This window comes from Georgenia sp. 311, from assembly GCF_006151955.1.
Lineage (GTDB): Bacteria > Actinomycetota > Actinomycetes > Actinomycetales > Actinomycetaceae > Oceanitalea > Oceanitalea wutianyii.
The window spans coordinates 1-52,684 of record NZ_VDFS01000061.1; the positions used below are offsets into that span (position 1 = coordinate 1).

Annotated in this window: 47 protein-coding genes; 20 read left to right on the forward strand and 27 right to left on the reverse strand. The window is 74.3% G+C overall.

All coding sequences use genetic code 11. From position 1 onward, the window contains the following. Both FHE66_RS13150 and serC read left to right on the forward strand, forming a co-directional pair. Positions 1-845 (forward strand): citrate/2-methylcitrate synthase (locus FHE66_RS13150; RefSeq protein WP_139073432.1); only part of this gene is annotated, 845 nt, incomplete at its 5' end. Positions 846-1,102: 257 nt separating this feature from the next. Then, the gene (serC, locus tag FHE66_RS13155; RefSeq protein WP_139073433.1) at positions 1,103-2,224 is read left to right on the forward strand and encodes a phosphoserine transaminase; all 1,122 of its coding nucleotides are present in this window, start codon (positions 1,103-1,105) and stop codon (positions 2,222-2,224) included. 144 nt (positions 2,225-2,368) lie between these two features. On the opposite strand, the gene FHE66_RS13160 is transcribed toward serC, so the two are convergent. Continuing rightward, positions 2,369-3,127, reverse strand: coding sequence for a signal peptidase I (locus tag FHE66_RS13160; protein WP_176554780.1), 759 nt, complete (start codon positions 3,125-3,127; stop codon positions 2,369-2,371). A gap of 184 nt (positions 3,128-3,311) precedes the next feature. Between FHE66_RS13160 and FHE66_RS13165 the strand changes: the two genes are divergently transcribed. Together FHE66_RS13165 and thiD are read left to right on the forward strand one after the other, a co-directional pair. Then, complete coding sequence (locus FHE66_RS13165; protein ID WP_176554781.1) at positions 3,312-5,351, forward strand: metallophosphoesterase family protein; 2,040 nt, start codon at positions 3,312-3,314, stop codon at positions 5,349-5,351. A gap of 75 nt (positions 5,352-5,426) precedes the next feature. After that, positions 5,427-6,227, forward strand: a complete 801-nt coding sequence (gene thiD, locus FHE66_RS13170) for a bifunctional hydroxymethylpyrimidine kinase/phosphomethylpyrimidine kinase (RefSeq protein WP_139073435.1) — start codon at positions 5,427-5,429, stop codon at positions 6,225-6,227. A gap of 118 nt (positions 6,228-6,345) precedes the next feature. Here the strand turns inward: thiD and FHE66_RS13175 are convergent, their stop codons facing one another. Together FHE66_RS13175 and FHE66_RS13180 are read right to left on the reverse strand one after the other, a co-directional pair. Next, positions 6,346-7,677, reverse strand: a complete 1,332-nt coding sequence (locus tag FHE66_RS13175; protein ID WP_139073436.1) for an MFS transporter — start codon at positions 7,675-7,677, stop codon at positions 6,346-6,348. Further along, positions 7,674-8,135 (reverse strand): MarR family winged helix-turn-helix transcriptional regulator, encoded by a 462-nt coding sequence (locus FHE66_RS13180; RefSeq protein ID WP_139073437.1) that lies wholly within the window; start codon positions 8,133-8,135, stop codon positions 7,674-7,676. The genes FHE66_RS13175 and FHE66_RS13180 overlap by 4 nt, the downstream gene beginning before the upstream one ends. A 186-nt stretch (positions 8,136-8,321) precedes the next feature. On the opposite strand from FHE66_RS13180, the gene FHE66_RS13185 reads away from it, so the two are divergent. Then, entirely contained in the window at positions 8,322-9,533 is a 1,212-nt protein-coding gene (locus FHE66_RS13185) for a cobalamin-independent methionine synthase II family protein (RefSeq protein ID WP_139073438.1), read from the forward strand. Between the two features lie 69 nt (positions 9,534-9,602). Here the strand turns inward: FHE66_RS13185 and FHE66_RS13190 are convergent, their stop codons facing one another. Continuing rightward, positions 9,603-11,066 carry an NCS2 family permease gene (locus FHE66_RS13190; protein ID WP_139073439.1) on the reverse strand — a complete coding sequence of 488 codons (1,464 nt, stop codon included), beginning with the start codon at positions 11,064-11,066 and terminating at the stop codon, positions 9,603-9,605. A gap of 78 nt (positions 11,067-11,144) precedes the next feature. Here FHE66_RS13190 and FHE66_RS13195 point away from each other — a divergent pair, with 78 nt between their 5' ends. Next, positions 11,145-11,402: a DUF2530 domain-containing protein gene (locus FHE66_RS13195; RefSeq protein WP_139073440.1), complete on the forward strand. Its 258-nt coding sequence runs from the start codon at positions 11,145-11,147 to the stop codon at positions 11,400-11,402. Between the two features lie 51 nt (positions 11,403-11,453). Here the strand turns inward: FHE66_RS13195 and FHE66_RS13200 are convergent, their stop codons facing one another. The 3 genes from FHE66_RS13200 to FHE66_RS13210 form a co-directional block, all read right to left on the reverse strand. After that, positions 11,454-12,668: an MFS transporter gene (locus FHE66_RS13200; protein ID WP_139073441.1), complete on the reverse strand. Its 1,215-nt coding sequence runs from the start codon at positions 12,666-12,668 to the stop codon at positions 11,454-11,456. 62 nt (positions 12,669-12,730) lie between these two features. Continuing rightward, positions 12,731-13,555: a DUF3027 domain-containing protein gene (locus FHE66_RS13205; RefSeq protein ID WP_139073442.1), complete on the reverse strand. Its 825-nt coding sequence runs from the start codon at positions 13,553-13,555 to the stop codon at positions 12,731-12,733. 20 nt (positions 13,556-13,575) lie between these two features. Continuing rightward, positions 13,576-13,959 (reverse strand): cold-shock protein, encoded by a 384-nt coding sequence (locus FHE66_RS13210; protein ID WP_139073443.1) that lies wholly within the window; start codon positions 13,957-13,959, stop codon positions 13,576-13,578. A 145-nt stretch (positions 13,960-14,104) separates the two neighbouring features. Between FHE66_RS13210 and FHE66_RS13215 the strand changes: the two genes are divergently transcribed. After that, positions 14,105-15,886 (forward strand): SseB family protein, encoded by a 1,782-nt coding sequence (locus tag FHE66_RS13215; protein WP_139073444.1) that lies wholly within the window; start codon positions 14,105-14,107, stop codon positions 15,884-15,886. Then, the gene (locus FHE66_RS13220) at positions 15,883-18,117 is read left to right on the forward strand and encodes a helicase-associated domain-containing protein (protein ID WP_139073445.1); all 2,235 of its coding nucleotides are present in this window, start codon (positions 15,883-15,885) and stop codon (positions 18,115-18,117) included. The genes FHE66_RS13215 and FHE66_RS13220 overlap by 4 nt, the downstream gene beginning before the upstream one ends. Here FHE66_RS13220 and FHE66_RS13225 read toward each other — a convergent pair. Further along, positions 18,114-18,683 (reverse strand): potassium channel family protein, encoded by a 570-nt coding sequence (locus FHE66_RS13225; RefSeq protein WP_139073446.1) that lies wholly within the window; start codon positions 18,681-18,683, stop codon positions 18,114-18,116. The two genes, FHE66_RS13220 and FHE66_RS13225, sit on opposite strands and share 4 nt — an antisense overlap. Positions 18,684-18,772: 89 nt before the next feature. Between FHE66_RS13225 and FHE66_RS13230 the strand changes: the two genes are divergently transcribed. Further along, entirely contained in the window at positions 18,773-20,422 is a 1,650-nt protein-coding gene (locus FHE66_RS13230) for a DNA repair helicase XPB (protein WP_139073447.1), read from the forward strand. A 12-nt stretch (positions 20,423-20,434) separates the two neighbouring features. On the opposite strand, the gene FHE66_RS13235 is transcribed toward FHE66_RS13230, so the two are convergent. Then, entirely contained in the window at positions 20,435-21,409 is a 975-nt protein-coding gene (locus tag FHE66_RS13235) for a Gfo/Idh/MocA family protein (RefSeq protein WP_139073448.1), read from the reverse strand. A gap of 198 nt (positions 21,410-21,607) precedes the next feature. Between FHE66_RS13235 and FHE66_RS13240 the strand changes: the two genes are divergently transcribed. The 7 genes from FHE66_RS13240 to FHE66_RS13270 all read left to right on the forward strand — a co-directional run bounded on the left by FHE66_RS13240 (position 21,608) and on the right by FHE66_RS13270 (position 29,956). Then, complete coding sequence (locus tag FHE66_RS13240; protein WP_139073449.1) at positions 21,608-22,519, forward strand: hypothetical protein; 912 nt, start codon at positions 21,608-21,610, stop codon at positions 22,517-22,519. A gap of 56 nt (positions 22,520-22,575) precedes the next feature. Beyond that, a complete protein-coding gene (locus FHE66_RS13245; protein ID WP_176554782.1) occupies positions 22,576-24,609 on the forward strand; it encodes a TPM domain-containing protein in 2,034 nt (677 codons plus the stop codon). 70 nt (positions 24,610-24,679) lie between these two features. Further along, positions 24,680-25,417: a PspA/IM30 family protein gene (locus FHE66_RS13250; protein WP_139073451.1), complete on the forward strand. Its 738-nt coding sequence runs from the start codon at positions 24,680-24,682 to the stop codon at positions 25,415-25,417. Between the two features lie 154 nt (positions 25,418-25,571). Continuing rightward, on the forward strand, positions 25,572-26,138 hold the full coding sequence (locus tag FHE66_RS13255) for an NYN domain-containing protein (protein WP_139073452.1): 567 nt from the start codon (positions 25,572-25,574) through the stop codon (positions 26,136-26,138). Between the two features lies 1 nt (position 26,139). Next, a complete protein-coding gene (locus FHE66_RS13260) occupies positions 26,140-27,621 on the forward strand; it encodes an amidohydrolase (protein ID WP_139073453.1) in 1,482 nt (493 codons plus the stop codon). Positions 27,622-27,803: 182 nt separating this feature from the next. Further along, positions 27,804-28,523: a response regulator transcription factor gene (locus FHE66_RS13265; protein WP_139073454.1), complete on the forward strand. Its 720-nt coding sequence runs from the start codon at positions 27,804-27,806 to the stop codon at positions 28,521-28,523. Then, positions 28,520-29,956: a cell wall metabolism sensor histidine kinase WalK gene (locus FHE66_RS13270; RefSeq protein WP_139073455.1), complete on the forward strand. Its 1,437-nt coding sequence runs from the start codon at positions 28,520-28,522 to the stop codon at positions 29,954-29,956. The genes FHE66_RS13265 and FHE66_RS13270 overlap by 4 nt, the downstream gene beginning before the upstream one ends. Here FHE66_RS13270 and FHE66_RS13275 read toward each other — a convergent pair. The 12 genes from FHE66_RS13275 to FHE66_RS13330 all read right to left on the reverse strand — a co-directional run bounded on the left by FHE66_RS13275 (position 29,953) and on the right by FHE66_RS13330 (position 44,524). Then, positions 29,953-31,017 (reverse strand): sulfate/molybdate ABC transporter ATP-binding protein, encoded by a 1,065-nt coding sequence (locus tag FHE66_RS13275; protein WP_139073456.1) that lies wholly within the window; start codon positions 31,015-31,017, stop codon positions 29,953-29,955. The two genes, FHE66_RS13270 and FHE66_RS13275, sit on opposite strands and share 4 nt — an antisense overlap. Then, the gene (locus tag FHE66_RS13280; RefSeq protein ID WP_139073457.1) at positions 31,014-31,805 is read right to left on the reverse strand and encodes an ABC transporter permease; all 792 of its coding nucleotides are present in this window, start codon (positions 31,803-31,805) and stop codon (positions 31,014-31,016) included. The genes FHE66_RS13275 and FHE66_RS13280 overlap by 4 nt, the downstream gene beginning before the upstream one ends. Continuing rightward, a complete protein-coding gene (gene modA, locus FHE66_RS13285) occupies positions 31,802-32,575 on the reverse strand; it encodes a molybdate ABC transporter substrate-binding protein (RefSeq protein ID WP_139073458.1) in 774 nt (257 codons plus the stop codon). The genes FHE66_RS13280 and modA overlap by 4 nt, the downstream gene beginning before the upstream one ends. Beyond that, on the reverse strand, positions 32,572-32,982 hold the full coding sequence (locus FHE66_RS13290) for a molybdopterin-binding protein (RefSeq protein WP_139073459.1): 411 nt from the start codon (positions 32,980-32,982) through the stop codon (positions 32,572-32,574). The genes modA and FHE66_RS13290 overlap by 4 nt, the downstream gene beginning before the upstream one ends. Positions 32,983-33,031: 49 nt before the next feature. Beyond that, positions 33,032-33,814: a respiratory nitrate reductase subunit gamma gene (gene narI, locus FHE66_RS13295; protein WP_139073460.1), complete on the reverse strand. Its 783-nt coding sequence runs from the start codon at positions 33,812-33,814 to the stop codon at positions 33,032-33,034. Then, the gene (narJ, locus tag FHE66_RS13300; RefSeq protein WP_139073461.1) at positions 33,811-34,509 is read right to left on the reverse strand and encodes a nitrate reductase molybdenum cofactor assembly chaperone; all 699 of its coding nucleotides are present in this window, start codon (positions 34,507-34,509) and stop codon (positions 33,811-33,813) included. The genes narI and narJ overlap by 4 nt, the downstream gene beginning before the upstream one ends. Continuing rightward, positions 34,506-36,365 (reverse strand): nitrate reductase subunit beta, encoded by a 1,860-nt coding sequence (gene narH / locus FHE66_RS13305; protein WP_255303748.1) that lies wholly within the window; start codon positions 36,363-36,365, stop codon positions 34,506-34,508. Before narH ends, narJ begins: the two co-directional genes overlap by 4 nt. Continuing rightward, entirely contained in the window at positions 36,362-40,108 is a 3,747-nt protein-coding gene (locus FHE66_RS13310; RefSeq protein ID WP_139073462.1) for a nitrate reductase subunit alpha, read from the reverse strand. Before FHE66_RS13310 ends, narH begins: the two co-directional genes overlap by 4 nt. Positions 40,109-40,124: 16 nt before the next feature. After that, positions 40,125-41,279 (reverse strand): nitrate/nitrite transporter, encoded by a 1,155-nt coding sequence (locus FHE66_RS13315; protein WP_218013728.1) that lies wholly within the window; start codon positions 41,277-41,279, stop codon positions 40,125-40,127. Positions 41,280-41,424: 145 nt separating this feature from the next. Beyond that, positions 41,425-42,069, reverse strand: coding sequence for a molybdenum cofactor guanylyltransferase (locus FHE66_RS13320; RefSeq protein WP_139073464.1), 645 nt, complete (start codon positions 42,067-42,069; stop codon positions 41,425-41,427). Beyond that, the gene (gene glp / locus FHE66_RS13325) at positions 42,060-43,274 is read right to left on the reverse strand and encodes a gephyrin-like molybdotransferase Glp (protein WP_139073465.1); all 1,215 of its coding nucleotides are present in this window, start codon (positions 43,272-43,274) and stop codon (positions 42,060-42,062) included. The genes FHE66_RS13320 and glp overlap by 10 nt, the downstream gene beginning before the upstream one ends. A gap of 11 nt (positions 43,275-43,285) precedes the next feature. Beyond that, entirely contained in the window at positions 43,286-44,524 is a 1,239-nt protein-coding gene (locus tag FHE66_RS13330; protein WP_139073466.1) for a ThiF family adenylyltransferase, read from the reverse strand. Positions 44,525-44,632: 108 nt separating this feature from the next. On the opposite strand from FHE66_RS13330, the gene moaC reads away from it, so the two are divergent. Both moaC and FHE66_RS13340 read left to right on the forward strand, forming a co-directional pair. After that, positions 44,633-45,118: a cyclic pyranopterin monophosphate synthase MoaC gene (gene moaC / locus FHE66_RS13335; protein ID WP_139073467.1), complete on the forward strand. Its 486-nt coding sequence runs from the start codon at positions 44,633-44,635 to the stop codon at positions 45,116-45,118. Further along, on the forward strand, positions 45,115-45,351 hold the full coding sequence (locus FHE66_RS13340; RefSeq protein WP_139073468.1) for a MoaD/ThiS family protein: 237 nt from the start codon (positions 45,115-45,117) through the stop codon (positions 45,349-45,351). The genes moaC and FHE66_RS13340 overlap by 4 nt, the downstream gene beginning before the upstream one ends. Positions 45,352-45,364: 13 nt before the next feature. Here FHE66_RS13340 and moaA read toward each other — a convergent pair whose 3' ends face one another. The 3 genes from moaA to FHE66_RS13355 are packed head-to-tail and all read right to left on the reverse strand — an operon-like array spanning position 45,365 to position 47,288. Next, a complete protein-coding gene (gene moaA / locus FHE66_RS13345; protein ID WP_230976501.1) occupies positions 45,365-46,387 on the reverse strand; it encodes a GTP 3',8-cyclase MoaA in 1,023 nt (340 codons plus the stop codon). Next, entirely contained in the window at positions 46,384-46,812 is a 429-nt protein-coding gene (locus FHE66_RS13350) for a molybdenum cofactor biosynthesis protein MoaE (RefSeq protein ID WP_139073469.1), read from the reverse strand. Before FHE66_RS13350 ends, moaA begins: the two co-directional genes overlap by 4 nt. Then, positions 46,812-47,288 carry a molybdenum cofactor biosynthesis protein B gene (locus tag FHE66_RS13355; protein ID WP_139073470.1) on the reverse strand — a complete coding sequence of 159 codons (477 nt, stop codon included), beginning with the start codon at positions 47,286-47,288 and terminating at the stop codon, positions 46,812-46,814. Before FHE66_RS13355 ends, FHE66_RS13350 begins: the two co-directional genes overlap by 1 nt. A gap of 100 nt (positions 47,289-47,388) precedes the next feature. On the opposite strand from FHE66_RS13355, the gene FHE66_RS13360 reads away from it, so the two are divergent. Together FHE66_RS13360 and FHE66_RS13365 are read left to right on the forward strand one after the other, a co-directional pair. Continuing rightward, the gene (locus tag FHE66_RS13360; RefSeq protein WP_139073471.1) at positions 47,389-48,435 is read left to right on the forward strand and encodes a hypothetical protein; all 1,047 of its coding nucleotides are present in this window, start codon (positions 47,389-47,391) and stop codon (positions 48,433-48,435) included. 52 nt (positions 48,436-48,487) lie between these two features. Further along, entirely contained in the window at positions 48,488-48,778 is a 291-nt protein-coding gene (locus FHE66_RS13365; RefSeq protein WP_139073472.1) for a WXG100 family type VII secretion target, read from the forward strand. Positions 48,779-48,784: 6 nt separating this feature from the next. On the opposite strand, the gene FHE66_RS13370 is transcribed toward FHE66_RS13365, so the two are convergent. From FHE66_RS13370 to groL, 3 genes are all read right to left on the reverse strand, one after another. Then, positions 48,785-49,666, reverse strand: a complete 882-nt coding sequence (locus tag FHE66_RS13370) for a DUF4031 domain-containing protein (RefSeq protein ID WP_139073473.1) — start codon at positions 49,664-49,666, stop codon at positions 48,785-48,787. Positions 49,667-49,668: 2 nt separating this feature from the next. Continuing rightward, on the reverse strand, positions 49,669-50,352 hold the full coding sequence (locus tag FHE66_RS13375; protein WP_139073474.1) for an MgtC/SapB family protein: 684 nt from the start codon (positions 50,350-50,352) through the stop codon (positions 49,669-49,671). Positions 50,353-50,507: 155 nt separating this feature from the next. Further along, positions 50,508-52,136, reverse strand: a complete 1,629-nt coding sequence (gene groL, locus FHE66_RS13380) for a chaperonin GroEL (RefSeq protein WP_139073475.1) — start codon at positions 52,134-52,136, stop codon at positions 50,508-50,510. Positions 52,137-52,684 lie beyond the last annotated feature (548 nt).

The window sequence follows — 52,684 nt, forward strand, 5'->3', positions numbered from 1 at the left end:
CCGCCCTCCCCCCTGCCGAGCCCTTCCCGCTGCCGGTGCGCACCGGCGACGCCCGGGTCGACGTGCAGAGCGCGATCGCCCAGCTCGCCCCCGTGTGGGGCTTCCGCCCGCTGCTCGACATCCCGCCCGAGCGCGCCCGGCAGGACCTCGCCCGCGCCTCGGTGCTCGCGCTGTCCTACGTCGCGCAGTCCGCTCGTGCCCCGGAGCTGCCGGCCATCCCCCAGCGGCAGGTCGAGGAGGGCCGGTCGGTCGCCGAGCGGTTCCTCATCCGCTGGTGCGGCTCGGCCCGGCCCGACCACGCCCAGGCGCTCGACGCCCTGTGGGCCGTGGTCGCCGAGGACGGCCCCGACTCCCCCTCGACCCGCATCGCCCGGATCGTCGCCGGCACTGGCGCGGACGTCGGCGCGTGCCTGTCCGGGGCGGTGTCCGCGGTGAGCGGTCCGCTCGCCGCCGGCGCGGCCGCCCGGGCCCAGCAGCTCGCCGTCCAGGTGAACGACGGGCTCGACCCGGCCGAGGCCGTCCGCACCGCCCTGCGTGAGCAGACCGTCGTCCCCGGGCTCGTCCCCGCCGCGCGCGACCCGCGCGCCGAGATGCTGCGCGAGGTGTGCCGCAGGCTCGACGCGCGGCTGTTCGAGGCCGGGCGGGCGCTGGAGCGGGCAGGCCGGGACCTCGTCGCCGAGCGCTCGGGCCGCCCGGCGAGCGCCAACGTCGTCTTCTGGGGTGCGCTCCTGCTCGACCACGTCGGCTTCGCGCCGCGCCTGTTCAACGCGCTCATCGTGTGCGGCCGGACCGCCGGCTGGTCCGCCCACGTCCTCGACACCCGCGCCCAGCTCCTCACCCCCTGACCCCCCGACAGCCGCCCCACCCCCTGACCCCGCGACAGCCGACTTCCGCCCGACAGCCGACTTCCCCGCGACAGCCGACTTGCTCCCGACAGCCGACTTCCGCCCGACAGCCGACTTCCCCGCGACAGCCGACTTCCGCACGACAGCCGACTTCCGCACGACAGCCGACTTCCGCGCGACAGCCGACTTCCGCACGACAGCCGACTTCCGCGGACGCCTCGGCCCTCCCGCGTCCTCCCGGTGGCAGGATTCTGACCATGACCTCCTCCGTGCAGATCCCCGCCGAGCTCCTGCCCGCGGACGGCCGCTTCGGCTGCGGCCCGAGCAAGGTGCGCCCCTCGCACGTCGCCGCCCTCGCCGCCGTCGGTGAGACGCTGCTCGGGACCTCGCACCGTCAGGCGCCGGTGCGCTCCCTCGTCGGCCGGGTCCGGGAGGGCGTCGCCGACCTGCTCGGCGCACCGGAGGGGTATGAGGTCGTGCTCGGCAACGGTGGCTCGACGGCGTTCTGGGACGCCGCCGCGTTCGGGCTCGTCCGCGAGCGCGCGGCGCACGCCGCCTTCGGGGAGTTCGGCCAGAAGTTCGCGACGGTCACCCGCCGGGCGCCGTTCCTCGCCGAGTCGCACGTCGTCACCGCCGAGCCGGGCTCGCTCGCGCGGCTGGGCCCGGTCGACGGCGTCGACGTCTACGCCTGGCCGCAGAACGAGACCTCGACCGGCGTCGTCGCGCCCGTCGAGCGCGTGCCCGACGACGGCGCCCTCGTCTGCGTGGACGCGACCTCGGCCGCGGGCGGGGTCCCCGTCGACCTCGCCGAGACCGACGTCTACTACTTCGCCCCGCAGAAGAACTTCGGGTCCGACGGCGGACTGTGGCTCGCGGTCATGTCCCCCGCCGCGCTCGCGCGCGTCGAGGAGATCGCCGCGAGCGGCCGGTGGGTGCCGGACTTCCTGTCCCTGGCGGCCGCCGTCGAGAACTCACGCAAGGACCAGACCCTCAACACCCCCGCGATCGCCACCCTCGTGCTCATGGCCGAGCAGCTCGACTGGATGCGCGACCAGGGCGGCCTCGCCTGGGCCGCCGCCCGCAGCGCACGCTCGGCGGAGATCCTCTACGGCTGGGCCGCGGAGCGCGAGTGGGCGACGCCGTTCGTCGCCGAGCCGGCGCACCGCTCCCCCGTCGTCGGCACGATCGACCTCACCGACGACGTCGACGCCTCCAAGGTGACGGCGGTGCTGCGCGAGAACGGCGTGGTCGACGTCGAGCCGTACCGCAAGCTCGGCCGCAACCAGCTGCGCGTCGGCATGTTCCCCGCCGTCGACCCCGACGACGTCCGTGCGCTCACGACGTGCGTCGACCACGTGGTCGGGGCGCTGCGCGGCTGAGGCACACGCGGAAGTCGGCTCTCGCGCAGAAGTCGGCTCTCGCGCGAAAGTCCGCTCTCGCGCGAAAGTCCGCTCTCGCGCGAAAGTCCGCTCTCGCGCGGACTCGGCTCTCGCGGGGAGGGCTGCGGCCGTCGAGCGGCGGGCTCAGCCCCGCCCGGCGGTGACGCGCGCGACGTCCTCGAGCTCGCCGAGCGCCTGCCGGGCGAGCGCGACGTCCACGGCGCGCGAGACCGTGGCGACCTCACCGAGCAGCTCCGCCCCACCGGTCGGCGGCGTGCGGCGTCCCGCACTCCGGGTCCAGGCCGGGACGTCCGCCGCGGCGGGGACCGCCTCGCGCCCTGCCTGCCGCTCCCGCGCCACCGCGCCCACCTGCGCCGCGGCGTAGCCGAACAGCGCGAGCGCCACGACGAGGAGCCCGAGCGCCTTGGTGTGCCCCGTGAGCACCGTCGCGACGTACCCGGCGAGCGGCACCCAGTACCGCACCTCGCCTCGGATCTGGGTCTCGGTCACCTCCCACCCGTCGACGGCGTCGTTCGCGTCGCCCTGGGTGACGAACGTCGGGCCGGCGGCCGAGTCGGTCCGCGCGACGATGCGGTGCGTGACGAGCGTCGGGTTGTCCGGGTAGGGCATGACCGTGACGACGTCGCCGACCTCGAGGGTGGCGACGTCGCGGACCGGGGCGACGACGACCTGGCTGCCGGTGGGGATGGTCGGCTCCATCGAGCCGGTGAGCACCGTGAGGGGCGCCCAGCCGAGGAGCCGCGGGAGGACGACGAGCAGGGCCAGGACCACGAGGAGTCCGGCGAGCACGACGGCGGGCACCAGCCGGGCGAGCAGCATGGGGGTGAGTCGTCGGGGCCGTTGGACGTCCCGGTGACGGGCGGTGAAGACGACGTTGCTCACGGGGTTCTCCTGGTCTCGGGCCCGGCGGGTACCGGCGGGGTGGGCGCGAGCGCCCGGCACCGGTCCACCCTCCCCCGCCCACCTCAACCACCCCCGCCTGCCCCCGCAGGCGCGGCTCAGGACTTCCTCAGCGTTCACCCGTTCGACACGTGCCGTTTGTCCGGTTCTGCTTGCATGAGTGGCTATGACCACACACAGACACCGTCGTCCGCTCGTCCGGACGTGCGGCCTGGCCGCCACAGCCGCCCTCGCGTTCGCCGCCCTCGCGGGAGCGCCCGCGAGCGCCGCCACCGAGGACTTCCGCATCCAGCCCTACCTGCAGAGCCCGACGTCGTCGTCGATGCTCGTGACCTGGTTCTCCTGGGAGGAGGAGCCCGGGCAGCTCGAGGTCCCCGGCCGCGCGCCGCTCGTCTCCGCCCCCGAGCTCCAGGAGCACCTCGACTGGACCGACAACAACCGGCAGCAGGCGGTGGACAACCCGGAGTGGGGCGACTGGTTCCGCGAGGGCCGCAACTACCGCCACCAGGTGCTCGTCGAGGGCCTGGAGCCGGGCACGACGTACGAGTACACCGTGCGCCAGGGCGACTCGGAGGTCACCAGCACCCTCACCACCGCCCCCACCCGGGAGGACTGGGACCACATCCGCTTCACCGCGATATCGGACTCCGAGACCGAGCCGGCCGGGCGGGTGACGCACCGGGAGTGGGTGCCGGGCGTCGTCGCCGAGGGCAGCGAGCGCCCGTCGCCCACCGACTCGCTGTGGGCGCAGACCTTCGGGTCGGAGGACCGCCAGGGCGAGCGGATCCTGCGCTACGCGCTCACCGAGGACCAGGGCTTCGCCGCGAACCTGGAGATCGTCGCCGAGCGCGACCCCGACCTCATGCTCTTCGCCGGTGACCTCGTCCAGGGCGGCGGCTTCCAGCCGGCGTGGGACGAGTGGTTCCGCTACCTGAGCGGGGACGTCGGGCAGCTGGCGCAGAGCCGCCCGGTCGTCACCGCGATCGGCAACTGGGAGCCCTACGGCGCCTCCGACGGCGCGTACACGATCCCCGCGGTCATCGACGGGCGCGCGTCCTACCGCAGCTACTTCACCCCGCCGAGCAACGGCACCCCCGAGCACCAGAGCAACTACCACCGCGTCGACCACGGGCCGCTCACCGTGCTCACCCTCGACTCCACCAAGGGTCTGCCCGACGACCACCGCGACAGCTACCCGGAGGCGGAGCGTCTCACCGGCCGCGAGTTCACCGGGCCCGGCACCGACACCCAGTCGAGCTACACCTCCACCGCCTACGAGGAGGGCGGCGGCACCGACCTCTCGCCCTACAACCCGGGCAGCGTCCAGTGGGAGTGGGCGGTGGAGCAGCTCGCCGACGCGCGGGAGCAGGGCCAGGTCGTCGTCGTCCAGTTCCACCACGCGCCGTACTCCTCCGGGGAGCACGGCCTGCCGATGAATCACGTGGAGTCCTCCGGCCAGGGCGGCCCGCCGATGCGCGTGTACAGCGAGCTGTTCGAGGAGTACGGCGTCGCCGCCGTCATCTCGGGCCACTCGGAGATGTTCGAGCGCTCGTGGGTGGACGTCGACGGCGACGGCAGGGGCATCAACTACTACGACGTCGGCGTCGCGGGTGACGGCCTGCGCGGTGAGCGCCACGAGAACGGCAACCTGCTGTCCGCGCCGCTGCTCGAGTACAACCCCTACCGCGTGTGGTCGGCCGACCAGTTCGAGCCGGAGGTGTGGGACGGGGAGGTGCTCGTCGACGGCGGCAAGCACTACGGGCACCTCGAGGTGAACCTCGAGCGCAGCGCCGCGCGCAGCCAGGCGGGCGTCGCCGCGACGATGACGCTCACGCCCGTCTACTCCTTCCCGCTGCTCGACGAGGACCTCACCGTCCTCGGCACCGAGCGCCGCACCTACGACGACGAGGTCGTCCTGCTCATCGGCGAGGACGGCACGGTGCTCCCCGACGCCCCCGCGCCCACCCCGACGCCCACCGAGGACCCCGAGCCGACGGAGCCGCCGGCGTCCCCCGCGGAGCCGACGACGCCGCCGCCCGCCGGCTCGGACGCCGACGCGGGCGAGCAGCCGGCAGCCCCGGCCCCGCCGAACGCCCCCGGTGGCGGGAGCCTGCCGAGCACCGGCGCGCCGGTGGGGGTTGCGGCCCTCGCGGCGCTCGCGCTCGTCGGCGCCGGCCTGCTCCTGCGGCGGCGACTGACTCACTGAGACAGCGGTACCTGAGGACCAGCCCGGCGGCTTACGCTGGGCCGGTCCTTTCGTCCTCACGCACGGGAGCAGAACGTGACCCAGCTCGCCTACGTCATCGCCGGCTCGGAGGCGACCGGCGGTGCCGGCATCCAGGCTGACCTCCGCACCTACCAGCAGCTCGGTGTCTACGGGGTCGGCACGATCACGTGCATCGTCTCCTTCGACCCGAAGAACGACTGGGCACACCGCTTCGTCCCGGTCGACCCGCAGGTCATCGCCGACCAGATCGAGGCCGCGACGGCCACCCACGACCTCGACGTCGTCAAGATCGGGATGCTCGGCACCCCGGCGACGATCGACGTCGTCGCCCGCGCGCTGCGCGCCCAGCCGTGGCGCCACGTCGTCCTCGACCCGGTGCTCATCTGCAAGGGCCAGGAGGCCGGCGCGGCACTCGACACCGACATCGCGCTGCGCGAGCAGGTGCTGCCGCTGGCCACCGTCGTCACCCCGAACATGTTCGAGACCCGCACCCTGTCGGGGATGGACACCATCGAGTCGGTGGAGGACCTCGCCGAGGCCGCTCGCCGCATCCACGCCCTCGGCCCGAGGTACGTGCTCGCCAAGGGCGGGGTGGAGCTGCCGGGTGAGGACGCCGTCGACGTCCTGTTCGACGGCGAGGAGGTCACGGTCCTCTCCGAGCCGAAGATCGGCCAGGAGCGCGTCTCCGGTGCCGGCTGCACGCTCGCGGCGGCGACGGCGGCCGAGCTCGCCAAGGGAGCGGACGTGCACGAGGCGGTCCGCACCGCCAAGGCGCTCGTCACCGCCGGCATCCGCGCCCGGGTGGGCGCGCGGACCCCGTTCGACTCGGTGTGGCAGGGCGCCTACACCGCCTGACCGGCGGCGGCCCGGCCCGGACACGGCTCTGGGACGCCCCTTCGCGTGCCGATGGCGCGCTGCAGGGGGCGTCCCGGGGCGCCACGGGGCGTCCCCGAGGAGGCGGAAGAGGGGCTGGCTACATGCCCGTCACGTTCTCCGCGTCGGAGGCGCCGAGGCGGGCCGTGGCCTCCTCGTGGGACCGGGCGCGCTCGCTCGGGCCGACCATCGACACGTGCGGCCGGTGGCGCAGGCGGTAGGTGACCTCGACGTGCCAGCTCCGCTTGGCCCACAGGGTGGCGGCGAGGGCGACGACCATCGAGGCGATCGCGCCCACACCGATGGACCAGCGGGCGCCGAGCGTCTCCCCGACCCACCCGATGAGGGGTGCACCGATGGGGGTCGTGCCGAGGAACACCATCATGTACAGGCTCATCACCCGCCCGCGGAACTGCGGGTCGGTGGACATCTGCACGGTGGCGTTCGCGGCGGTCATCATCGTGAGCGAGGTGAGGCCCACCGGGATGGTCATGAGCGCGAAGAGCTCGTAGGTCGGCATGAGCGCCATGACCCCGGAGGTGAGGCCGAAGGCGAACGCGGCCCCGAGGACCAGGCGCACGCGCGGCCGCTTGCGGCGGGCCGCGAGCAGCGCGCCGCTGAGGGAGCCGATGGCCATGATCGAGCCGAGGATGCCGTACTGCCCCGCGCCCTTGTCGAAGACCTCGGTGGCCATGAGCGCGCTCGTCAGCTGGAAGTTCAGCCCGAGGGCGCCGACCACGCCGACGACCACCATGATCGTCATGATGTCGCTGCGCCCGCGCACGTAGGCGAACCCGTCGCGGATCTGCCCCTTCCCGCGGGAGGTGTGCGGCAGCGCGTGGAGCTCGTCCTTGCGCATGAGGGTGAGCGAGAGGATCGTCGCGGCGAAGCTCACCGCGTTGATGATGAAGACCCACCCGGGTCCGACGACGGCGATGAGCAGGCCGGAGACGCCCGGCCCGATGAGTCGGGCGGCGTTGAAGGACGCGCTGTTGAGGCCCACGGCGTTGGGCAGGCTGGCGGGCGGCACCATCTCGGCGACGAACGTCTGGCGCACCGGGTTGTCCAGCGCGGTGACGACGCCGAGCGCGAGCGCGAAGACGTAGACGTGCCACAGCTGGGCGTGGCCGCTGAGCACGAGCGCGCCCAGGCCCGCGGCGAGCACGCCGAGGGCGGTCTGGGTGGCGATGAGGAGCTTGCGGCGCGGCAGCCGGTCGGCGAGCAGCCCGCCGAACGGGCTGAGCAGGAGCATCGGGAGGAACTGCAGGCCGGTGACGATGCCGACGGCCACACCGGAGTTGTCCGACAGCTCGGTGAGCACGAGCCAGTCCTGGGCCACGCGCTGCATCCACGTGCCGACGTTGGCGACGAGCGCCCCGGCGAACCACAGCCGGTAGTTGAAGAACCTCAGTGAGGCGAAGGTCGACCTCATACGTCGGCCACCCGCCGGAGGATCGCCACGGCCGCCGCGAGGGTGGCGCGCTCCTCGGCAGTGAGGCCGTGCAGGAGGTCGTCCATCCAGGCGTTGCGCAGCCGGCGGGTCTCCCCGACCACGCCGGCGCCCTTCTCGGTGAGCTCGATGAGCACCTGGCGTCCGTCGGTCGGGTGGCCGGTGCGCGCCACCAGCCCGGCGGTCTCGAGGGCGGCGATCGTCCGGGTCATCGTGGGCGGCTGGACGCCGTCGCGCTCGGCGAGCGAGCGCGGGGTCGTGGGTCCGTGGTGGGTCAGGCCGGCGAGCACGCAGTACTGGGCCTCGCTGAGATCCTCGCGGCCGGCCTCGGAGCGGATCTTGCGGGACAGCCGCAGGACCGTCACGCGCAGGTCGGAGGCCAGGTCAGGATCGGCGGGGACGCGGCTCGCCGTCGTCGTTGAGGGCGAGGTGGTGGGCATGCCCCCACTCTAGATCGTTAGTTCAGCGAACGAAACAGGCGAATCGGGTGAGGTCGACCACCCGGGCACGCCGACGTCCACCATGCGAGACGACGACGGCGGCCGCGCCCGGCTCCTGGACCGCCCGGGGACGCTCCGGGCCGGGTGCGACGATGACGGCTCCACGACGAACCGGAGGTACTGACCGTGCGCTCGAGCTCCGACCGCATCCTCACCACCCACGCCGGCAGCCTGCCGCGCACGCCCGAGCTGCTCGCCGCCAACGCCGCGCGCCAGGCCGGCGAGGCACCGGCGGGCTTCGCCGACCTCCTCGCCGGGGAGGTCACTGACCTCGTCCGGCGCCAGGTCGAGGCGGGCATCGACGTCGTGGGCGACGGCGAGTACGGCAAGGCGATGAGCTCGCCGGTCGACTACGGCGCCTGGTGGTCCTACTCCTTCCAGCGCACCGGCGGCCTGGAGATCATCGACGACGCCTCCTGGGCCACCGCCGACGTGCAGTCCGCCCCCGGGGACACCCGCCTCACCGGCTTCCTGCACCGCCGCGACCGGGCGCTGTTCGCCGACGCGTACGCCGACCCGACGTCCGGCATCTTCACCGGCGACCCCAAGGCCAGCCCGTTCCCCTCGTGCACCGGCCCGCTGACCTACACCGGCCAGGACGCGATCGCGGCGGACATCGCCAACCTCACGGCCGCGCTGGAGCGCACGGGCGCCGAGGAGGGGTTCCTCACCGCCCTGTCCCCGGGCAGCGCCTCGCGCATCACCAACCGGTACTACGCGAGCGAGGAGGAGTTCGTCTACGCGTGGGCCGACGTCCTGCGCGAGGAGTACCGCGCGATCATCGACGCGGGCCTCGTCCTGCAGATCGACGACCCCTCGATCGCGGAGAACTTCGACCAGATCACCCCCGAGCCGAGCGTCGAGGACTACGCCGCCTTCACCCGGCTGCGCGTCGAGGCGCTGAACTACGCGCTGCGCGACCTGCCGGAGGACCGCATCCGCTTCCACCTGTGCTGGGGCAGCTGGCACGGCCCGCACACGACCGACATCGCGATGGCCGACATCGTCTCGACGATGCTGCAGATCAACGCCGGCGCCTACTCCTTCGAGGCCGGCAACGTCCGCCACGAGCACGAGTGGAAGGTGTGGCAGGACGTCGAGCTGCCCGAGGGCAAGCTCATCCTCCCGGGCGTCGTCTCGCACGCGACGAACGTCGTCGAGCACCCCGAGCTCGTCGCCGACCGCATCGAGCGCTTCGCCGCCGGGGTGGGCCGCGAGCGGGTCGTCGCCTCGACCGACTGCGGTCTCGGCGGGCGCATCCACCCGCAGATCGCCTGGGCCAAGCTCGAGACGCTCGCCCAGGGCGCGCGGATCGCGAGCGAGCGCCTCTGGGGCTGAGCCGGGACGACGAACGCGGCGGTGACCGGTGAGGTCACCGCCGCGTTCGCGTCGCGGGGGGGGGCGGTCTCAGAGACCGAGCAGGTCCTGGATCGGGCCGAGCGCGAAGTAGATGACGAAGAGCACGGCGACCGCCCACATCAGCCAGTGCACCTTGCGGGCGCCGCCCTTCTTCGCCGCGGCGAGCACGACGTAGGCGATGAAGCCCGCGCCGATGCCCACGCTGATCGAGTAGGAGAAGGGCATGAGGATGATCGTGAGGAACGCGGGCACCGCGATCGACAGGTCGCGCCAGTTGATGTCGGTGACCTGCTGCATCATGAGGAAGCCGACGACGACGAGCGCGGGCGTCGCCGCCTCGTAGGGCACGAACTGCGCGAGCGGGGCGAGGAAGATCGACAGCAGGAACGCGATCCCGGTGACGACCGACGTCAGGCCGGTGCGCCCGCCGTCGCCCACGCCGGCCGCGGACTCGATGTAGCTCGTGTTGGACGAGACGCCCCCGGCACCACCGGCCGCCGCGGCGACCGAGTCGACGATGAGGATGGAACGCGTGCGCGGCGGGTTGCCCTCCTCGTCGAGCAGCCCGGCCTCGGAGCCGACGGCGACCATCGTGCCCATCGTGTCGAAGAAGTCGGCGAGCATGAGGGAGAAGATGAGCAGCGCCGCGGAGACGATCCCGAGCTTGGTGACGGCACCGACGAGGGAGAACTGACCGAGGGTGAGGAACTCGGGGAGGCTGAAGATCGACCCCTCGATCGCCGGGACGGTCAGGCCCCAGCCACCGACGTCCCCGTCGGCCCGCAGGCCGACGTCGGCGACGGCCTCGATGACGCCGGCGAGGATCGTGGCCACGACGACGCCGATGAGGATGGCCCCGCGGACCTTCTTCACGAAGAGGATGAGGATGAGGAACAGGCCGACGATGAAGACGACGGACGGCCACCCGACGATGGAGCCGTTGTGCCCGAGCTCGAGGGGCGTGCCTCCGGGGCGGACGATGCCCGCGTTGACCAGGCCGATGAGCGCGATGAACAGGCCCAGGCCCACCGAGATGGCGACCTTGAGCTGCTGGGGCACCGCGCGGAAGACCGCCTCGCGCAGTCCGGTGAGCACGAGGACGAGGATGAGGAGGCCCTCGAGCACGACGATGCCCATGGCGTCGGCCCAGGTCATCCCCGGCAGCCCGACGATGGTGTAGGCGACGACGGCGTTGAGGCCGAGTCCCGCGGCCAGGGCCAGCGGGAAGTTGGCCACCGCGCCCATGAGGATCGACATGAGGCCGGCGACGAGCGCCGTGCCGGCCGCGACGGCGGCGAAGTTCGGGCCGTCGGTGCCCCCACCGAGGAAGGCGCCGGTGCTGTCCGGGGTGGAGAGGATCAGCGGGTTGAGGACGAGGATGTAGGACATCGCGAAGAACGTGACGATGCCGCCGCGGATCTCGCGTCCGACGGTGGAGCCCCGCTCGGAGATCTGGAAGTGGCGGTCGAGCCAGCTGCGGTTGTGAGTGCGCGTCGGCGCAGTGGTGGACATGGCCAGAATGGTGCCAGAGACCGCGCCCCGCTCGGCGGGTTGCCCACCTTTCGGTGACCCCGGCTTACGATCGGAGACATGCGCCTGCCGGAGACCCGCTCGGAGGACCTGCCACCCGTGCGGGTCAACACCGTGACGATGTTCCTCACCGGCACGGTCGCGTGGGTGCTCGCCCTCGTCGTCGTCCTCGTCCTGCAGGCGACCGGCCGGGAGGTCTCCGGCGGCGTGCAGATCTGCCTCACCGGGATCGGGCTCGGTCTGCTCGGGGTCGCGTGGGCCGTGCCGCGTCAGCGCCGCGCGCAGCGCCGCGAGGCCGCGCAGCCGCCCACGCCCTGAGCTCGGCCGCCACCGAGCGCCCACTCTCACCCCACCGCTGGGGCGCAGCCCTCAGAGCAGGCCGGCCCGACGGCGGGTGGTGCGGTTGGCGTGGACCGACCAGCGCGGCACCCACCGGCCCAGGGCGCCCGCGGCCGCCGTGCCCGAGGCGGCCATGACCCAGACCCCGGCGGCGAGTGACCCGGCCGCCGCCCCTCCGGCGACGACGAGCGGGCCGAGCGCGGCCCCGCCGTCCTGGAACATCCGCCAGATGCCGAGGAACTGGGCCCGTTCACCGGGCGGTGCGGTGTCGGCGCCGAGGGTCATGAGGATGCCCGAGCTCATCCCGTTGCCCAGGCCGAGGAGGACGGCGACGGCGCTGAGCGCACCGACCGTGCCGGTGAGCGGCAGCAGGGCCATCGCCGCGCCCATGGTGAGCATCGCGGGGATGCCGATCCACAGCCGGCCGTGGGAGTCCATGACCTTGCCCGCCGGGTAGAACAGGAGCATGTCGGCGCCACCGGCGATGCCGAAGATGATGCTCGTCACTGCCGGGTCGAGGCCGAGGTGCTCACCCCACAGCGGCAGCACGGTCTGCCGTGCGCCGCGCACCGCGCCGACGAGCAGCACTGCCACGCCGAGGGTGGCGAACACCTGCCGGTGCTCGGCGAGCACGGAGCGCAGCGAGCGGGTCGGGGTCGGGGCACCCTCGCCGCCCGGGCGGTCGCCGGGCCGGCGGTCGGGGCCGACTGCGGCGATGACGGCGGTCGCGACCAGGGAGGTGCCGAGCGCGAGCCAGTAGGCCGCGCGCACGTCACCGCCGTGGATCACCGCTGCGCCCGCGAACGGCCCGATGAACAGCCCGATCCGGTGGACGCCGGCGAGCGTGGACAGCACCCGGGCCCGGCGCAGCGGCGGGGTGATCTCGGTGAGGTAGGCGTGCCGGGCCAGGTTGAACACGGCGTTCGCAGCGCCGATGAGCAGGACGCACACGCCGAGCACCCCGAGGCTGGGCGCCAGGGCGCACCCGGCGAGCCCCGCCGTCGCCACCATCCCGGCGAGGAGCATGGCCCCGCGGTCCCCCAGGCGGGCGGCGAGCGCCCCGGCCGGCAGGTCGGCGAGCAGCTGGCCCAGCGGCAGCAGCGCCGCCATGAGCCCGGCGAGCGCGAGCGAGGCGCCGAGCCCGGTCGCGGTGATCGGGACGATCGGCAGGACGGCACCCACACCGATCTCGAAGACGAGGGACGGGAGGAACGCCCCGAGCACGACGGTGCGCACCGGGAACATGGGTTCCCGGCCCGTCCCACCGGGCCGCCCCCCTCCCCGCCGGGGCGAGGAGGAGGGCGTGCTCACGGCTGGTCCGGACCGGCCTGCGGGTCGCCGGAGGAGGCCTGGCCGAGGGAGACGACCTCGAGGTCGAGCTCGTCGATGACCGGCTCGGACGGGTTCCACACGCTCGGCCGCTTGCGCTCGCCCGTCTCGGAGTGCGCACCGCAGCCGTGGTCGAGGCTGACGACCCCGCCGTCGTCGGGCGACCACTCGTTGGCGCACACGCCGAAGACCTGGCGCAGCGAGCCGGCGAGCGGGAGGAAGAAGGCGCACGTCGAGCAGGGGGCGTCGGCGGCGCGCGCGCTGGGCGCGTTCGGGCCCCGCTCCCCGTCGTACCAGCGGGTGGCGGCCTGGCGGCGTCCTTCGGGGGACAGCACGCGTTCGCGCCCGAGCCCGACCTCGTAGGCGACGTCGTGGCCGAGGACGTCGGCGTCCTCACCGGTCGCCTCGTAGCCCGCCTCGAGCCGGTCGTCCTCGCCGTTGTACGGCAGCTCGTCGGTGGGGCCGACGTCGCTCGGACGCAGGCGCTGGGACCACGGCACCCACCGGGGGGCCAGGACGGAGTCCTCACCGGCCAGGTGGTTGACCTCGACGACGGTGGCCCGGCGCGCCCGCGGCGGGCGCGCCACGGTCACCGCCCAGTACCAGCCGCGGTAGCCGGGCTTGAGCGACTCGAAGACGTGCGTGAGGAGGCGGGGGCCCTCGAACACGTAGCCGACGTGCTCACCTACCTGGTCCGCCCCGACGTCCTCGACGACGGCCTCGCGCGCGACGTCACCAGCCGCGGCAAGCACCGATTCCTTGGTGGGCGGGGTTGGGCGGGGCACGAGGACGGCAGCTGTCACGTCGTCGATCCTAAGCGCTATCAGGCGTCGAACTGGTCGGCGAGCACCCGCAGGACCTGCGCGAGCTTGGTCCCGCGCGTCCCGTCGGGGTAGCGACCACGGCGCAGGTCGGCGGAGGCACGGTCGAGCTCACGGATGAGGTCCTCGACGATCGGGACCATGTCCTCGGCCGGACGGCGCTGGGCGCGCACGACCGACGGCGGCGGCTCGAGCAGCCTCACGGAGAGCGCCGAAGGGCCCTTCCTGCCGTCGGCGACACCGAACTCCACCTTGGTCCCGGGCTTCGGGTTGGGGTTGTCGGCGGGCAGCGCCGAGGCGTGGAGGAACACCTGGTCACCGTCGTCCGCGGTGATGAAGCCGAATCCGCGGTCCTGATCGAACCACTTGACCTTGCCGGTAGGCACGTGAGGGCCCTCTCTGGAGACGGTGCGGGGGCGGGAAGCATGGGGTGCGAGCATGGGGTGCGGTGTGCCGCCCGGCCAGGATACCGGCCGAGCGGCACGAACGGTCGGCGCTATACCGTGGGCGAAACCGCGGAAGGACGAGGACATGACGCAGCAGCCACCGGACACCCTGCAGCAGCAGGTGCTGGGCCAGCTCGCCCGCTGGGTGGTCACCGGTCTGCCGGTGGAGCCCGGCTGGGACGAGCTGCACCTCTACCTGCGCCCGCTGCGCGACGCGGTGTCCTTCCGCCTCGTCGAGGTGCGCGGGCAGGAGCGCGGCGCCCGGCTCGGGCGCCTCACCCCCGACCAGGCACCCCACGCCCTCGCCCGCCGGCTGCAGGACCTCGGCGTCGACGGCGGCAGCGGCACGTGGGTCGAGGCGGCCCTCACGCTGGCCGCCACCGGCTGGCCGACGCCGACCTACACGGTGACCGGCCGGTTCAACCGCGACGCCGACCCCGCGCCGTGGCGCGAGGGCGACGCGCCCCTCGACGCGACCGACCTCGTCCACCACCTCACCCGCTACCCCCGCCGCGCCGAGGCGGTGCCGGCGTGGATGTCCGAGCGGGTCGCCGCCGCCGGGCTGGACCTGCCGCCCTACCGCGAGGACACCGCCGCCGAGGCGGCACCGCCCGCGAGCACCCCCGGGGAGCGGCGCCGGGTCGAGGCGATCGACGTCGTCGTCGACCGGGACGGTCCGACGCTGCCCGACGGCACCCGCCCCGGCCGCCGGAGGCTGCGGCTGGGCGGCTCGCTCGGCCTGCACGACGTCCTCGAGACCGTCGGCGTCCCGCTCCCGTTCGTCGACGACCACGGGACGTGGATCGTGCGCGCCGGGGAGAGCCGCACCGACGGGCCGGTGATCGCCGTCGTCGAGCAGGGAGCGGGCGCCTCGACGGGCGCGGTGCCCTCCGTGCGGGTCCACCTCGTCACCGACGCCCAGCCCGCCGACCTCGCCGACGACGACGGCCGCCTGCCCCTGTACTACTGCTCCGCGCCCGGTGAGCTGCAGGTCGTCCTCGACAGCGCCCGCCTGGGCGAGGTCACGCTGCCGCCGCGGCCGGTGACCCCGCCGGACAACGAGCCGGTGCGCGCCGCCGTCGCGGAGTTCGCCGCGGAGCCCGGCCCCAAGCGGATGCTCGACGTCCTGCGCCAGGTGCTCGGCGGACGCCTCGTCGTCGACGCGACCGGCTCCGAGCTGCCCTCCCCCGGCGCCCCGAGCCCCGAGCTGCGTCTGGCCACGCTCACCGCGCCGGACGGCAGCCGGGCGCTGGGCGTCTTCACGAGCAACGCCGCGCTCGTCGAGTTCCGCCGCACCGCGGGCGGCCCGGGGACCGTCACCGGCATCGCGCAGCACGGCACCCGGCTGCTGGAGATGTTCCACGGCTCGTCCGAGCTCACCTGGTTCATCGTCGACCCGGCCGGCCCCTCGTGCGCCATCGGGCACAAGGAGGCCGAGCTCGCGCTGGCGGCGCCGAGCGCCGTCGCGGTCAAGGACCTCCTCGCCCGTGACCACACGACCCAGGAGCTGCTCGCCGCGCTGAGCGAGCCCGACGCCACGCTGTTCATCGCCCACGCCGAGATCGAGGGACGCACCGGCCCGGTGCTCGTGCGCGACCGCTCCGACGGCCGCCCGCTCATGCTCGCCTTCACCTCCCCGGTGGAGGTCACGGCCTACAACCAGAAGGTCGGGGTCCGCCGGCTGCCGGTCGGGGCGGTGTTCGAGCTCGTGCTCGCCAACCGGGCCAAGGCGCTGGTCCTCAACCCCGGCGGGCCGCGCGCGGTGCTGCCCTCCGCGCAGGTGTGGCACGCGCTCGGCAACCCGGACCTGCCGCCCGTGACGGAGCCCGCGCCCGGCACCCCCGACGACGCTCCGGGCGGTCCGTGAGCACCGCGCGCCTCGCCGACGTCGTCGCCGCCCTCGCCGGGCTCAGTGACGACGGGCTCGTCACGCTCCTGCGCGACCGGCCCGACCTGCCCGTCCCGCCCCCCGCCCACCTCACGGCGCTGGCCGCCCGCGCCGTGTCCCGGCCGTCCGTCGAGCGGGCGCTGGCCGGGCTGGACCGCCACACCCTCGACGTCGCGGAGTCGGTGTGCGCCCTCGCCGCGCTCGGGCCGGTGACCCCGCAGGCGGTGGCGAAGGCGCTGGGCACGCCGAAGCGGCAGGTCACCGACGCGTGGGCGACGCTCACCCGGCTGCTGCTCGTCGTCGACGGGCTGCCCGTCGCGGCGCTGCTGGAGACGCTCGGCCCCTACCCGGCCCGCCTCGGGCCGCCCCTGGCCGCCCTCACCGGCACCCACGAGCCGGTGACCACCGCCGAGCGGCTGGCGCAGGTCATGGCCGACGCGCCGCCCGCCGCGCAGCGGGTGCTCGACGCGCTCGTCGCCGGGCCGCCGGTGGGTGTGACGAGCGGGGAGCCGGGCACCCGGTGGCTGCTCGACCACGGCGTGCTCCAGCGGCTCGGCGCGAGCCAGGTCGTCCTGCCGCTGGAGACCGGGCTCGCCGCCCGCGGCGGACGCACGCACCTCACGACCCAGCCCGTGCCACCGGCCGTCGCGGCACCGACCCGGCCCGCCGCCGTCGTCGCCGCCGAGTCGACGCGCGCCGCGGAGGAAGCCGTGCGGCTCGTCGGGCTCGTCGTGCGCGAGTGGTCCCTCGAACCGGTGCCCGCGCTGCGCAGCGGCGGCCTCGGGGTGCGCGAGCTGCGCCGGCTCGCGGCCGAGCTCGACCTCGCGCCCGAGCGGGCCGCGACCGTCGTCGAGCTCGCCGCGGCGGCCGGACTGGTCGTGCCCGACGACGACGGCGAGCGCACCGTGTTCGTCCCCGCCGCCGCGGCCGCGGACTGGAGCGAGGACGAGCTGGCCGACCGGTGGGCGGTGCTCGCGACCGCGTGGACAGGCTCGACACGCATGCCGTGGCTCGTGGGCACGCGCGACGACCGCGGGACGCTGCGCGCGGCGCTCGGCCCGGGCCTGGAGCGCGGCTGGGTGGCCCGGCTGCGGCGCCGGGTGCTCGCCGCGCTCGCGGAGCTGCCCGCCGGGACCGCCCCGGGCGCGGCGGACGTCCACGCCCTCCTGCGCTGGCGCGCCCCGCGCGCCACGCCCCCGGAGGCGAGCGTGGCGGCGGTGCTCGCCGAGGCGGAGCTGCTCGGTCTCACCGGCGCCGGGGCGCTGTCCACGGCCGGCCGCGCCGTGGCCGCAGGGGAGGAGCCGGCCGACGTCGCAGCGGCGCTCGCTGCGGACCTGCCCGAGCCGGTGGGCGAGATCCTCCTCCAGGGCGACCTCACCGCCGTCGTGCCGGGACGCCCCACCCGCGAGCTGGCCGAGCTGCTCGGGCACGTCGCGGACGTGGAGAGCCGGGGTGCGGCGCTCACCGTGCGGTTCACGGCGGAGTCGGTACGGCGGGCGCTGGACGAGGGGCTGGCGGCCGACGCGCTGCTCGCCGACCTGGCCAGCGCCTCCCGCACACCGCTGCCGCAGGCGCTGGAGTACCTCGTGCGCGACTCCGCGCGGCGTCACGGGCGCCTGCGGGTGGGCGGGGCGGGCAGCTACCTGCGCACGCCCGACGAGGCGACCACCCGCGCGCTGCTCACCGACCCGCAGCTCGCGACGCTCGGGCTGCGTGAGCTCGCCCCCACCGTGCTCGTCAGCCCCGCCTCACCGGGTGAGCTCCTCGAGACGCTGCGGCGCAGCGGTGCCGCGCCGGTGCTCGAGGGGCCCGCCGGCGCGGTGTCGCTCGGCTCGCGGGCGGGCGCCCGGCGGTCGGTGCGGGCGGCCACGCTCGTGCGCCGCGCCGGGGAGGTCCAGGTCCAGGGGCCCGACGACGCCGCCCTCACCGCGCTCGTCGGCCGGATGCGCCAGGGCCAGACCCGCGCCGAGCAGCGCGACGACCTGCCCGCCACCGACCCTGTCCACACCGTCGCCGCGCTGCGGGAGGCCGCGAGCGCCGGCAGCCAGGTGCGCGTCGAGGTCATCGGTGCGAGCGGCCGGCCCGAGCGGCGCCGGGTGCGCCCGCTGAGCGTCGAGGGCGGCCGGGTGCGGATGCTCGACCTCGACCGCGAGGCCGAGCTCGTCGTCGCCGTCCACCGGATCAACGCCGTCGGGGCGATCGACGGCTAGCCCGGCGGCCGCGGCGCTTCGCCGTCGTCGCCGGGTGGTGCCCCAGGTCCGCCCGCGGCGTGACGCAGGCTGATCCTCACCGCGCCGAGGAAGACCTGGACCACCAGGCCGAGGAGGACGAGGCCGGTGACCATCTGGACGGTGACGACGACGCGCGCCGGCTGCGAGACCGCGGCGATGTCACCGAAGCCGACCGTCGCGAGCGTGGCGACGGTGAAGTACAGGGCGTCGGTGCGGTCGACCGGCTCGGTGAAGGCACCGGGCTCACGGGCCGACATGGCCGTGTAGGCACCGGCGAAGAGGAGGACGTACAGCGGGATCGAGGTCGCCAGCGCCTCCACCGCGCGCAGCCGCGGGGAGGGGGAGATGACCACCGCCCGCAGCTGCCACACCAGCAGCGCGCCCAGGACCACGAGCCCGACGACGAGCACGACCGGAGCACCGCCCCGCTCCAGCGGGAGCGCGTAGTAGACCGCCAGCAGCACCACCCCGGTCAGCAGCGGACGCAGCAGCGTCCAGGGACGCACCCGGGGGCGTCCGGCGGAGAGGTCGGCAGGTCCACTCATCGCCGGTGATTGTCCTCCCAGGGCTCCGGGGCCGCAGGGGCGAGCGACGTCACCGTGACCGGAACGCCCGGAGACGCGACAATGGTCCGATGCCCGACGGCCCGCTCATCGTCCAGTCCGACAAGACCCTGCTCCTCGAGGTCGACCACCCGCGCGCCCGGGACGCCCGCCGCGCGATCGCCCCGTTCGCCGAGCTCGAGCGCGCCCCGGAGCACATCCACACCTACCGCCTCACCCCGCTCGGCCTGTGGAACGCGCGTGCCGCGGGCCACGACGCCGAGCAGGTGGTCAGCGCGCTCATCGACTACTCGCGCTACCCGGTCCCCCACTCCCTCCTCGTCGACGTCGCCGAGACGATGGACCGCTACGGGCGCCTCACCCTCCTCGCCCACCCCGCGCACGGGCTGGTCCTGGAGACGACCGACGTCCCCGTCCTCGAGGAGGTGCTGCGCTCCAAGCGCATCACCGGCCTGGTCGGCGAGCGGCTCGACGAGCGCACCGTCGTCGTCCACTCCAGCGAGCGCGGCCAGATCAAGCAGGCGCTGGTCAAGCTCGGCTGGCCGGCCGAGGACCTCGCCGGCTACGTCGACGGCGAGGCCCACCCGATCGCGCTCGACACCGGCGACTGGTCGTTGCGCCCCTACCAGGAGGAGGCCGTCGACGGGTTCTGGCACGGCGGCTCCGGCGTCGTCGTCCTCCCCTGCGGTGCGGGCAAGACGCTCGTCGGCGCCGGGGCGATGGCCCGCTCGGGCACGACGACGCTCATCCTCGTGACCAACACCGTCTCCGCCCGCCAGTGGCGTCACGAGCTGCTGCGCCGCACCACCCTCACCGAGGACGAGATCGGGGAGTACTCCGGCGCCCGCAAGGAGGTGCGCCCGGTGACGATCGCGACCTACCAGGTGCTCACCACCCGGCGGAAGGGTGTCTACCCGCACCTGGAGCTGCTCGACGCCCGCGACTGGGGCCTCATCCTCTACGACGAGGTCCACCTCCTGCCCGCCCCGATCTTCCGCATGACGGCCGACCTGCAGGCCCGTCGCCGCCTCGGCCTCACCGCCACGCTCGTGCGCGAGGACGGCCGGGAGGACGAGGTGTTCTCCCTCATCGGGCCCAAGCGGTACGACGCCCCGTGGAAGGACATCGAGGCCCAGGGCTACATCGCCCCGGCCGAGTGCACCGAGGTGCGCCTGACCCTGCCGCAGCACGACCGCATGGTCTACGCCACCGCCGAGGCCGACGAGCGCTACCGCCTCGCCGCGACGGCCGGCGGCAAGGAGCGCGTGGTCGAGGACCTCGTGCGCCGCCACCCCGGGGAGCAGGTGCTCGTCATCGGGCAGTACCTCGACCAGCTCGAGGACCTGTCGAACCGGCTCGACGCCCCGCTCATCACCGGCGCGACAACGGTCAACCAGCGCGAGGTCCTCTTCGACCGGTTCCGCGCCGGGGAGCTGCCCGTCCTCGTCGTGTCGAAGGTCGCGAACTTCTCCATCGACCTGCCCGAGGCGTCGGTCGCGGTCCAGGTGTCCGGGTCGTTCGGCTCGCGGCAGGAGGAGGCTCAGCGCCTCGGGCGCCTGCTGCGGCCCAAGGCCGACGGCAAGACGGCGCACTTCTACACGGTGGTCACCCGCGACACGGTCGACCAGGAGTTCGCCGCGCACCGCCAGCGGTTCCTCGCCGAGCAGGGCTACTCCTACCGGATCGTCGACGCCGAGGAGCTCGAGTCGCTCGACCGCTGATCCCGCCGGTCGCTACAGGTCGCCGAGCCGGGCGATCCCCTCGAGGGTCGCGGCGGTGCGGCGGGTGAGCGCCGCGTGCTCGAGGTCGGCCGCGCCGGTGCGCACGTTCTCGGCGAACCACGTGGCCTGCGCGCCGTACTGGTCGCCGTCGACCTCGAGGACCTCCCGGTCCTCGCCCCGCTCGACGACCACCCGCGCGGGCGCGTCGCGGCGGTCGGCCCGGAACGCGTCGGGCAGGTGGATCGTGCCCTCGCTGCCGATGAGCCGCGCCTCCGCGCGGAAGGCGGCGTCGAAGGAGCAGTGGAGGTTCGCGGTGAGCGCCCCGTACCGGGCGGTGACGGACACGCGGGTGGCCACCCCGCCCGGCTCGTCGCGATGGGAGACGACGCCGAGGTCGTCCGGCTCGCTGCCGGTGAGCCAGCCGAGCAGGTCCACCGGGTAGCAGCCGATGTCGTTGAGCGCGCCGCCGCCGAGGTCGCGCCGCAGCCGGATGTTCGGCGGCTCGGTGCGGGCGAGGGCGAAGTGGAAGGAGCTCTCCACGGTGACGAGCTCACCGATCGCCCCGCCGTCGAGCAGCTCGCGCACCCGTCGCAGCTGGGGGTGGTGGCGGTACATGAACGCCTCGGCGACCTGGACCCCGGCCCGGCGGGCGGCCGCCTCGACGGCGTCGAGCTCGGCCAGGCCCAGGACGATCGGCTTCTCGCACAGGACGTGCTTGCCGGCCTCGGCGGCCGCGACGGTCCAGCGGGCGTGCTCGGTGTTGGGCAGCGCGACGTAGACGACGTCGACCTCCGGGTCCGCGAGCAGCTCCTCGTGGCTGCCGTAGGCCCGCGCGATGCCGAGGTCGGCCGCGTAGCCGGGCGCCCGGCCGCTCGCCGAGCTCACCGCGAGGACCTCACTGGCCCCAGCCCGTCGGATCGCCGGGATCATCGCCGTCCGGGCGATGCCCGCCGCCCCCAGCACACCCCAGCGCAGCCCGTCCACCATCGTCTCCTCCTGTCGCCGTGACCGCCGCCAGCGTATCGCCGCCCAGCCGCGCACCCCGGCCCTGCGCCCCGCCCCGCCCCGCTCCCGTCGAGGTCGCACGTTCCGATCACCGGTCACCTGTTGTTTCGGCGGGACGGCGACGGGAACCGGCGACCTCGACGCAGGAGGGCGGGTGGCCGGCACGGCATGATGGGCGCGATGACGACGACGGCGGAGCACGTGGGCGAGCACGGCGAGCAGGTGGGCGCCGAGCTCGTCGCCGTCATCACGGCCGTGCAGAACGCCACCCCGCTCGTCCTCACCACCGCCGACGGCCGCCTGCTGCCCTCCGGCCCGCTCGTGCCCGGGCGCGGCACGATGCAGGCGAACCTGCGCGCGTGGGTCACCCGCCAGACCGGCTACGAGCTCGGGTACGTCGAGCAGCTCTACACCTTCGCCGACCGCAGCCGCGGCCCGCGGCCCGTCCTCGAGGTCTCCTACCTCGGCCTCACGACCGTCTCGTCCGTCACCCCCGGCTGGCGCTCGTGGCTGGACTACTTCCCGTGGGAGGACCAGCGCTCGGGCGACGACGGCGCCCTCGCCGCGCTCGCCCCGGCCCTCGAGCGGTGGGCCGAGGAGGACCCCGAGCAGGCCGAGCGCCGCCGGCTGCGCGTCGCGGTCACCTTCGGCCTCCACGGCCAGCCCTGGCCACCCGAGCTCACCCTCCAGCGCTACGAGCTGCTCTACGAGGCCGGCCTCGTCCCCGAGGCGCACGGCGGCGCCCCCACCCCGGGGACCGGGCAGCCGATGGACCGCGACCACCGCCGTATCCTCGCCACCGGCATCGGCCGGCTGCGCGCGAAGATCCAGTACCGCCCCGTCGTCTTCGAGATGCTCCCCGAGTCCTTCACCCTCGGGCGCCTTCAGACCACCGTCGAGGCCGTGGCCGGCCAGCTGCTCCACAAGCAGAACTTCCGCCGCCTCGTCGAGCAGCAGGACCTCGTCGAGGAGACGGGCGAGGTCGACTCCTCCACGGGCGGGCGCCCCGCCAAGCTCGTCCGCTTCCGTCGCGCCGTCCTCGACGAGCGCGAGGCCGCCGGGACGAAGCTGCCCATCGCCCGCTCCCGGTAGCGGCCCGCCCCGCGGGGGACATTGCGTTGCGCCGACTGGGACGCGAAGATCGCATGGTGAGCCAGACCTCCCCCCGGCGCCTGCGCCGTGCCGCCCTCCTCGCCCCTCTCCTCGTGCTGCTCGGCCTCGTCGCCTCGCCCGCGGCCGCCGAGCCGCCCCTCTTCCTCGAGGACCGGGTGACCGACGAGGCGGGGGTGCTCGACGGCGGCGAGGTGGACGACGTCGAGGAAGCTGTCGCGGACCTGCAGAGCGAGGCGGGGGTCTCCCTGTTCGTCGTCTACGTCGACTCCTTCGACGGCATGGGCTCCGAGGCGTGGGCCGAGGAGACGTACGAGACGTCGAACCTCGGCACCGACGACTCCCTGCTCGCCGTCGCGGTCGAGGACCGCGCGTACTTCCTGGGTGGCGGCACTGCGCTCGTCTCCGAGGCGGGATACGCACAGATCCGCACGAACCTCGTCGAGCCCGAGCTCGCCGAGGACAATTGGGGCGCGGCAGCGGTCGCCGCGGCGGAGGGTCTGCAGGAGTGGGCGACCAGCGGCACTATCGACGGCGCAGCGACCGGCGAGGGCTCCGGCGGCGGCATGGGCTTCCTCGGCACGCTCCTCGTCATCGGGCTCATCGGCATCGCCGTCATCGCCGTCATCTCCTGGGCCCGCAGTCGCAGCCGTGGTCATGTCGCGGGGCCGCGGACCCAGGAGCTGCCCCCGGACCACCCGCTGCGCCTGTCGACCGAGGAGCTGAACAAGCGCGCCGGCTCGGCGCTGGTCGCCGTCGACGACGCGATCCGCTCCTCGGCGGAGGAGCTCGGCTTCGCCCAGGCGCAGTTCGGTCTCCAGGCCACCGACTCCTTCAGCGCGGCCCTGGAGGACGCCAAGGCCAAGGCCGGGCGCGCCTTCCACATCCGCCAGCTGCTCGACGACGACCAGCCGGAGACCGAGCCGCAGGCGCGGACGATGATGGCCGAGATCCTCACCCTGTGCGACGACGTCGCCCAGACCCTTCGTGACCAGGCCGCCCACTTCGGCGAGCTGCGCGACATGCAGTCCCGCGCCCCGCAGGTGCTGGCCGAGATGGAGCAGCGCGCCACCGAGGTCGAGGGCCGGCTGCCCACGGCGCGCGTCGTCCTGAACGGCCTCGCCGCCCGCTACCCGGCCAGCGCCCTCACCTCGATCTCGCAGAACCCGCAGCAGGCCACCGGCCTGCTCGCCGGCGCCCGCGAGGCCATCGCCGAGGGGCGCCGCCAGATCGAGGGCGAGGACCGCGCGGCCGCCGTCGCCGCCGCCTACACCGCCCAGGAGGCGATCGGCCAGGCCGCGTCGCTGCTCGACGCCGTCGACCGCGCCGGGGACGACCTCGCCCAGGCCGGCAAGCGCCTCGACGCCGCGCTCGCCTCGATCAGCTCCGACGTCCAGGACGCCGCACGGCTCGCCCCCGAGGACGCCGTCGTCGCCCCGCGCGTCGTCGAGGCCCGGGCCGCGATCGAGCAGGGCAACCAGGCGCGCCAGGGCGGGGACCCGCTCGCTGCCCTCGCCCGGCTCACCGCGGCCGAGGACGCCCTCGACGCCGCCCTGGCCCCCTCCCGCGAGCTCGACGAGCGACGCCGCCGTGCGCAGGGCCAGCTCACCCACCGGCTCGACGCCCTCAACGCCCGGATCGGCGCGGTCTCCGAGTTCGTCCGCACCCGCCGCGGGGCGGTCGGCACCGAGGCCCGCACCCGCCTCGCCGAGGCGTCCCGCCTCGCCCAGCAGGCCGGCGAGCTCGCCGGCTCCGACCCCGAGCGCGCCCTCGCGCTCGTCCAGGAGGGTGAGCAGCGCATCGCCGCCGCCCAGCAGCTCGCCGAGCGCGACACCGACTCCTTCGGGGGCGGGTTCGGCGGCGGCCTCGGGGGCGGTGGTGGCCGCGGCGGGATCGACGTCGGCTCCCTCATCCTCGGCGGCATCCTCCTCGGCGGCGGCGACCGGCACAGCGGCTGGGGCGGTGGCGGCTTCGGTGGAGGTGGCGGCTTCGGTGGGGGCGGCGGCTTCGGCGGAGGCGGCGGGGGCTTCGGCGGCGGTGGCGGCTTCGGCGGAGGCGGCGGCCGGTTCTGAGAAGCACGGCCGGACCACGACGCGTTTTTGCAAGAATCCAGCAGGACCACACGACGAGAGGCAGCACACCATGACCGAGAAGCAGAGCATCCTGGGTCGCATCGCCCAGCTGACGCGGGCGAACGTCAACGCCCTCATCGACCGGGCCGAGGACCCGCAGAAGATGCTCGACCAGCTCGTGCGCGACTACACCAACTCGATCATCGAGGCCGAGGAGGCGGTGGCCGTGACCATCGGCAACCTCCGTCTCGCCGAGCAGGACCACGCTGCCGACGTCGAGGCCGCCCGCGACTGGGGCAACAAGGCCATCGCGGCGTCGAACAAGGCCGAGCAGCTGCGCGCGAGCGGCGACACCTCCGAGGCCCAGCGCTTCGACAGCCTCGCGAAGATCGCCATCACCAAGCAGATCGCGGCCGAGAAGGAGGCTCGTGACGCCGAGCCGATGATCGCCTCGCAGAACGAGGTGGTCGACAAGCTCAAGACCGGCCTCACGCAGATGCGCGTCCAGCTCGAGGGTCTCAAGAGCCGGCGCGACCAGCTCGTGGCCCGCCAGAAGACGGCCGAGGCCCAGGGCAAGGTGCAGAGCGCCATCTCCTCGATCAACGTCCTCGACCCGACCACCGAGATCTCCCGCTTCGAGGAGCAGGTGCGCCGCGAGGAGGCACGCGTCGCCGGCCACGCCGAGCTCAACGCGGGCTCGCTGGAGTCACAGTTCGCCGAGCTGGAGGACTACGGCACCCAGAGCGAGGTCGAGCTGCGGCTGGCCGCCCTCAAGCAGGGCAAGCAGCCCGGCCAGATCGAGGCCTGACCGCCCCTCCCCTCACCCCCTTCCGGCGAGAGCCGGGTCGTGCACACGTGCAGGATCCGGCTCTCGCCGCATGTGAGGGTCCCCTCTCCCGCCGAGAGATGGATCGCGCACGCCGTTGCGGCCCTCGCCCCTGCGACGTCGCTAAGGTGTGGCCATGACGGACTCCCCGCGCACCTATCTCCTCATCGACGGGGAGAACATCGACGCCACCCTCGGCATGAGCGTGCTGGGCCGGCGCCCCGCCCCCGAGGAGCGACCGCGCTGGGACCGCATCCTCGACTTCGCCGACGCCGTCTTCGACCAGCCGGCCAAGGGCCTGTTCTTCCTCAACGCGAGCTCGGGCCAGATGCCGATGGGCTTCGTCCAGGCGCTGCTCGCGATGAGCTTCCACCCGATCCCGCTCGCCGGGGCGGCGACCGAGAAGGTCGTCGACATCGGTATCCAGCGCACGCTCGAGGCGATCGCGCAGCAGCCGGAGGGCGACGTCCTCCTCGCGAGCCACGACGGCGACTTCCTGCCCCAGGTGGAGCAGCTCGTCGACGCCGGCCGCCAGGTCGGGATCATCTGCTTCCGCGAGTTCGTCAACTCCCACCTCACCGAGCTCACGTCGCGCGGCCTGAAGATCTACGACCTCGAGGACGACCTCGGGGCCTTCCAGACCCCGCTGCCGCGCGTCCGGATCATCCCGCTCACCAGCTTCGACCCGATGCGCTACCTCTGAGGTGACCGACCTGCTCGTCCGCGGGGCCCGGCTCGTTCCGGTCGCCTCGCGGCGCCCCCGCGCCGTCCCGGCCCCACCTGCCGGCGTCGTCGACGTCCGCGTGGAGGACGGGCGTGTGGTCGAGGTCGGGCCCGGCCTGCGCGGGCGCGGTGAGGAGCTCGACGCCGAGGGCCGGTGGCTCGTCCCGGGCCTGTGGGACCAGCACGTCCACAGCGGCCAGTGGGCGCGCTCGTTCACCCGCGTCGACGTCTCCTCGGCCGCGAGCGCCGCCGACGCCGTCGCGATCGTGCGGGCCGCCGTCGCCGGCCGTCCGCCGGCACCCGGCGTGCTCCTCGAGGGGTACGGCTTCCGGGACGCGCTGTGGCAGGACGTGCCGACGACGACGGCGCTGGACGCCGCCGCGGGCGACGTGCCCGTCGTCCTCGTCTCGGGCGACGTGCACTGCGGGTGGCTGAGCAGCGCCGCGATGGCCCGGCTCGGGGTGCCGCACCGCGACGGGCTCGTCCGGGAGCACGAGTGGTTCGACGTGCTCGCGCGCATCGGGCGCCTGCCGCACGCGGAGGAGGCGGGGCTGCGCGCGGCGCTGGGGTCGGCGGCGGAGCGCGGCGTCGTCGGCATCGTCGACGTCGAGTTCGCGGCCAACCACCGCAGGTGGCCCGAGCGTGTCGCGGCAGGCCTGGACACCCTGCGCGTGCGCACCGGCATCTACACCGACGACCTCGACGACGTCCTCGCGGCGGGCCTGCGCACCGGCGCCCCCCTGCCCGGCGGCGCCGGGCTGCTCACCATGGGGCCGGTCAAGGTCATCACCGACGGCGCGCTCAACACCCGCACCGCGCACTGCCACGACCCCTACTCCGGCGGCGACGGCACCCACGGGGAGCAGACCGTCCCCGCGGCCGAGCTGCGGGCGCTCATGCGTCGCGCGAGCGCCGCCGGGCTGACGACGGCGGTGCACGCCATCGGCGACGCGTCGGTGACGATCGCGCTGGACGCCTACGCGGCCACCGGCGCGCGCGGCACGCTCGAGCACGCCCAGCTCGTGACCGCCGAGGACGTGGCGCGCTTCGCGCGGCTGGGCGTGGCCGCCAGCGTCCAGCCCGCCCACCTGCTCGACGACCGCGACGTCGCCGAGGCGTACTGGGCCGGGCGCGCCGGGCGGACCTTCCCGCTGCGCGACCTGCTCGACGCCGGGACGGAGCTGCGGTTCGGCTCCGACGCGCCCGTCGCCCCGCTCGACCCGTGGCTGGCGATGGCCGCGGCCGTCTCCCGCACCGGGGACGAGCGTCCCCCGTGGACGCCGGAGCAGCGGATCACCCCCGCCGAGGCGCTGGCCGCGAGCACCGACGGCTGGGGCACGGTGGCCCCCGGCCACCCCGGTGACCTCGTCCTCCTCGACGCCGACCCCCTGAGCGCCGACCTGCGCACCATGCCCGTCGCCACCACCATCCTCGCCGGCCGCGTCACCCACGACACCCGCTGACCCTCGGGCGGACGGTCCTCCCTCTGGGACGCCCTTCTGCGCCCGCGCGACCCTGCTGCAGCGCGCGTCCCGGGGCGCCAGGGGGCGTCCCAGGGAACTCGTCACCTCTCGGACGCCCTCCCGCCGAACGGCATCGAGGAGGTTCCCAGGGAACCTTCAGGAAATCGGAGGACACTGGAGGTATGACCGAGGGACAGGCGCGGCTCCTCGTCGTAGACGACGAGCCCAACATCCGCGAGCTGCTCACGACGTCGCTGCGCTTCGCGGGCTTCGACGTCGTCTCCGCCGCCGACGGCAACGAGGCGATGCGCCTGGCCGTCGAGGCCGAGCCGGACCTCATCGTCCTGGACGTCATGCTCCCGGACATGGACGGCTTCACCGTGACGCGCCGGCTGCGGGAGAAGGGCCACCACACCCCCGTCCTGTTCCTCACCGCGCGCGACGACATGTCCGACAAGGTCACCGGCCTCACCGTCGGCGGCGACGACTACGTGACCAAGCCGTTCTCCCTGGAGGAGGTCGTCGCCCGCATCCGGGCGATCCTGCGGCGCACCCAGCAGCAGGAGGACGACTCCGCCATCCTGCGCTACGCCGACCTCGAGCTCGACGAGGACGCCCACGAGGTCCGCCGCGCCGGGCGACTCATCGACCTGTCCCCCACGGAGTTCAAGCTCCTGCGCTACCTCATGGTCAACGCCGGCCGGGTGCTGTCGAAGTCGCAGATCCTCGACCACGTGTGGGAGTACGACTGGGGCGGGGACGGCGCGATCGTCGAGTCCTACATCTCCTACCTGCGCCGCAAGATCGACGGCCGCGGCAGCGACGGCGAGAAGCCGGTCCCGCTCATCCACACCCGGCGCGGGGTCGGCTACCTCCTGCGCGAGCCCACGAGCGGCCGATGACCCTGCGCGAGCGAGCCGCCGCCGTGCCCCTGCGCGGCCGGATCGTCGTCCTGCTCGTCCTCCTCCTCGGGGCGGGGCTGACCGTCACCGGCCTGACGACCGCGACGCTCCTGCGCGGCTACCTCCTCGCCGAGACCGACGAGCAGATCTCCACCGCGGCGCGCAACGTCGACCTCGACGTGCTGCGCAGCAGCGCCGAGGCCGACGTCATGCCGACCACCTACTACGTGCGCCTGCAGTCGGCGGCGGGCGAGCCGCTCGTCGTCGCGGCGCGCTGGACGGTCCAGCAGTTCGGCACGCCCGACCTGCCCGCGCAGGTCGAGGGGCTGGGCGAGGGCTACACGGTCGGCAGCGACCGGCCCGGCCAGCGCTGGCGCGCGATCACCTACCTCGTCCAGGACGCCCCGGCAGGGACGACGCTCACCGTCGCCCTGCCCCTTGCCGGCGCGGACGACACGCTCGCCCGCGTCTCACTGACCATCGTCGTCACCGGGATCGCCGTCGTCCTGCTCGCGGCGACGCTCGGCTCGCTCGCCGTGCGGCGCGCGCTGCGCCCACTGCGGGAGATCGAGGAGACCGCCGGGGCGATCGCGGCGGGCGACCTGTCCCGCCGGGTGCCCGAGGCGAGCCCGAACACCGAGGTGGGGCGGTTGTCCTCCTCGCTCAACACGATGCTCGCGCAGATCGAGCGGGCCTTCGCGGCCCAGGCCGCCTCCGAGAGCCGGATGCGGCGCTTCGTCTCCGACGCGAGCCACGAGCTGCGCACCCCGCTCGCCACCGTGCGCGGGTACGGCGAGCTCTACCGGATGGGCGCGATCCCGCCGGAGGAGCTGCCCGCCGCGATGGCGCGCATCGAGAGCGAGGCGCAGCGGATGGGCGGCCTGGTCACCGACCTCCTCCAGCTCGCCCGGCTCGACGAGGGCCGCCGCCTGGAGCGCCGGCCCGTCGACCTCACCGTGCTCGCCCACGACGCCGTCACCGACCTGCGGGCCCTCGACCCGTCGCGCACGACGACGTTCGTCCCGCTCGAGGGCGCCGTCGCGGGCCCTGGGGCGACGACCGTCCTGGGCGACGAGAACGCGCTGCGCCAGGTGCTCTCCAACCTCACCGGCAACGTCGTGCGCCACACCCCACAGGGCACGCCGGTGGAGGTGGCGGTCGGCCGGGCCGGCGATGCCGTCGTCCTCGAGGTGCGCGACCACGGCCCGGGGATCTCCCCCGAGCACGCCGAGCGGGTCTTCGAGCGCTTCTACCGGCTGGACGACTCGCGCGCCCGGGCCTCGGGCGGCTCGGGGCTGGGCCTGGCGATCGTCGCGGCGCTCGTCGCCGCGCACGGCGGGACGGCCCGCGTGCTGCCCACCCCCGGCGGTGGCACGACCGTGCGGGTGCAGCTCCCGGCCGCGCCCGCGGGCGAGCCCCCTGCCGAAGGCTAGGCCGGGTACACCTCGACCTCGGCGGCCTTGACGACGAAGAGGACCTCCTCGCCCACCGCGAGGGCGAGGGCGGCGAGCGAGGCGGGCGTGACGTCGGCGGCGAGGCGGTTGCCCGAGGCGGTCTCCCCGCGCACCCGCACGAGCGCGCCCTGCTGCTCCAGCCCGGTGACCCGGACGGCCAGGACGTTGCGCGGGCTGCCACCGGGCGCCGTCCGGTGCACCGCGACCGTGCGCGGCGCGAACGCCGCCGCCGCCGGTCCGCCGGCGGGGCCGTCGTCGGCCGGGCCGTGGACGACGTCGCCCCCCACCCGGACCGCCCCGTCGCCCACGTGCTCGCCGAGCAGGAGGTTGACGCCGGCCAGCCGCGCCGCGAACCCGGACCGCGGCCGGGTGAGCACCTGCGCCGTCGGCCCCTCCTCGACGACGCGCCCGTCCTCCATGACGACGACGGCGTCGGCGACCGCGAGCACGTCGAGCAGGCTGTGGGTGACGACGACGGCGGTGCGCCCCGCCTGCCGCAGCGCGCGGCGCAGCACCTGGCGCAGCTCGGCGGCGGCGTCGACGTCGAGCGCGGCGAGCGGCTCGTCGAGGAGCACGAGGCGCGGCTCGGGAGCCAGCGCCCGGGCGATGGCGACGCGCTGCTGCTGCCCGCCGGACAGCTCGCGCGGCCGGCGCCCGGCGAGGTGCGCGGCGCCGACCTCCTCGAGGCGGGCGAGCGCCACCTGCCGGGCACGTGCCCGCCCGGCGCCGAGCGCCCGTGGTCCGAAGGCGACGTTGTCGGCGGCGTCGAGGTGAGGCAGCAGGAGCGGCTCCTGGGCGCACAGCGAGATGTGACGGCGGTGGGGCGGGACCCAGGTGCCAGGCCCGGCGACCCGCCGCCCGGCCACCCACACCTCCCCCTCCGACGGGCGCAGGGTGCCCGAGGCCAGGGCGAGCGCGGTCGACTTCCCGGCGCCGTTGGCCCCGACGAGGGCGATCACCTGGCCGGCGGGCACGGTGAGGTCGACGCGCACCCCGCGCTCGGGGACGACGGCGCGCACGTTCAGCGCGGGAGCGTTCACCGGGCACCCGCCCGGCGCCGGCCCCGGCCCTGCGTCGCGACGACGAGCGCGGCGGCGAGGACGATGAGCAGGAGGGACAGCGCGATCGCGGCGTCCGGGTCGGTCTCGCGCTGGAGGTAGATCTCCAGCGGCAGCGTGCGGGTGACGCCCTGGAGCGAGCCGGCGAAGGTGAGGGTCGCGCCGAACTCCCCGAGGCAGCGGGCGAAGGCGAGGGCCGTCCCGGAGGCGAGCGCCGGGGCGAGCAGCGGCAGGGTGACCCGGCGCAGCACCGTCGTCGGCCCGGCGCCGAGCGTGGCCGCGACGACCTCGTGGCGCCGGCCCGCCGTCCGGGCGGCCCCCTCGACCGACAGGACGAGGAACGGCAGGGCGACGAACGCCTGGGCGAGCACGACCGCCGTCGTCGAGAAGGCGATGTCGATGCCGAGCACCTCGAGCTGGCGCCCGAGCAGCCCGCGGCGGCCGAACGTCGTGAGGAGCGCGAGGCCGGAGACCACCGGCGGCAGGACGAGCGGGAGGAGGACGACCGTGCGCAGCACGCGCGCGCCCGGCAGGGCGGTCCACGCGAGGACGAGCGCGAGCGGCACCCCGAGGACGACGACGAGGAGCGTCGCGGCCGCCGACGTGCGCAGGCTCAGCCACAGCGCGTCGAGCGAGGCCGCGGAGGTGAGGAGGGCGGGCAGCTCGGCCCACGGCACCCGCAGGAGCGTGCCGGCCACGGGGACGGCGATGAGCAGCACCCCGGCCGCGGCGGGCACGAGCACCCACCGGGGCAGGCCGGCAGTGGTCACGGGGTGCCGAACCCGGCCGCCGCGAGGACCTCCTGGCCCACGGGTCCGCTGACGAGGTCGATCCACGCCTGCGCGAGCGCCTCCTGGTCGGTGCCGGTGGTGACGGCGACCGGGTAGCGGTTGACGACCTCCTCGGCGCCCTCGACGGGGACCACCTCGACGGCGTCCCCGGCGACGACGGCGTCGGTCGAGTAGACGAGCCCGGCCTCGGCCTGCCCGGAGGTCACCTTGCCGAGGACGTCGGTGACGCTGTTCTCCTCGCTCACCGGGGTGAGGGTGAGGCCGAGGTCCGCGGCGAGCGCCTGGGCGGCGGCCCCGCACGGGACCTGCGGGGCGCACACGACGAGGTCGGCGCCGGCGAGCCCCGCGGCGTCCAGGCCGGTGACCCCGCCCGGGTTGCCGGCGGGCACGACGAGCGTGAGGGCGTTCTCGGCGACGACCTGCGGCTGGCCGGCGACGGTGCCGTCCTCGACGGCGCGGGCCATCGTGGCCTCGTCGGCGGTGGCGAGGACGTCGGCGGGGGCGCCGGCGTCGAGCTGGGCGACGAGGTCGGCCGACCCGGCGAAGGAGAAGGTGACCTCGGCGCCGGGGTGCTCGGCGGTGAACAGCTCGCCGAGCTCCTCGTAGACCGTGCGCAGCGAGGCGGCGGCGTAGACGGTGAGCTCGCCCGAGGGCGTGGTGGCCTGCTCGGCGCCGCCGTCGGTCGCCCCGCAGGCGCCGAGGGCGAGCACGGCGAGGGTGGCGGCCGCGAGCGCGCGCGGGCGGCTCACGGCTCGACCCGCGGGGCCTGGACGATGACGGTCGTCGCCTTGACGACGGCGGAGGCGAGCGAGCCCGCCTCCAGGCCGAGGTCGCGGGCGGCCTCGGCGCTCATGAGCGAGACGACGCGGAAGGGGCCGCACTGGAGGTCGACCTGCGCCATGACGCCGTCGGCCTGGACCCGGGTGACGAGGCCGGTGAAGTGGTTGCGTGCGGAGCTCGACACCCCGCCCACCTCGGGCAGCTGGCGCCGCTCGGCGAGCTCCTGGGCGTAGCGGGCGAGCTCGGCGCCCTCGACGACCTTGCGACCGGCGTCGTCGGTCCGCGCGTCGAGCTGTCCGTCCTCGACCCACCGGCGCACGGTGTCGTCGCTGACCCCGAGGAGCGAGGCAGCCTGGCTGATCCGAAACTGCGGCATGCCGGAGAGGCTAACACCGCATCTGCGGAGCCGAACTGGGTCCTTGGGGCTAGAGCTCGGTGCTCGTCGGACTGCGCCGCCGCCGCTCGCGCGGCGGGGCCACCGGCTCCCACCCCCGTCGCGGGGCCCGGGTGCCGCGCGAGGGCCCGCCGCGGGAGCGGTAGACGACGAGCGGGCGGGTCGAGTACTGCACCGGGGCGGAGAACGCGTGGACGAGCCGGGTGAAGGGCCAGACGAGGAAGAGGAGGAACGCCGCGACGATGTGCAGCTTGAACTGGTAGGGCACGTCGGTCATGAGCTCGGGCTGCGGCTGGAGGGCGAACAGCGAGCGCAGCCAGGGGGAGATCGTCTCCCGGTAGTCGTAGCCGTGGCCACCCGCGAGGATCTGGTTCTGCACGGTCGCCCACATGCCCAGCAGGATCGGCATCCCCAGCAGGACGTACATGACCTTGTCCGTCCGGGTGGTCGCGAGGAAGACCGGGCCCGTCTTGCGGCGCCGGTAGATGAGGATGGCGAGCCCCACGATCGTCATGAGGCCCGCCAGCGAGCCGAGGTAGGTGGCGATGACGTGGTAGAAGTCCTGGCCGATGCCGACCGCCTCGGTCCAGCTCTTCGGGATGAGCAGACCCATGAAGTGGCCGAGCGCGACGAAGAGGATGCCGAAGTGGAACATCGGTGAGCCGAGCCGCAGGAGCGCGTGCTCGTAGAGCTCGGAGGAGCGGGTGGTCCAGCCGAACTTGTCGTAGCGGTAGCGCCAGAACAGGCCGACGACGAACACCGCCATCGCCACGTACGGGAAGACCACCCACGCGATCGTCGCCGCTGCGCTCATGGCCTGACCTCCCTGTCGTTGGTGCCGCCCGGTGCGAAGGGCTCCAGCGGCCCGAGTGCGTTGAGGCCGACCATCTCCGAGGGTGGGCCGGAGGTGATGAGCTCGAGGTACCGGTCGCGGACCTCGTCGCTCACCGGCGGCAGCGTGAGGCACACGGCCTCGACGACGGCGGCGTACGGGCTGCCCACGCCGGTGAGCGCCGAGCGCAGCACCTCGATCCCCTGCCGGTGGCTGCCGAGCAGCCCGGCGGCGATCTGCGGGTCCCCGCGGGCGGAGAACTCCAGCACGGTGGGCAGGAAGTCGGGCAGCTCGTCGCGGTCGAGCTCCCAGCCCGCCGCCCGGTAGGCCTCGACGAAGCGCACGAGCGCGGTGCCCCGCTTCCGGGTGTCCCCGGTGAGGAAGTAGGACAGGTACATCGAGCACTTGCGCTTGAGGTCGAACGTCTCGACGTAGTGCCGCGCGAGCGCGTCCTCCCCGAGCTCGGCGGCCGTGTCGAGGAAGCCCCACAGCCGCTCCCGCACGGGGCCGGGCAGGGTGGCGGTGGCCACCCGGACGGTGCCGTGGCTCGCGAGGCGCTGCGGAGTCGGGTAGTCGAGGAGCACCGAGGCGGCCATGTGCGCCACCGTGCGCTGCGCGGGCCTCAGCCGCACGGGGGTGAGCGGGACCAGGCCCGGGGCCCGGATGAAGCCGGTCATCGCCGTCCCTCCCCGACCGGCGGCTCGTCGCCGGGCGACCTGTCCCCGGTCCGGTCGGTCCCGCCCGCCTGCGGCCCGGGGTCCCCCGCCGGGTGGGGGTCGCGCTCGGACACCGCCGGTCCGGACTCGATGTCCCCGGAGTGGACCTCCTGCCCGCCCTCGGAGGGGGCGACGTCGACCCCGGCGGCGGGGACGGTCTCGCTGCGCTCGTCGTCCCGCTCGCCCGGCGCGGGCGGGAACAGCCCGCTGGACCCGCGCCCGTCCCAGTTGAGCAGGTTGGTCCGCCCCGGCGTCGAGGGCGCGTACGGCGAGGTCTGCCGGTCCTTGAGGACGTGGAAGTTCTCGACGGCGGCCGGCACGTCCGCTCCCGAGCCGGTCCCGAAGGGCCCGGCCCCGCCCATCCCGGGACCGCCGTGGACGTCGAGGGAGCAGGCCATCTCCTCGAGCTCCTGGGCGATCTCCGCGTGGGTCGAGGGGATGACGTAGCGGTCCTCGTACTTCGCGATGGCGAGCAGCCGGTACATCTCCTGGATCTCCGCGCCGGTCATGCCGACGGCGGCGGCCGTCTCCTCGTGCGGCTCCTCCCCGAGGTTGAGGTCGCGCATGTAGGAGCGCATCGCCGCCAGTCGGCGCAGCACCCGCTCCACCGGCGCGGTGTCCCCGGCGGTGAAGAGCCCGGCGAGGTACTCCAGCGGGATCCGCATGGTCGACAGCGCGGTGAGCAGCGTGCGGGCGTCCTCGCCGTCGTTGCCGGAGGCGGTGACGGTGTCGACGACGGGGCTGAGCGGCGGGATGTACCAGACCATCGGCAGGGTGCGGTACTCGGGGTGGAGCGGCAGGGCGACCTCGTAGTCGGTGATGAGCCGCCAGACCGGGGAGGCCTGCGCCGCCTCGATCCAGTCCTCGGGCATGTTCTCCCGGCGGGCGGCGGCGACGACCTCCGGGTCGAACGGGTCGAGGAACACCCTGCGCTGCGCGGCGAGGAGGTCGTGCTCCTCAGGGGTCGCGGCGGCCTCGGACACCCGGTCGGCGTCGTAGAGCACGAGGCCGATGTAGCGCAGGCGGCCCACGCACGTCTCGGCGCACACGGTGGGCAGGCCGGCCTCGATGCGCGGGTAGCACATCGTGCACTTCTCGGCCTTGCCGGTCTGGTGGTTGAAGTAGACCTTCTTGTACGGGCAGCCGGTGACGCACATGCGCCACCCGCGGCACTGGTCCTGGTCGACGAGGACGATGCCGTCCTCGGCGCGCTTGTACATCGCGCCCGACGGGCAGGAGGCGACGCACGAGGGGTTGAGGCAGTGCTCGCAGATGCGCGGGAGGTAGAACATGAAGGTCTGCTCGAACTCGGCCTTGACCTCCTGGTTCATCTTCCGCAGGACGGGGTCGGCGGCCATGGTCTCGGTCGACCCGCCGAGCATGTCGTCCCAGTTCGCCGACCACTGGATCTTCATCGGCTCCCCGGAGATCAGCGACCTCGGCCGGGCGACCGGGGTGTGCGGGGAGTCCGCGGGCGCGGACAGGAGCATGTCGTACTCGTAGGTCCACGGCTCGTAGTAGTCGTGGATGGTCGGCATCTTCGGGTTGGAGAAGATCGTCGCGAGCTTCCTCGCCCGGCCGCCGGCCTTGAGCTTGAGCTTGCCGCGCCGGCTCAGCGTCCAGCCGCCCTGCCACACCTCCTGGTCCTCGTAGGTGCGGGGGTAGCCGAGACCTGGCCTGGTCTCGACGTTGTTGAACCACACGTACTCGGTGCCGGTGCGGTTCGTCCACGCCTGCTTGCACGTGACGGAGCACGTGTGGCAGCCGATGCACTTGTCGAGGTTCATCACCATCGACATCTGCGCCATGACCCTCATGAGTAACGGACCTCCTGGCTGCGGCGGCGGATGGTGGTGACCTCGTCACGCTGGTTGCCGGTGGGCCCGATGTAGTTGAACGCGTAGGCGAGCTGGGCGTACCCGCCGATGAGGTGGCTGGGTTTCATCAGCACCCGGGTGAGGGAGTTGTGGATGCCGCCGCGCTGGCGGGAGGTCTCGGTGAGCGGGACGTCGACCACCCGCTCGGTCGCGTGGTGCATGTAGACGGTGCCCTCGGGCATGCGGTGGGAGACCACGGCGCGGGCGACGACGACGCCGTTGCGGTTGTAGGCCTCGACCCACTCGTTGTCCCGCACGCCGATCTTCCCCGCGTCCTGCGGGGACATCCAGATGTTCGACCCGCCGCGGGACAGGGAGAGCATGAAGAGGTTGTCCTGGTACTCGGAGTGGATCGACCACTTGGAGTGCGGGGTGAGGTAGCGGACGGCGACCTCCGCGTGCCCGGTGGCGGTCGGCTCCCCGCTCGGGGCGGTGTCCCCCACCCGCGGGGAGTCGTAGAGGCGGTGCATGTCCAGGGGTGGGCGGTAGACCGGCAGCGTCTCCCCCATCTCGGCCATCCAGTCGTGGTCGAGGTAGAAGTGCATCCGCCCGGTGAGCGTGTGCCACGGCTTGAGCCGCTCGACGTTGGTGGAGAAGGCGGTGTAGCGCCGTCCGCCGGTCTCCGAGCCGGACCACTCCGGGGAGGTGAGGACGCTCGTCGGCCTCGTCTGGGTGTCGGTGAAGGTCACCCGCACCGACTCCGACTCCGCGGCGAGGTCGGCCAGCCGGGTGCCGGTGCGCTGCTCCAGGTGCTCGAAGCCCTGGGTGGCCAGGCGCCCGTTCGTCGTGCCGGACAGGGCGAGGATCATCTCGATCGCCTTGGTGTCCTTGTCGAGCGAGGGCCGCCCCGCGGCGACGCCGGAGACCACCCGCCCGTTGCGGGCGGCGAGGTCGGCGACCTCCCGGTCGGGGGTGAAGCTCACCCCCTTGGTCATCATCCCCACCGAGTCCGGCAGCGGGCCCAGGGCGTTGAACTTCGCGAGGGTGGCCGGGTAGTCGCGCTCGATGGTGACGAGCTTGGGCATCGTCACGCCCGGGACGAGCGGCGTCTCCTCGAGCGGGGCGAGCGCGCCGTGCGGGGTGGCCAGGGCGTCGGGGGTGTCGTGGTTGAGCGGGGCGGCGAGCAGGTCACGGCGCCGCCCGAGGTGGGCGACGCTGAGCTGGGAGACCTTCCCGGCGAGGTCCTGGAAGATCCGGAAGTCGGTCCGGGTCTGCCAGGGCGGGGAGATCGCGGGGTTGAAGGAGTTGACGAACGGGTGCATGTCCGTCGTCGAGATGTCGTGCTTCTCGTACCAGGTCGCGGCCGGCAGGACGATGTCGGAGTACAGCGTCGTCGACGTCATCCGGAAGTCGAGGCAGGTGAGCAGGTCGACCTTCCCCTCGGCACCCTCCTCGCGCCACACCATGTCCCGCGGGCGGCGCCCGGGCGGGGAGGGCTCGGCCCGCACGGCCGACTCGGTGCCGAGCAGGTGCTTGAGGAAGTACTCGTTGCCCTTGGAGGAGGAGCCGAGGATGTTCGAGCGCCACACGGTGATGACGCGGGGGAAGTTCTCCGGGGCGTCCGGGTCCTCGACGGCGAAGCGAAGCCGCCCGGCGCGCAGCTCCTCGACGACGTACTCCGGCACCTCCTTGCCCGCCGCGGCGGCCTCGTCGGTGATGTCGAGCGGGTTGCGGTCGAAGGTCGGGTAGCTCGGCATCCACCCGCGCTTGGCGGACTCCACCAGGGTGTCGGCCGTGGTCAGGCCGGCGAAGCGGCCCGTGGCGAGCGGGGAGGCGAGGGTCTCGGCAGGCAGCCCGTCGTAGCGCCACTGGTCGGTGCCGAGGTACCAGAAGGCGGTGGAGATCATGTGCCGGGTGGGCCGCTGCCAGTCGAGCGCGAAGGCGTACTGCTGGAAGCCGGTGATCGGGCGGATCTTCTCCTGACCGACGTAGTGGGCCCAGCCGCCGCCGTTGACGCCCTGGCAGCCGGTGAGCGTGACGAGCGCGATCATCGCCCGGTAGATCGTGTCGGAGTGGAAGAAGTGGTTGGTCCCGGCGCCCATGACGATCATCGACCGGCCGCCCGAGCGGCGGGCGTTGTCGGCGAACTCGCGCCCGATCCGCACGACCGCCGCGACCGGCACGCCGGAGTGCTCCGCGGCCCACGCGGGGGTGCCCGGCTCGCTCGCGTCCTCGTAGCCCGTGGGCCAGCGGCCCGGGAGCCCGGGGCGGCCCACGCCGTACTGGGCGAGGAGGAGGTCGAAGACGGTGGTGACGAGGCGCCCGGCGACCTCCCGGACGGGCACGCCGCGGCGCAGCACCCCCGCCCCGCCGACGTGCTGCCCCACGTCCCCGGCGTCGGCGCCGGGAGCGACGTCGAAGCGCGGCAGGAGCACCTCGACGCCGCGCCCGCCGTCCTGCGCGACCGACAGGACCGGCCGGCGGCCCTGGAGGTCGAGGTTCCAGCGTCCCTTGCCCGCCTCGCCCCACCGGTCCCCCAGGGTGCCGTTGGGGACGAACGGGACGCCGTCGTCGTCGAGCATGACCGTCTTGAAGGCGGCGTTCTCCACCTCCGCCTGCTCCGGCAGGTCCGCCGCGGTGAGGAACTTGCCCGGGACGTAGGCGCCGTCGCGCTCCTCGAGGGTGACGAGGAAGGGGGAGTCGGTGAAGCGGCTGACGTAGTCGGTGAAGTAGGGCTCGGGCCGATCGACGTGGAACTCGCGGAGGATGACGTGGCCCATCCCCATCGCCAGCGCCCCGTCGGTGCCGGGGTGGACGGCGAGCCACTCGTCGGCGAACTTCGTGTTGTCGGCGTAGTCCGGGGAGATCGCCACGACCTTCTGGCCGCGGTAGCGCGCCTCGACCATGAAGTGCGCGTCCGGGGTGCGGGTGACGGGGATGTTCGAGCCCCACATCACGAGGTAGCCGGCGTTGAACCAGTCGGCCGACTCGGGGACGTCGGTCTGGTCCCCGAAGATCTGTGGTGAGGCCATCGGCAGGTCGGCGTACCAGTCGTAGAACGACAGGATCGTTCCGCCCATGAGGGACAGGAAGCGGGTGCCGGCGCCGTAGGACACCTGCGACATCGCCGGGATGACGGTGAACCCGGCCAGCCGGTCCGGGCCGTAGCGCTTGGTCGTCCACACGTGGGCGGCGGCCATGATCTCCATCGCCTCCTCCCACGAGGCGCGCACGAGCCCGCCGCGGCCGCGGGCCCGCTTGTAGGCCCGCGCACGCTCCGGGTCCTCCACGACGTCGGCCCACGCGAGCACCGGGTCCCCCAGCCGCGCCCTGGCCTCGCGGTACATGGTGAGCAGCGCGCCGCGGACGTAGGGGTAGCGGATGCGGGTGGGCGAGTAGGTGTACCAGCTGAAGGCGGCGCCGCGGGGGCAGCCGCGCGGCTCGTACTCCGGGGAGTGCGGGCCGGTGGTCGGGTAGTCGGTCTGCTGCGCCTCCCACGTGATGATGCCGTCCTTGACGTACACCTTCCACGAGCACGAGCCGGTGCAGTTCACGCCGTGGGTGGAGCGCACGACCTTGTCGTGGCTCCACCGGTCCCGGTAGAACGCGTCCCCCTCGCGGCCGCCGCGCAGGAAGATCCGGCTGAGGTCCTCCGACGCCTGCCCTCGCCGCAGGAAGGTGCCGAGCCTGAGCAGGGCATCGGTCGCGGCGCTCTGGGATCGGTCGGGCTTCGTCGCCGTCATGAGTGTCCTCTCGCGGTCAGGCGGTGCGGGCCACCCGGCGGACGGGCCACCAGGTGAAGGCGGCCACGCCCAGGGCGCTGAGCGCCAGGAGGACGAAACCGATGGTGTACGCCCCGGTGGCGCCGTAGACGGCGCCCATGACGAGGGGCGGGAAGAAGCCGCCGAGGCCGCCTGCGGCGCCGACGATCCCGGTGACCGAGCCGACGGCGTCGGGCGGGGCGAGCTTCGCGACGAGGGCGAAGCAGGCGCCGGAGGCGGCACCGAGGGCGGCGGCCATGGCGAGGAACGCGACCGTGCCGACCGGGACGAGGTCGAGGCGCAGGGCGGCGAGCGCCGCGCCGACCCCGGCGACGACGAAGCACCACACGAGCACCGGCACCGGGTGGAAGCGGTCGGAGAGCCAGCCGCCGACCGGCCGGGCGACGACCGCGAGCACGATGAACCCGGCGGTGCGGAACGAGGCGTCGGAGCGGGTGAGGTCGAAGTCGTTGATGAGGTAGGTGGGCAGGTAGACGCTGAAGGCGACGAACCCGCCGAAGGCCAGGGCGTAGATGAGGGAGAGCTGGAGCGTCACCGGCATCCGCAGCGTGCGCCACGTCCGGGAGAGCATCGAGCCGGTCGCCGCCGGAGGCCGGGCGGGCGAGTCGCGCAGCACGACCCAGGCGACGGCGGCGTAGACGGCGAGGACGACGGCGACGAGGACGAAGGGGCCGGCGCGGCCGAAGCGGTCGGCGATGGCGACGGTGGTGAACGCGGCGACGGCGGTCCCGGCGGTGCCCATCCCGAAGACCCCGAGGGCGAGCCCGCGCCGTGCCGGCGGGTACCAGGCGTTGACGAAGGGGATCCCGACGGCGAAGGCGGTGCCGCCGATGCCGAGGAGGAACCCGCCGATGACGAGGAGCACGAAGCTGTTGGCGACGAAGCCGACGAACAGCGTCGGCACGATGGTCACGAGACTGACCGCCGGGAACATCACCCGTGCCCCGAAGCGGTCGGTGAGCGCCCCGACGGGGATGCGCCCGAGGGACCCGACGATCACCGGGACGGCGACGATGACGGAGACCTGGAACGGAGTGAGGTCGAGGTCCTCCCCGTAGGAGGAGCCGAGCGGGGAGATGAGGTTCCAGGCCCAGAAGTTGACGAGGAACCCGATCGTGGCGAGGGCCAGCATGGACCCGGGCGACCTCGTCGAGCCGGTCCCTGTCGGTCCTGCGTCGAGCTCGGACATGGTGCCCTCCCCCCGGCGGGCCCCCCGGCCCGACCGTGCTGGCGATTATGCAGGGGTTCGGGTCGCTTGACGAGTGGTGGGCCCGGGCCTATCCCTCGAGGGCGTCGCGGTCGGCCCAGGTGTCGACGTCGCGGCTCTCCTCCGCGCTCGCGAGGACCGTGCCGAGGTGGAGCGGGCCGAGGAGGTCGCGGACCGAGCCGCCGCGCACCCGCCCGGCCGCGGCGAGCTCGCCGACCCGCCCGGCGAGGGCCGCCGTCGAGTAGAGCCCGAGGAGCCACTGCTCCCGCCCCGAGACGTCCCGCACGACCACCCCGTCGACACCTCCCACCACCTCCCCCGCGACAGCCGAGTTCCGCACGACAGCCGAGTTCCGCCCGCCCGGCAGCGCGAGGTCCCCGGCGGTCGCGAGCAGCCGGGGCACCGCGGCGGCGGCCCCGGGCAGGTCGCAGGCGAGGAGCAGCACGACCGGCGCGGGGTCCGCGAGCGCAGCCAGCCCGGCCGCGATCCCCGCGACCGGCCCGCCGTGCGGCGGGTCCTCCAGGGTGCGCAGGACGCCGTCGGGCACCGGCACCGCCTCCGGGGCGACGACGACGACGCGCCGCGCCCCCGTCGTCGCGTCGAGCACGTGGTCCAGCAGCCGGCGCCCGCGCACGGTCACCTGCGGCTTGAGCACCCCGCCGAGCCTGCGGCCGGTGCCCCCGGCCAGCACGATCGCGTCGTGGCTCAGCTCCACCTGAGCAGCCCGACCTCGTCGCCGGGCGCGACGGCGTCGACGTCCTCCGCGACGACGGCGAGCGCCTCCGCGGCCGCGAGCGAGGCGACGAGGTGGGAGGCCGAACCGCCCGCGGAGGCGGGTCGCACCGAGGGCAGGTCCACGCCGTCGTCCTCGAGCACCACCGGGACGAACTGCCGTCGGCCGGCCGGGCAGCGCCACGCGACGGCGGCCCTCGCCCGGGCGAGCGGGAGCCGGGCGGGCAGCCCGAGGAGGCGGCGCAGGCCCGGCGCCACGTGGACGTGGAAGGAGACGAGCACGCTCACCGGGTTGCCCGGCAGCGCGAAGACCGGGACCCGGCCATCGAGCACCCCGAAGCCCTGCGGCTTGCCCGGCTGCATCGCGACCTTGGTGAAGCCGATCCGGTCGGCGAGCGCCGCCTTGACGACGTCCTTGGTCCCCACGCTCACCCCGCCGGAGGTGACGAGCGCGTCGATCCCGGGGAGGGCGGCGGCGACGACCTCGCTCAGCCGCTCGGGGTCGTCGCCCACGGCACCGAGCACGACGGGCTCGCACCCCGCCTCCCGGACGAGGCCGGCGACGAGGACGCTGTTGGAGTCGGGGATGCGGCCGGGCCCGGGGTCGGTGCCCGGCGGGCACAGCTCGTCGCCGGTGGCGAGGACGCCGACGCGCGGACGGGGCCGGACGAGGAGCTCGCCGTGGCCGGCGGAGACCGCGGCGGACAGCTGGGTGGCGCCGAGGAGGGTCCCGGCGGCGAGCACGGTGTCCCCGGGGCGCACGTCCTCCCCCGCCGAGCGCACGTGGGCGCCGACGGCGACGGCGCGGCGCACCTCGACGGCGGCCGGCAGCACCACGGCACCCGGCGGCTGGTCGGTGAGCTCGACGGGCACGACGGCGTCGGCCCCGGCGGGCAGGGGCGCGCCGGTCATGATCCGCACGGCACCGCCGGGCGGCACGGCGACGGGGTGGGTCGTCCCGGCCGGCACGTCACCGGCGACGGGCAGCGACACGGGCGCGCCGGAGACGTCGGCGGCCCGCACCGCGAAGCCGTCCATCGCCGAGTTCGTGAACGGTGGGACGGCGAGCACCGCGGTGACGTCCTCGGCCAGGTGCAGCCCGTGGGCCTGGGCGACCGGCACGCGTCGCGGCGCGAGCGGCTCCACCCGCGCGAGCACGGACTCCTGGTACTCCTCGACGGTGATCACGGGCGTCCCCCTCAGTAGACCGGCAGGCTCGGGTCGACCTGCGCCACCCACGCCCGGACCCCGCCCTCGAGGTTCGTGACGTCGTCGTAGCCGGCGTCGCGCAGGATGCGCTGGGCCATGGCGGACCGGCCGCCGGACAGGCAGTGGACGACGACGACGTCCCCCGGATCCACGCCGACCTCCCGCGCGGCGAGCGGGTCGGCGATGAGCCTCTCGAGCGGCACGGTGAGCGCGCCGGGGATCGAGACGATCGCCCGTTCGGTGGCCTCCCGGACGTCCAGCAGGACGAAGTCGTCCTGCCCGCGCTCCCGGGCGGCGAGGCGCTCGGCGAGGGCGGCGGCGGTGATGGTGGGACCGGCGTCGCCGGGCGCCTGCGCCGGACCGGCGGCCAGGACCGCCGCCGCGTTGACGCTCACCGGCACCCCGAGCGGGTCGTAGCCGAGCTCGTCGAGGGTCCGCGGGGGCACCGGGTCGCGGCGCGGGCGCAGCGGCAGCTCGCTCCAGCGGGCCGCGAGGACGTCGAGCACGGCCACCCGGCCGAGGAGCGGCTCACCGACCCCGGCGACGAGCTTGACGGCCTCGGCCGCCATGAGCGAACCGACCTGCCCGCACATCGCACCGAGCACCCCGGCCTGCCCGCACGAGGGGGTGGCGCCGGGAGGCGGCGGGGAGGGGAACAGGTCGCGCAGCGTGACCGCCGGGTAGCCCGCGTCCGCCGGGGGCCGCGACCAGAAGACGGAGACCTGGGCGTCGAAGCGCAGGATCGAGCCCCACACGAGCGGGATGCCGAGGTCGGCGCACACGTCGGCGACGAGGTAGCGGGTGGGGAAGTTGTCGGTCCCGTCCAGGACGAGGTCGTAGCGGCCGATGACCTCCCGGGCGTTGGTCGCGTCGAGCCGCACGTGGTGGGTGACGACGTCGACGTCGGGGTTGAGCGCGCGCACGTGCTCGCGCGCGGAGTCGACCTTCGGCCGCCCGACGTCCTCGGTGCTGTGGAGCACCTGGCGCTGGAGGTTCGTCGCCTCGACGACGTCGTCGTCGACGACGCCCACCTGACCCACCCCGGCAGCGGCGAGGTAGAGGAGGACCGGTGAGCCCAGGCCACCGGCACCCATGACGAGGACGCGCGCGGCGCGCAGCCGCCGCTGGCCGACCTCACCGAGCTGCTCGAGGAGCAGGTGACGGGAGTAGCGCAGCACCTGCTCGCGCGAGAGCGGCGGGCCCGGTTCGCACAGGGGAGGCAACGGCATGCCCATCACTGTAGGAGGGTGGGCCGCCGCGCGGGACGCCGAACGTCCCAGGTCAGCCGCGACCATGGTCCGGCGCACCCGGCCCGGAACGGTGAGACTCTGGTGCCCATGACCTTCACCCACCTCGACAGCAGCGGCCACGCGCGCATGGTCGACGTCACCGAGAAGAACCCGACGGTGCGCACCGCGACCGCACGCGGCCGGGTGCGGTGCTCCCCCGAGCTGGTCCACACCCTGCGCGAGGGGGACGTGCCCAAGGGCGACGTCCTCGCCGTCGCACGCGTCGCCGGCATCGCGGGCGCCAAGCGCACCCCCGAGCTGCTGCCGCTGGCGCACGTCATCGGCGTGCACGGCGTGAGCGTCGACGTCGTCGTCGAGGACGACGGCGTGGCGATCACCGCGACCGTGCGCACCGCCGACCGCACCGGGGTGGAGATGGAGGCGCTGACGGCGGTGAGCATCGCTGCGCTCAACGTCGTCGACATGGTCAAGGGGCTGGACCGCTCGGTGACGATCACCGACGTCGAGCTCGTCGCGAAGTCCGGCGGCCGCTCGGGTGAGTGGCGCCGGCCGGAGAAGGAGGACGCACAGTGAGCACGGTGAGGTACTTCGCGGCGGCCGCCGAGGCGGCGGGCCGCACCGAGGAGCCGGTCGAGCCGGGCACGGTGGGCCAGCTGCGCACCGTCCTCGCCGAGCGGCACGGGGCGAACCTCGCCCGGGTGCTGCAGCGCTGCTCGGTGCTCGTCAACGGCGAGCGCAGCGAGGACGACGCGCCCGTCGCCGAGGGCGACGTCGTCGACATCCTGCCCCCGTTCGCCGGGGGCTGAGCGGCGCCGGGCGTCAGCCGCCGATCGCGCTCATCGGGCGGTCCGGCTGGAGGAAGTCCGGGTCGTTGATCCCGTGACCGGGGAGCTTGCCGGCGATGCACGTGTGCAGCACGCGGGCGAGGTCGTCGTCGGTGCCGCCGTTGCGCAGCGGGGTGAGGAGGTCGGACTCCTCCCGCGAGAACAGGCAGTTGCGCAGCTGGCCGTCGGCGGTGATCCGCACGCGGTCGCACGTCCCGCAGAACGGCCGTGTCACCGACCGGATGATGCCGACGGTGGTCGGGCCGTCGTCGACGAGGAACCGCTCGGCTGGGGCCGAGGCACGCCCGGGCATCGGGGTGAGGCGGAACTCCTCCTCGAGCCGCTCGAGGATCTCCTCGCCGGTGACCATCCGCACGCGTGACCAGATGTGCCCGGCGTCGAGCGGCATCTGCTCGATGAACCGCACCTCCAGGGCGCGCTCGGTGGCGAAGCGGACGAGGTCGACGATCTCGTCGTCGTTGACGTCCCGCATGGCCACGACGTTGAGCTTGACCGGGGCCATGCCGGAGGCCTTCGCGGCGTCGATCCCGGCGAGCACCTCGGCGAGCTTGTCGCGCCGGGTGAGCTCGTGGAAGCGGTCGGCGCGCAGGGTGTCGAGGCTGATGTTGGCCCGCTGCAGCCCGGCCGCGGCGAGGTCGTCGGCGAACTTGGGCAGGAGGATGCCGTTGGTGGTCATCGACAGCTCGAGCGGCCCGTGCGCGCTCTCGACGCGCGACATGCGGGCGACGACCTCGACGACGTCCTTGCGCAGCAGCGGCTCCCCTCCGGTGAGCCGCACGGTGCGCACACCGAGTGCCGCGGCGACCTCGGCGACCCGCACGAGCTCGTCGGTCGTGAGGATCATGTCGCGCTGGAGCCACGGCACACCCTCGGCCGGCATGCAGTAGGTGCAGCGCAGCGAGCACTTGTCGGTGAGGGAGATCCTCAGGTCGGTGTGGACCCGGCCGTAGCGGTCGACGAGCGGGTGCACCAGCTCCGGGGAGAGCGCGACGCTCACGCCGACCCCACCCAGGTATGGCTGCCGTCGGCGAGGACCTGCTTCTTCCACACCGGCAGCCGGGCCTTGACGGCCTCGACGACCTCCCGGCACACGGTGAAGGCGAGGTCGCGGTGCGAGCTGGCGGCGCACGCGATGATCGCGACGTCGCCGATGTCGAGGACGCCGACGCGGTGGCTCACGGCCACCCGCACGTCCTCGTGAGGTCCGACGACGTCGGCGACGATCTCCTCCAGGGCGCGCTCGACGTCGGGGTGGGCGCTGTACTCCAGGCGCACGACGGCGTCGGTGGCGTCCGGGCTGTGGTCGCGGACCTGGCCGATGAACGTCGCGACGGCCCCGGTCGAGGCGGTCGAGACAGCCGCGAGGTGGGTGCTCAGGTCGAGCGGCTCAGCGCTGACCGCGGTGAGCGTGGACTCTCCCATCAGTGATCTCCTCCGGCGAGCTGGTCAAGGATGTGGGGCAGCAGCGGGCCGACCACGGCGAGGGTGTCCTCCACCCCGCGCGGGCTGCCCGGTGCGTTGACGACGACGGCGTCCCCCACCGTGCCGGCGAGGGCACGGCTGAGGACGGCGGCCGGGGCGACGCTGTGGCGGCGCACGGCGTCCACGACGCCGGGCAGCTGCCGCTCGAGCACCTCGGCGGTGGCCTCGGGGGTGCGGTCGGTGGGGCTGACACCGGTGCCGCCGGTGGTGAGGACGACGCGCGCGCCGTCCTCGAGCGCCGCACGCAGCGCGGCGCGGACCGGCTCGACACCGTCGGGCACGACGCGCACCGCCCCGACCGCCAGCCCGAGCTCGGTGAGCAGGCGGGCGGCGAGCGGGCCGGAGACGTCCTCGCGCTCCATGCGGCTGCACCGCGTGGAGACGGTGAGGACCGTCGCAGGCACGTTGTCGAGCATCCTGACAGGCTACGTGATGGGGCACCCGCGATCGCTCCGACAGAGGTCCCACGTGGGGGCCGCGGAGGTCTACGATGTCCAGTCGATGAGGGGAGGTCCGGTGAGCCACGCCGACGCGCCGCAGTGGCTCGTCTCCGCGTTCGTGCGCAGTGCCGTCGCCGTGGGCGCGCGCGCCGACCGCGGGGAGATCCAGCGGACCGCCCGCGCGCTCGTGGAGCGCTGGCAGGAGCCGGACCGCAAGTTCCACAACCTGCGCCACCTCGTCGACGTGCTCGCCCGCGTCGACGAGCTGGCCGAGGAGACGCACGTCCCCGACGTCGTGCGGCTGGCCGCCTGGTACCACGGCGCGGTCTTCAGCTCCTCCCCGCAGGTGGCCTACGCCGGGCGCGGCGGTGAGGACGAGGTGGCCAGCGCGGAGCTGGCGCGCGAGGACCTCACCGCGCTCGAGGTGCCGCCGGACGTCGTCGAGCGGGTGGCCGAGCTCATCCTCGACCTCGCTCGTCACGACGCCGACGAGCGTGACGTCGACGCCCTCGCCCTGTGCGACGCGGACCTCGCCACCCTCGCGGTGGAGCCGCAGCGCTACGCGGCCTACCGGCGCGCGATCCGCGAGGAGTACGCGCACATCCCCGAGGAGGACTACGTCGTCTCCCGGATCGCGATCCTCACCCGGCTGCTCCAGCGGCGCCGGCTGTTCGTCAGCCCGTTCAGCCTCGCGTGGGAGGAGCCGGCGCGGGAGAACCTCACCGCCGAGCTGAGCCACCTGCGCACGCGCCTCGCCGCCCTCGGCGGCACCGAGGCACCGTCTGCGCCGCACCGCTCCGGGAGCGGCGGGACGACGGCGACCTGGCCGGCCAAGGGGCCGGCGGCCCGCCGCGAGGAGGAGCAGGCGCCGGCCGGGCGCGCGGAGGACGCGCCCCGCGTCACGCCCGAGCCAACGCCCTGGCCCGCCGCCCCGAACGGCGCCGCGCCGGAGGACGAGGACGAGCGGGCGCTGTCGGGCATCGAGCGCGACCCGGACTTCGAGCTGCGCAGGCGGGCGCGCGCCAAGCGGCGCCGGGTCCAGGGTGCTGCACAGTCCACGGACGATGCCGCGGGCTCAGCAGGCTCGCTGTTCCGCCCGCCCCCGCGACTTCCCCGTTCCTAGTCTCGCTGCCAGCACCGCGCCACCAGGGCGCGGGCGAGGGAGGGAGAGGACGATGACGCGGTTCGAGGTGGACAGCTCCGAGGTCCACGGCGCGGCGGCGCGGGCGCGCGAGAGCGCGGCGGCGATCCACGCGGAGGTCGCCCGGATGATGACCCAGCTGCTCGACCTGCAGGCGACGTGGAGCGGTGGAGCGGCACAGAGCTTCGCCGAGGTCGCCGAGGAGTGGCGGGCCACCCAGCAGCTCGTCGAGCAGTCGCTCGCGCAGATCACCGAGGCGCTGGACCACGCCGGGCGGACCTACGCCGAGGCAGAGGCGAACGCCCACGGGCTGTTCGCCCGGTAGGCGCGGTCAGCGGCCGGCGCGGAGGGAGGTGATCTCGGCGGCGACGTTACGGCGGGCAGCCGCCTCCCACAGCCGTGCACCGGCCGCGGTGCGGTAGAGCGCGGGCCGGTCGAGCAGCCGGTGGAGGACGGCCACGCGGCCGCGGCGGAAGTCCGCGTCCGGCACGGCGCGGTACTCGTCGCGCACCTGGTCGGCGTAGGCGGAGTACTCCTGCGGCGAGCCGCCGAGCACGCCGAGGTCGGCGTCGCAGAGCGCGTGCCCGGCGTCGTCGTCGGGGGCGGTCTCGTGGCCGGCGGTCAGCCGCACGAGCCGGGCGACCTCCCCGGCGCGCGCGACACCCACCGCCGGGGCGAGCAGACGGGCGGCGAGCTCGGCCGAGGCGTCCTCGTCGGCCGGGCTGGCGCCGTCGTGCACGGCGTCGTGGAACCACGCGGCGAGCCGGACCTCGGGGGTGACCTGCTCGCCGGCGGCGGCGAGGAGATCGAGCCGGTCGAGCACCGCGGTGAGATGAGCGAGGGAGTGGTAGACCCGGTGCGGCTCGCCCCACCGGGCGAGGACCTCCTCCCCCACCCCGGGGTGGCCGGGCTGCAGGTCCTCCCAGCGCGCGACGAGGGCCCGGCGGACGGGCCGGTCGACGGCCGGCACGCGCAGCCCGGCGGCCCGCAGCCGCCGGATGAGCTCGTGCCCGGTGACGTCCCGCGCCCCGGCGGCGAGGAGCTCGGCGTGCCGCTCGGCGGGCACGTCGTAGTGGTCGAGGTCGAAGGCCCGGCGCGGGACGCCGCAGCGGGCGGCGAAGTCGTGCAGCTCGGCGAGGCTGGTGTCGGACACGAGGTGCGCCCAGAGCGTGCCGTGGGCCGGCCAACGCGGCCGGTCGAGGAGGACGACCACCGCTACTGGCTGCTCTCCTCGACGAGGAGGACCCGCTGGATGCCCTCGAGCGGTGTGAGCGCGGCCACGAGCTCCTGCTTGTCGTGCCGGCCGATGAACTCCAGGCGCACCTCGGTGAGCCCTGGCCCGACGACGTCGGAGCTGAGCACCGCGCCCCGGCACCTGAGCCGGGTGGCGGTGGTGAAGACCGTGCGCAGCGCGTCGTGGCCGTCGAGGTAGCGCAGGACGATGTTCGAGATCTCCGGCGCCTTGGGCATCCGCTCGCTGATCACGCTGACCAGCGGGAGGAGGACGAGGTAGCCCGCGGTCACGGCGATGGCGAAGATCGGCAGCCCGGCCCCGCAGGCGGTCCCCACCGCCGAGACGAGCCAGATGGTCGCCGCCGTCGTGAGCCCGTGGACCACGTGGCCGCGGGTGAGGATGACGCCGGCGCCGAGGAACCCAACGCCGCTGACGATCTGGGCGGCGATGCGGGTGGGGTCCCCGGGTCTCTCCCCGGTGACGGCGGCGAAGCCGTAGGCGGAGACGACGGCGAAGAGCGCCGCGCCCACCCCGACGAGAACGTGGGTCCGCAGCCCGGCGTCCTTGCGGTGGTACTCCCGCTCCGCGCCGATGCCGGCGGAGAGCACGAACGCCAGGCCGACCATGACGAGCTCGTCACGCAGCTCCGCAGTCAGCTCCCACATGGCCTCCCCCTCCCCGGGCAGGACCGCAGGCCTGCCACGCGGTCATTGTGCTCCTGCCGCACGAGGGCCGCGACAGACGCCGACGGGGCGGCACCCTCCGTGGAAGGTGCCGCCCCGTCGGGACGGTCAGGGCCGGTCGCCCGGCCCGGGTCGGGTCAGAACCCGCCCATGCCGCCCATGTCGTCGCCACCGCCGGCCGGAGCGCCGTTCTTCTCCGGCTTCTCGGCCACGATGGCCTCGGTGGTGAGGAACAGGCCGGCGATCGAGGCAGCGTTCTCCAGGGCGGAGCGCGTCACCTTGACCGGGTCGGCGATGCCGTTGGCCAGCAGGTCCTCGTACTCGCCGGTAGCGGCGTTGAGGCCGTGGCCCGCGGGGAGGTTGCGCACCTTCTCCGCGACGACGCCGCCCTCGAGGCCGGCGTTGATGGCGATCCGCTTGAGCGGAGCGTCCGCGGCGACCCGGACGATGTTCGCACCGGTCGCCTCGTCACCCTCGAGCTCGAGGTCGTCGAACGCGTCCTTGGCGGCCTGGATGAGGGCGACGCCACCACCGGCGACGATGCCCTCCTCCTGGGCGGCCTTGGCGTTGCGGACGGCGTCCTCGATGCGGTGCTTGCGCTCCTTGAGCTCGACCTCGGTGGCCGCGCCCGCCTTGAGGACGGCGACGCCGCCGGCGAGCTTGGCGAGGCGCTCCTGGAGCTTCTCGCGGTCGTAGTCCGAGTCGGAGTTCTCGATCTCGGCGCGGATCTGGGCGACCCGGCCCTCGATCTGGTCCGGGTTGCCGGCGCCCTCGACGATGGTGGTCTCGTCCTTGGTGACGACGACCTTGCGGGCCTGGCCCAGGAGGTCGAGGTCCGCGGTCTCGAGCTTGAGGCCGACCGTCTCGGAGATGACCTGGCCGCCGGTGAGGATGGCCATGTCCTGGAGCATCGCCTTGCGGCGGTCGCCGAAGCCCGGGGCCTTGACGGCGACGGACTTGAAGGTGCCGCGGATCTTGTTGACGACGAGCGTGGCCAGGGCCTCGCCCTCGACGTCCTCGGCGATGATCGCCAGCGGCTTGCCGGACTGGATGACCTTCTCGAGCAGCGGGAGCAGGTCCTTGACGTTCGCGATCTTCGACTCGACGAGCAGGACGTAGGCGTCCTCGAGGACGGCCTCCTGGCGCTCGGCGTCGGTGACGAAGTAGGGCGAGATGTAGCCCTTGTCGAAGCGCATGCCCTCGGTGAGCTCGAGCTCCAGGCCGAAGGTCTGGGACTCCTCGACGGTGATGACGCCCTCGGCGCCGACCTTGTCGATGGCCTCGGCGATGAGCTCGCCGATGGCCGGGTCGCCCGCGGAGATCGCGGCGGTGGCGGCGATCTGCTCCTTGGTCTCGACCGGCTTCGCCTGCTCGAAGAGCTTCTCGGTCACGGCCGCGACGGCCTTCTCGATGCCGCGGCGCAGCGCGATCGGGTTCGCACCGGCGGCCACGTTGCGCAGGCCCTCGCGGACGAGCGCCTGGGCGAGGACGGTCGCCGTCGTCGTGCCGTCACCGGCGACGTCGTCGGTCTTCTTCGCGACCTCCTTGACCAGCTCGGCGCCGATCTTCTCGTAGGGGTCCTCGAGGTCGATCTCCTTGGCGATGGACACGCCGTCGTTGGTGATCGTGGGGGCGCCCCACTTCTTCTCGAGGACGACGTTGCGACCCTTGGGGCCGAGCGTGACCTTCACGGTGTCGGCGAGCTGGTTGAGCCCGCGCTCCATACCGCGACGGGCCTCCTCGTCAAAGGCAATCATCTTTGCCATGGGGTAGATCCTCCGCTGTAGCGTGGGTGGGTCGGCCAGTGCCCGCGACGGACGGCCGGCGCCGGCGGCGGTCACGTCCCGCCGGGGCGCCAGGCCTCACGGACCGGCCCAACGTGCTGTCACTCTCGATACGAGAGTGCTAACGAGAATCTTGGCACTCTCCCCCTCCGAGTGCAAGAAGGTTCACCAGCCGCAGAAGCGGGAATCCCGTGCAGGATCCAGCGCTCGGCGGTGGAGAGCCTCGCGAGCGCACCCCTCGCCGGACAGCCCCTCCGGACGCCCGCACGCCGGACACCCCCTCTTCTCACCGAGCGCCGGATCGCGCGCGGGGGCGCGGGACGCGGGACCTCTCATACTTCGTCGGGGTGGTCGACGGGCGGGCCATGACCTGCGCCACGTCGCCGACCTCACGGGCACGGTCGAGCGGATCACGACACCCAGGAGATGATCTCCGGCGTCCTCACCGACCAGCTCACGGTCATCCGGACCGCCCGCGCCCGAGACGGGGGCAGTGCCGGGCCAGCGGCCAACAGACCGCTGGCCCGACG

Excerpts from the sequence above, each read along its gene's own strand:
- serC (WP_139073433.1), top strand. The coding sequence starts at position 1,103 with ATGACCTCCTCCGTGCAGATCCCCGCCGAGCTCCTGCCCGCGGACGGC.
- FHE66_RS13165 (WP_176554781.1), top strand. The coding sequence starts at position 3,312 with ATGACCACACACAGACACCGTCGTCCGCTCGTCCGGACGTGCGGCCTG.
- FHE66_RS13175 (WP_139073436.1), bottom strand. The coding sequence starts at position 7,677 with ATGAGGTCGACCTTCGCCTCACTGAGGTTCTTCAACTACCGGCTGTGG.
- FHE66_RS13180 (WP_139073437.1), bottom strand. The coding sequence starts at position 8,135 with ATGCCCACCACCTCGCCCTCAACGACGACGGCGAGCCGCGTCCCCGCC.
- FHE66_RS13190 (WP_139073439.1), bottom strand. The coding sequence starts at position 11,066 with ATGTCCACCACTGCGCCGACGCGCACTCACAACCGCAGCTGGCTCGAC.
- FHE66_RS13195 (WP_139073440.1), top strand. The coding sequence starts at position 11,145 with ATGCGCCTGCCGGAGACCCGCTCGGAGGACCTGCCACCCGTGCGGGTC.
- FHE66_RS13200 (WP_139073441.1), bottom strand. The coding sequence starts at position 12,668 with ATGTTCCCGGTGCGCACCGTCGTGCTCGGGGCGTTCCTCCCGTCCCTC.
- FHE66_RS13215 (WP_139073444.1), top strand. The coding sequence starts at position 14,105 with ATGACGCAGCAGCCACCGGACACCCTGCAGCAGCAGGTGCTGGGCCAG.
- FHE66_RS13225 (WP_139073446.1), bottom strand. The coding sequence starts at position 18,683 with ATGAGTGGACCTGCCGACCTCTCCGCCGGACGCCCCCGGGTGCGTCCC.
- FHE66_RS13230 (WP_139073447.1), top strand. The coding sequence starts at position 18,773 with ATGCCCGACGGCCCGCTCATCGTCCAGTCCGACAAGACCCTGCTCCTC.
- FHE66_RS13235 (WP_139073448.1), bottom strand. The coding sequence starts at position 21,409 with ATGGTGGACGGGCTGCGCTGGGGTGTGCTGGGGGCGGCGGGCATCGCC.
- FHE66_RS13240 (WP_139073449.1), top strand. The coding sequence starts at position 21,608 with ATGACGACGACGGCGGAGCACGTGGGCGAGCACGGCGAGCAGGTGGGC.
- FHE66_RS13250 (WP_139073451.1), top strand. The coding sequence starts at position 24,680 with ATGACCGAGAAGCAGAGCATCCTGGGTCGCATCGCCCAGCTGACGCGG.
- FHE66_RS13255 (WP_139073452.1), top strand. The coding sequence starts at position 25,572 with ATGACGGACTCCCCGCGCACCTATCTCCTCATCGACGGGGAGAACATC.
- FHE66_RS13265 (WP_139073454.1), top strand. The coding sequence starts at position 27,804 with ATGACCGAGGGACAGGCGCGGCTCCTCGTCGTAGACGACGAGCCCAAC.
- FHE66_RS13270 (WP_139073455.1), top strand. The coding sequence starts at position 28,520 with ATGACCCTGCGCGAGCGAGCCGCCGCCGTGCCCCTGCGCGGCCGGATC.
- FHE66_RS13290 (WP_139073459.1), bottom strand. The coding sequence starts at position 32,982 with ATGCCGCAGTTTCGGATCAGCCAGGCTGCCTCGCTCCTCGGGGTCAGC.
- narI (WP_139073460.1), bottom strand. The coding sequence starts at position 33,814 with ATGAGCGCAGCGGCGACGATCGCGTGGGTGGTCTTCCCGTACGTGGCG.
- narJ (WP_139073461.1), bottom strand. The coding sequence starts at position 34,509 with ATGACCGGCTTCATCCGGGCCCCGGGCCTGGTCCCGCTCACCCCCGTG.
- narH (WP_255303748.1), bottom strand. The coding sequence starts at position 36,365 with ATGAGGGTCATGGCGCAGATGTCGATGGTGATGAACCTCGACAAGTGC.
- FHE66_RS13310 (WP_139073462.1), bottom strand. The coding sequence starts at position 40,108 with ATGACGGCGACGAAGCCCGACCGATCCCAGAGCGCCGCGACCGATGCC.
- FHE66_RS13315 (WP_218013728.1), bottom strand. The coding sequence starts at position 41,279 with ATGCTGGCCCTCGCCACGATCGGGTTCCTCGTCAACTTCTGGGCCTGG.
- FHE66_RS13330 (WP_139073466.1), bottom strand. The coding sequence starts at position 44,524 with ATGCCGTTGCCTCCCCTGTGCGAACCGGGCCCGCCGCTCTCGCGCGAG.
- moaC (WP_139073467.1), top strand. The coding sequence starts at position 44,633 with ATGACCTTCACCCACCTCGACAGCAGCGGCCACGCGCGCATGGTCGAC.
- FHE66_RS13350 (WP_139073469.1), bottom strand. The coding sequence starts at position 46,812 with ATGGGAGAGTCCACGCTCACCGCGGTCAGCGCTGAGCCGCTCGACCTG.
- FHE66_RS13355 (WP_139073470.1), bottom strand. The coding sequence starts at position 47,288 with ATGCTCGACAACGTGCCTGCGACGGTCCTCACCGTCTCCACGCGGTGC.
- FHE66_RS13365 (WP_139073472.1), top strand. The coding sequence starts at position 48,488 with ATGACGCGGTTCGAGGTGGACAGCTCCGAGGTCCACGGCGCGGCGGCG.
- FHE66_RS13375 (WP_139073474.1), bottom strand. The coding sequence starts at position 50,352 with ATGTGGGAGCTGACTGCGGAGCTGCGTGACGAGCTCGTCATGGTCGGC.
- groL (WP_139073475.1), bottom strand. The coding sequence starts at position 52,136 with ATGGCAAAGATGATTGCCTTTGACGAGGAGGCCCGTCGCGGTATGGAG.